A 43,290-nucleotide genomic window follows, 5' to 3' on the forward strand; every position below is an offset into this window, starting at 1 on the left:
ATTTTTCTTCCTAATGAAATCTTCCTTAGATAAATTAATCATAAAATCACCCCCTATTTTACTGAATAAGTAAGAATACAAATATGAAAGAATATATAAAAAAGCCACTTTGCCCCCAAATGGGACAAAGTGACTTGTGCCACCCATTTTTACTGTACAAAAATAGAATAAAAAAAATACCTCATCCAAAATAGGACGAAATATTATTATTTCGTTATGCCACCCATGTACATAAATTTTCAGGTACAGATTAAATTAATATCGATACCCTGTTATTTTAACGGCTAACTCCCCGTGCATCTCTACTATAGTTTCGAAATGCCACCTCAAAGACCCATTCAATAATAGCTACAGTATTTGGCTCGCACCACCCCAAACTCGCTAGATCTAAATTCTATTATTTACTCCTTCTTCTCACTGGTTTTACTTATAATATATTAGATATTATATGAAACTCTAGAAAAAATTTCAATATATTTTAAAAATTTTTTTAATTAAAAGAAGAAGGTCTTAAGACCTTCTTCTTTTAATTAATTATACATATTCTTTTAAATTAATAATAAATTATTATTATTTTAATTCAAAAGAATTACAATCTGTACATTGTGCCTCTGTTGGATTTTTTTCATGAGTTCCAACTTCAATTGATGATAGTGTACAATATCTTTCATGTGTATTATTATACTTACATTCTTCAACTGTACATTTTATACTTGGATTTTTATTCATTATAATCACCACCTTACGAACTTATTATTTACTTTTAAATAGATACTATTCATAGAAAATAATAGATTTAAAGTGATGATATTCAATTATTCTTTCTAATCCTTTATTTCACATTAAATTTATGAAATTTAGAATTCCTTTGCAATTTCCTTTGCTTCTTCAATTGCTTTATTAACAATTGCTTCTACATCCATTCCTTGTACATCAAGATTTTCTGCTGCAACACTCTTAATATCCTTTACTCCAAAGAAGCCTAATATTGTTCTTAAGTATCTTTCTCCCATTTCAAATTGTGAAGTTACTGGGTTTGTATAATCTCCACCTCTTCCTGAAACTATAATAGCTTTAGTAGCCTTACATATTCCAACTGGGCCATTTGCAGTATATTTAAAAGTTATTCCAGTTACACTTGTATAATCAAAATAAGCTTTTACTATTGCTGGAACACCTAAATTCCACATTGGTGCTGCAATAACAATTTTATCAGCTTCTGCCATTTGATAAGCATATTTTAATATTGGGTGATTTTTACTTTCTTCAGTTTTTTCACCAAATACTGATTGTAAATCATCTAGTCTTAAAAAATCTATTTTTTCATTATATAAATCTAAAACTGTAATTTCATCATTTGGATTATTCTTTTTATATTCTTCAATAAAACTATCTGATACTCTAAATGTTCTTGATTGTCCCTCTGGTTTAATATTTGCTTTTACATATAGTACTTTACTCATGTCTTCCTCCTAATTTCAATTAACGCATATAATCTGCATTTAATTTTGTATAATTTTATAATATAAATATTAAAGTATTTTAGAATATTTTTCAAGAAATAATTATCAATTAATAATAATTATTTCTTTTGTCTTTTATTTAATACTTAACAAATATATTATTTCCCTTCTATATGCAAAATATTATAATAATTCACTAGTTTTAAAAGGGAACAAGTGTCAGGTAACATGTAGCAAGGAACAGGTGTCAGGTAACAGGGAACAAGTAGCAGGTAGTGTATAATTTAATTTTGATAAGCAAAATATATCCTATTCTCCATAAACCTTTTTCTTCAACGCCAGTCCTGCCTTAGTTACTGCAACTCCACCAAGAGCTGTTTCTCTTAATTCAGCTGGTAAGCTTCTTCCTACCTTATACATTGCTGATACAGTGTCATCAAAAGGTATTTTTGATTCTACCCCTGCCATAACCAAGTCAACTGTACATAAGGCACTTATAGCTCCTGAAGCATTTCTTTTAGCACATGGAATTTCAACTAATCCTGCAACTGGATCACAAACTAATCCTAGTATATTTTTAAAAACTATAGCTCCTGCATCTAATGACATTTTAGGTGTTCCACCCATCATTTCTACAACAGCTGCTGCTGCCATTGCTGAGGCTGATCCACACTCTGCTTGGCATCCACCTTCTGCTCCTGCAAATGTAGCGTTTCTTCCTATAATCATTCCAACAGCTGCTGCTGCAAATAATGCTTTCATTAGTTCTTCATCATTTTTATTAAGTTTTTCTCCTGCTGTCAATATTACTGCAGGCAAAATTCCACATGATCCTGCTGTAGGGCAAGCAACTATTTTTCCCATAGATGCATTAACTTCTGAGGATGAAAGTGCCATGGACATTGCTAAAACCATAGTGTCTCCTGTTAAGGAATTTCCTGATTTTAAGTATTGCTGCATTTTATATGCATCTCCACCTATTAAACCACTAACTGAAAATATTTCTTTTTTTCTTGCTTCTGATGCTGCATCTTTCATTACATCTAATGTTTTTTTCATTTTCAAAAATACTTCTTCTCTTGATAAATCATTATCTTCCATTTCTCTTATTATTGCATACTCACTTAATGAAATTGACTGCTCTTCACATATATGTATAAGTTCTTCTCCTGATTTTGCTATGTCCAAACTACTCACCTTCCTCCACTTTATTTATAAGTATTACTTGTTCTATTCCTTCAACAGATTTAATTTCTTCAATTAAATCCTTTGAAATTTTACTATCTACTTCAAAGGTCATAGTAGCATTTTTTCCTTTTTGACTTCTTCCTAAATTTAAAAAGGCTATATTAACTTTATGACTATATAAAATATTAGTTACTTTTGCTACAGTTCCAGGTATATCTTTATGTGAAGTTATTATAGTAGCATATGCTCCAGTAAATTTAACTTTATTTCCATTTATTTCGACTATCTCGATATTTCCTCCACCTACTGAACTTCCTATAACATCGCAACTTTTTCCATTTTGACACTTCATCAAAAATCTAACAGTATTAGGATGATAATCACCTAAATCTTCATCCCTAAATGTTATTTTTATTCCCTTTTCTTTTGCAATTTCAAGAGAATCCCTAAGCCTTTTATCTGATGGATCCATTTCCATTATTCCTGCAACTAATGCTCTATCTGTACCATGGCCTTTATAGGTTTTGCCAAAAGATCCATGTAATAAAAAAGTAACTTCTACAATTTCATCCCCTGCAATTGCACGTGCAACTTTACCTAATCTTGCTGCCCCTGCTGTATGTGAAGAAGAGGGTCCTACCATTATAGGTCCCAATATATCAAAAACACCCATGCTACTCATTGTTACCTCCATTTTCCAGTTGAAAGCTAATAATTAATGATCATATCAGCACCATCCACTGGCTTCATCTTTTTTATTGTCAGAAATATTATATATATGTTTCAATTAATAATCTACATATTTAAGACAATATAATGCTAATAGTTAGTATATTTACTTCAGTTTGTATTTCATAATTTACAGTCTTATCTAGTTGATAATTAATAACTATTCACTGTGCCTTGTAATCTGTTCACGGTGAACTAATTAAAACTATTGTTTATAAAATACGCTTCCTCCAATGAATTCACGTAAGATACGGTTTAATTGAAAAGCTTAACTAAACTTACGCTATATATTTTTATTAAATATGGACTTTCTTTAAAATAAATATCGTATTTTTTCTTATTCTTTATAAATTGAATATCTGTTACATAAGTACTTTGTTTTCTTACTTTAATTTCATCTATTTCACGTTTTTTATACTTTACTATATTATTTTTTCTTATAACTTCAAGTTCATTTGTATCAATATTATAAATGATATTATTCCTATTAGAAATTCTATAAAAATAAGCTATTATAAATAAAATAAAAACCATAACTAGTAACATTATTTCTAATCTAAGTTTCATGATGTTTATTATTGTGTACGGTATCCACCAGATAAAAAATGATAAGCCTTGATTTGTAATTTTACTATAATTAAATAATATGCTTTCCTTATTTAATTCTTTTCTTAACTCATCAAGTTTACTTCTTTCACTCCATAAAATCGAATTTATACTAATAGAGTAAACTCTACCACTATAAGTTAGTATCCCTAAAACACTTTCATCATAAAATATACTTCTAATATCACTCTTTTTTATAATATACTTCTTAAATAACTTTTTATAAATAACATTGCTATCATTTACCTCTAAAATTATTTTCCCATAATCACTTTTTAATACCATAAAAACCCCCAAGTTTATTTCAGTTCACAGTTTACAGTTCACAATTCACAGTTTTCTCTAATTGTTAATTAATAACTGTGCACTGTATCTTGTGAACTGTGACCTAATCTAAATATTAGTATTTATAAAACACGCTTCCTCCAATGAATTCTCGTAGGATACTGTTTGTTGGAACACAGTCTTTATCTATTTCTTTAAAGAATCCTAAGAAAGATTTTAATCTGCTTGCTTCTAAATACACTGAACTATCTTCACTAATTTTGTCTAACTCTTCTAAGGCATATTTCTTTAATACGCATAATTCATAAACTAAGGTAGAATTGAACATTACATCTGCTTCTTCTTGAAAAACGAAAATATTTTTTTCCTCACCTCTTCTAATAGATGGCCACATCTTTAATGTATCTTCTCCGCCATATCCCCTTGATAAGTAATCTCTAACTATTCTTCTTACTCTTCTTATATCGGTAGTTGCAATTCTATTATGATTATCAAGATTTAATTGTGTTAATGCTGATATATATATTTTAAATTTCTGCTTATCTGAAATAGCTGATGTTAAAATAGGATTTAATCCATGAATTCCTTCTATTAAAAGAACTCCATTACTTGGAAGAATAAGTTTATGACCTATCCATTCTCTTTCCCCTTTTCTAAAATTATAACTTGGAATTTCTACTTCTTCGCCCTTTAACAAACTGCATAAATGTTTATTAAATAAATCTAAATCTAATGAATATACACTTTCAAAATCATATTCTCCATTTTCATCTTTTGGAGTATGATCTCTATCTACAAAGTAATCATCTAAAGATATAGGGATTGGTACGTGTCCATTTACTCTAAGCTGTATTGATAATCTATTAGCAAAACTTGTTTTGCCGGAAGAACTTGGTCCTGCTATTAATACAACTTTTGTTTCTTTTCTTTCATTTATCATATCTGCTATTTGAGCAATTTTCTTTTCATGAAGAGCTTCTGAAACCATAACCAAATCTCTAAATTCTTTATTTTCTACTTTATCATTTAATGAACCAACTTCTCCAACATCTAAAATATTAAGCCATCTTTCTGTTTCTATAAATATTTGAGATAACTTTCTATTTTCTTTAAAATCTGCTACAACATTTAAATCACTTTTTTTAGGATATCTTAGCACAAATCCTGGTTCATAATACATTAAATCAAAAGCTTTTATAATTCCTGTTGAATATGCCATTTGCCCATAAAAATAATCATATCTTCCATCTAATTCATATAACTTAACATTTTCAAAATTCACATGATTTAACAATGAAACCTTATCTTCCATGCCATATCCTGTAAATATTTCAATGGCTTTTTCTCTTTTAACTTTTATCCTTTTTATTGGAATATCTTCATCTATAAGCTCCTTCATGCGAACCTTTATCTTATCTATATCTTCCTTATTCAATACTTCTTCCTTATGAAGTTCACCAAACACACCCTCTCCAATGCTATGCTCAATTGTTATAATTGAATCATCATAAAGATCTAATGTAGCTTTTATAAAAATGAATTGTAGAGTTCTAGTGTAAATTTTATATCCTATTGGGCTATCAAATTCTATTAATTCTATTTTTCCATCTCTATATATTTCGCGAAATAATTCATAATAATCTTTATCTAATCTGCATAATGCTATTTTAGTTGAATCAATATTTAAAAAGTTTTCTATAAATTCCTTATAAGTAGTTCCTTTGTTAACCAAATGTTCTTTGTTTTTATAAATTATTTTAAAAGTATTCATTCCTCGTCCTCCTTGAAATAAACTTTGTCAATATTTTCTAAACATCTTTATTTAATATTATATACTGTATATGAAAAAATCTATAAAATTTCCTACTATATTAATCTTTATTAATATAAGAATAAACTTGTTAATTTATACGAATACTATGTTTTATGAGGTGATTTTACATGTTTATTGTACTAATAAGAACCATTTTTCTTTATGCCTTAGTAATACTTGTGATTAGATTAATGGGAAAGAGACAAATAGGTGAATTACAACCTTATGAATTTGTAATTACTATAATGATTTCAGACTTAGCTGCTTTACCTATGCAAGATACAAGATTACCTTTAATATTAGGAATTATACCTATTATTACTTTACTATTTATAAAAACAGTGTTATCTATAATTCAATTAAAAAGCCAAAAAGCTAGAAAAATTTTAGAAGGTGAACCTTGTATATTAATTACTAGAGGTAAAATAAATTTTGAAACATTAAGAAAACAACAAATTAATTTAGATGAACTCATGGAAGAAATAAGACTTGCTGGATATTTTGATTTAAGTGAAATAGAATTTGGAATATTAGAAAACAATGGTCAAATGTCATTTTTAACTTCTGATAAATCTAGAAAAGATTCTTCTAATAATAATTCTAATAATAAAACTAAAGAAGTTAAACCTCAATTACCAGTCATCTACATACTAGATGGTAAAATAAATAAAAATGCTTTAACATCTTGTGGTAAAACTGATGATTGGGTTAAAAGTGAATTAAAAAAACATAATATAAATTCAATTAAAAATGTTTTAATTGCAATGACAGATACAAATGGTAAATTTGTTTGCCAATTACATAATAATAAGGGGGTAAAATAATGAAAAATAGTGTTATTTCTGTACTCCTTTTTATAGTATTAGTTTTTTCATTACTATTTCTTAACAATAAATTTGTGTCTCTTTGCGATGATATAATTATTAAATGTGAAGAAATTGAAGTTTTACTAGATGATAAAAATGAATTATTAGCATATGAAACTTCAGTTGAGTTGTTAGAATTTATAAAAGAAAGAGCTTCAATTCCTGCTATATACTTAAATCATGCAGATTATGATTTTCTTATGAATGAATCTTTAAAACTCTCTCTTTATATAAAGGGAGAGGATAAAGCTGAATCCTTAGCAACTCTCCATGTACTAAGATATACTGCTGAACATCTAAAAAACTTACAAAAACCTGATATTAAAAACTTACTTTAAGCCTCAATATAATTTCACAAAACTTATTTAACATAATTTAATTATACTATAGCAAATCTAAGAATAAATTTGCTATAGTTTTTTGTTTATATTCACTATTCATTATAAAAATTCATCATTTCATATAAAAACCTGTATTTTTAATTTTTATACATAAATATTGAATAATTATAAAATTTCTTATTGCATAATTATACCTTAAGTCGTATAATTATAAACGTAGCTTTTATTGGATTATAAAGCAATTATTAAATATACTGATTTTATTTGGTAATAAAAAAGTTATAAATATATAAGGGGGCTTAATTATATGAAAAAATTTAACAAAGTTGTACTAGCTTATTCTGGAGGTCTTGATACTTCAATAATCATTTCTTGGCTTAAAGAAAATTATGGCTGCGAAGTTATTGCTGTTGTTGGAAATGTTGGACAAAAAGATGAATTAATAGGCTTAGAAGAAAAAGCAATTAAAACTGGGGCATCAAAGTGTTATATCGAAGATTTAACTTCTGAATTTGTTAATGATTATATTTTTCCAACTATTCAAGCTAATGCAATTTATGAAGGAAAATATCTTTTAGGGACTTCTTTTGCAAGACCTATTATAGGAAAAAGATTAGTTGAAATTGCACTTGCTGAAGGTGCAGATGCAATTTGCCATGGTTGTACTGGTAAAGGAAATGATCAAGTTAGATTTGAACTTGCTGTTAAAGCCTTTGCACCAGATATGGATATTATAGCTCCTTGGAGAATTTGGGATATTAAATCAAGAGAAGAAGAAATAGAATATGCTTTAGATAGAAAGATTCCTATTTCAATAAGTTATGAAACTAATTATAGCAAGGATAAGAACTTATGGCATTTAAGTCATGAAGGTTTAGATTTAGAAGATCCAAATAACGAACCTAAATACGATAAAATCTTAGAATTATCTAATACTTTAGAAAATGCTCCAGATAAAGCAACTTATATTACATTAAAATTTGAAAAAGGTATTCCAGTTGCACTAAATGGTGAAGAAGTAGATGGTGTTACATTAATAGAAAAACTTAATAAAATTGGTGGAGAAAATGCCATTGGAATAATTGATATGGTTGAAAATAGATTAGTTGGTATGAAATCAAGAGGTGTTTATGAAACTCCAGGTGGAACTATCCTATATAGAGCTCATAAAGATCTTGAAGAAATTTGTCTTGATAAAGAAACTTCTCATTATAAAGAGTTAGTTGCTTTAAAATTTGCAGAATTAGTTTACAACGGTCAATGGTTTACTCCACTTAGAGAGGCACTTTCAGCCTTTGTAAGTAAGACTCAAGAAACTGTAACTGGTGAAGTAAAACTTAAATTATATAAGGGAAATATAATTAATGCTGGAATGACATCTCCTTATTCATTATATAGTGAAGAATATGCAACCTTTGGTGAAGATGCTGTATATGATCAAAAAGATTCTGCTGGTTTTATAAATTTATTTGGTCTACCTATAACTGTTAAAGCAAAAATGAATGAAGCTTTAAAAAAGGCTGGTAAGTAAAATGAAGCTTTGGGGTGGACGTTTTGAAAAAGGAGTTAATTCATTAGTTAATGACTTTAATTCTTCAATTAGAACAGATTCAAGAATGTATAAAGAAGATATTCTTGGTAGCTTAGCTCATGTAAAAATGTTAGGAAGACAAAATATTATTTCTAATGAAGATAGTATAAAAATAGCAGAAGGTTTAGAAACAATTTTAAAAAGATTAGAAAATGGAGTTATAAAAATTAATGAAGCATCTGAAGATATTCATAGCTTTATAGAGGAAACTTTAACTTATTATATAGGTGAAGAAGGTAAAAAACTTCACACTGGAAGAAGTAGAAATGATCAGGTTACTTTAGACACTAAGCTATATCTAAAAAAATATCTTATAGATATTGCAAATGATATTATTTCTCTTCAAGAAACACTTTATAAAAAGGCAAAAGAAAATATTTATACTATAATGCCTGGATATACACATATGCAAAAAGCACAACCAATTACATTTGCTCATCATCTTCTTGCCTATTGTGAAATGTTTAAAAGAGATTTAAGCAGGCTGCTTGATTGCTATAAAAGATTGGATGAAATGCCTTTAGGAAGTGGAGCTCTTGCAACTTCTACTTATAATATAGACAGGCTTTCAGTAGCAAATGATTTAGGCTTTGCTTCTATTACACTAAACAGCTTAGATTCTGTTTCTGATAGAGATTATGCAATAGAGTCATTATCAAATTTATCTATGATAATGATGCATCTATCAAGATTTTCTGAAGAAATTATTATTTGGGCCACTAATGAATTTAATTTTATAGAATTATCTGATGAATATAGTACAGGTAGTAGTATTATGCCTCAAAAGAAAAATCCAGATGTTGCTGAACTAGTAAGAGGTAAAACAGGAAGAGTTTATGGAGACTTAATAACTCTTCTTACTGTTATGAAGGGACTTCCACTAGCTTATAACAAAGATATGCAAGAAGATAAAGAAGCATTATTTGATGCTTTAGATACAGTAACTATATCTCTTAGGACTTTTAATGGAATGTTAGACACATTAAAAATTAACAAAGAAACTATGAAAAAAGGCGCTTCTATGGGATTTACAAATGCTACAGATGTTGCTGATTATTTAGTGAAAAATAATGTACCCTTTAGAACTGCTCATGAAATAGTTGGTGAAATAGTTCTTTATTGTATAAAAGAAAATATTGCAATTGATGATCTTTCATTAGATAAGCTTAAGGAGTTTTCTCTTGTTTTTAAAGAAGACATATATGAAGCAATTAGTTTAACAACTTGTGTTGAAGAAAGAAAAGTATTAGGTGGACCTAGCTCCTCTTCAGTTAAAATACAGCTAGATTTACTTTTAAAATCAATAGAAAGTACTAAGGAGGCATTACAATGCTTAAAGTAGGAATAATTGGTGCAACTGGATATGTAGGCGCTGAATTAATTAGACTTTTACTAAATCATTCTAAAGTTACTATTGAAGCTATAAGTTCAATTTCTTATGAAGGTGAAGAAATTTCTTCTATATATAAAAACTTTTATGGAGTTACAAACTTAATATGTGAAAATCAAGAAGAAGTTATAGAAAAATGTGATGTAATATTTGCTGCTTTGCCTCATGGGCTTAGTGAAGAAATTGCAGAACTTGTTAATAAAAACAATAAAATCCTTATAGATCTTGGAGCTGATTTTAGATTAAACAATGAATATGAGTATGAAAGATGGTATGGAAAAAAGTTTTTATATAAGAATCTTCACAAAAGTAGCATTTATGCCCTACCAGAGCATAATAGAGAAAAAATTAAAGAACATAAAATAATTGCTAATCCTGGATGCTATCCAACATCAATAGAGCTTGGGTTAATGCCATTATTAAAAAATTCATTAATTAAACTAGATAATATAATCTGTGATTCAAAATCTGGAGCTACTGGAGCAGGTAGAGGACTTACTTTAAAATCACACTATGCTGAATTAAACGAAAACTTTTCCCCATATGGAATAGGAAGTCATAGACATATCCCAGAAATAGAACAATGTCTTTCAGATATAGCTGAGGAAGAAGTAAAAATAACTTTTACTCCTCACCTACTTCCAATAAATAGAGGTATTTTATCAACAATTTATTGTACTCCAAATAAAGAAGTTAATATTAAAGAGATTCATAAATTATACTGTGACTTTTATAAAAATGAATCCTTTATAAATGTTCTTGAACTTGGAGATATAGCTTCTATTAAAGATGTTAAATATACTAACAATTGTAATATATCACTACACTTAAACCATAGAGGTGATGGCTTAATAATAGTAAGTACTATAGACAATATGATAAAAGGCGCTGCAGGACAAGCAATTCAAAATATGAATATTATTTTAGGATTAAAAGAAACAGAAGGACTTAAATTAGTTGCAACATGCAACTAATTTAGTTCACAATTCACAGTGCACAGTTATTTTTTTAGTTGATTCTTTACAACTGTGAACTGTGAATTGTGAACTGCCAACTAAATAAAAAGGGGGTTTTCAATTGCAATTAATAAATAATAAAGGTATTACTGCTCCTCAAGGTTTCCTTGCATCTGGAATCCATTGTGGGCTTAAAAAAAATAATTTGAAGTTAGATTTAGCCCTTATATACTCAAATGTTCCAGCTACCGCTGCTGGTATTTATACTAAAAATAAAGTTAAAGGGGCTCCTATATATATAACTAAAGATCATCTATCAAATAAAAAGGCTCAAGCCATCATAATAAATAGTGGAAATGCTAATACCTGTAATGGTGAGGATGGATTAGCTAAAGCTAAAAAAATGACTGAACTTCAAGCTAAAGCTCTTAAATTAAAAGCTAATGATGTTTTAGTGGCATCTACAGGGGTAATAGGCATCCCTCTTAATATAGATGCTATAAAAAATGGCATACCCTTACTTACTGAAAGATTATCTAAGGATGGCTATGAAGATGCTGCAACTGCAATAATGACAACAGACACATACAAAAAGCAGCTAGCTTTTGAATTTACTATTGATGATAAAAAAATAACTATAGGTGCAATGGCAAAAGGTTCTGGAATGATAGAACCAAACATGGGTACAATGCTTTCATTTATAACTACTGATTTGAATATTTCCGGAGAAATGCTTCAAGAAGCTTTAAAAGAAAGTACTAAAATTAGCTATAACAGGGTAAGTGTTGATGGAGATACTAGCACAAATGACATGGTATTAGTAATGGCTAACGGATTAGCCAATAATAAAAAAATCCAAGAAAAAGATTCTAATTACTACTTATTTTTAGAGGTTTTAAATACTCTTAATATAACTTTAGCAAAAATGATAGCTAAAGATGGTGAAGGTGCTAGTAAACTAATTGAATGTATAGTTTACAATACTAAATCACTTAAAGATGCTGAAGTATTGTCTAAAAGTGTTATTAATTCACCATTAGTAAAAACAGCTATCTTTGGAAGTGATGCTAATTGGGGCAGAATTTTATGTGCTCTTGGATATTCTGGTATAAATATAAATCCTAATAAAGTAGATTTATCATTTAAAAGTTCAGTAGGAATAATAGATGTTTGCAAAGGTGGCATGGGATTATCCTTTGATGAGGTAAAAGCAAAAGAAATATTATTAAATGATGAAATAACTATTTATATAAATATGAATACTGGTCAATATTCTTCTACAGCTTGGGGCTGTGATTTAAGCTATGACTATGTAAAAATCAATGGCGATTATAGAAGCTAAAGAAAGGTGTGTATATTTTGAACTACATTGAACATGCAAAAGTATTAACACAAGCACTACCATATATTCAATCTTTATCTGGAAAAATAGTTGTAATAAAATACGGTGGAAATGCAATGACAAGTGATGAACTTAGAAAAAGTGTAGCAACTGATATTGTTTTACTTCAATGTGTTGGTATAAAACCAGTTATAGTTCATGGTGGAGGTCCACATATTTCAGAATTTTTAAATAAAATAGGAAAAGAAAGTAAGTTTATTGATGGACTTAGATATACAGACAATGAAACTGTAGAAATTGTAAAAATGGTTTTAGGTGGGAAAGTTAATAAAGACTTAGTTAGCTTAATAGAAAGCACAGGGGGAAAAGCACTTGGCCTTTGTGGTATGGATGGATCATTTATTAAAGCTAAAAAAATAGAAAAATCTGTTGATCTTGGATATGTTGGAGAAATAACTAGTATAGACATAAATATTATAAATACAGCTATTGAATCTGGCTATATTCCTGTAATTGGATCAATTGCAATAGGTGAAGATTGTACTCAAGTATATAATATAAATGCTGATATTTGTGCTTCAAAAATATCCTCGGCACTAAAAGCTGAGAAATTAGTTTTATTAACAAACGTTCCTGGATTAATGATAGATCCAAGTGATGAATCTACATTAATATCATCCTTAAAACCACATGAAGTGAAAAAACTACAAATGGATGGAATAATTAAAAATGGAATGATTCCTAAAATAGATTGCTGTGTAGAAGCTGTAAGAATGGGAGTGAAAAAGGCACATATAATAGATGGCACACTTCCCCACTCAATACTATTAGAACTTCTTTCAAAAGAAGGTATAGGAACAATGATATATTAGGAGGTTTTTATATGTCAACTGATTTATCTTTAATGTCTACTTACTCATATCTACCTGTAAATTTAATTAAAGGAAATGGATGTTTTCTTTATGATGATAAAAACAATGAATATTTAGATTTTACAAGTGGAATTGGTGTAAATAGTCTTGGTTATTGTAATTCAAAATGGGTTGAAGCCATTAGTAATGCTGCTTCTACTCTACAACATATATCAAATATATTTTTAAATAAAACAACTTTAAATCTGGCTGATAAAATAACTAGTCTATCTGATATGAGTAAGGTATTCTTTTGCAATTCTGGAGCTGAAGCAAATGAAGGTGCTATTAAATTAGCTAGAAAATATAGCTTTGATAAGTATGGAAATAAAAGAAATAAAATATTAACATTAAAACAGTCCTTTCATGGAAGAACATTAGCAACCTTAACTGCTACTGGACAAGATAAATTTCATAACTACTTCTTCCCTTTTGTTGAAGGTTTTGACTACTTTAGTGCAAATGATATAGAAGATTTTAAAGAAAAGCTTTCTAATGATGTTTGTGCAGTTATTATGGAATCAATTCAAGGTGAAGGTGGAGTTTATCCCCTTGACTATGAATTTGTAAATGAAGTTTATAAAATATGCAACAAACAGGACATTCTTATGATTTTTGATGAAGTTCAATGTGGAATAGGACGAACTGGAAAGCTATTTGGATATGAACATTACAATATCAAGCCTGATATTGTAACTATAGCTAAAGGACTTGGAGCTGGATTACCTATTGGAGGATTTTTATGTAATGAAAATTTGTCAAATGTTTTCAAAGCTGGTGATCATGGTACAACCTTTGGTGGAAATCCAGTAGCTTGTGCTGGTGCATTAGTAGTTTTGAACAATATATGTACTCAAGAGAAATTAAATGAAATCACCGAAAATGGTGAATATCTTATGAATTCACTAAAGAATATAAATTCTAATTTAATTAAAGATATAAGGGGCAAAGGACTGATGATAGGAATAGAAACAGAAATACCATCATCAGAAATACAACAAAAAGCCTTAGAAAAAGGGCTTCTACTACTAACTGCTGGTAAAAACGTAGTTAGACTACTTCCTCCTCTTGTAATAACAAAAGATGAAATTAAGAAAGCAGTGGAAATACTAAAATCAATTTTTATTTAATTCACAACTATAAAAAATTCAGAATATAAAGGCTACGATAAATAGACATGTTTCATAAGCTAAATAGCTACGCAAAGAAATAATTGGTGAGGGAAATTTAAAACTTAGTTAAGTGTAGCATATTCCCTGTTCTCTGTTACTTTATTCCAAAAACTGAAAACTGTGAATTGTGCACTGTGAACTGAAAAATGCTTCGCATTTTATATCAATTGTTAATCGTTAATTGTTAATAAAAAAAAGGGGGGCTTTTAATGAATAAAGACTTATTAAAAATGGAGGATTTATCTAAAGATGAAATTCTTGATATTTTAAATCTTGGGGATCAATTAAAATATGAATTAAAGCATAATATTACACATCATCATCTTAAAGGAAAAACACTTGGAATGATTTTTGAGAAATCTTCGACTAGAACTAGAGTTTCTTTTGAAGTTGGTATGTATCAACTTGGAGGTTACCCATTATTTTTAAGTTCAAATGATTTACAAATTGGACGTGGGGAACCTATCCAAGATACAGCTAGGGTATTATCTAGGTATTTAAATGGAATAATGATAAGAACATTCTCTCAAAATGAAGTAGCAAGTTTAGCTGAATGTTCAAATATTCCTATAATAAATGGGCTTACAGATGACGAACACCCTTGTCAAGTTTTAGCTGATTTAATGACTATACGAGAAAAGAAAAATATTTTAGATGGATTAAAAGTTGCTTATATAGGAGATGGAAATAATATGGCTCAATCTCTTATTATTGGCTGCTTGACTGTTGGAATGAATATTTCATTAGCAATACCTGATGACTATATGGTAACAGATTATTATATAAATAAAGGTAATGAGATCGCTAAAAATAATGATTTAACTTTTAAAATAGTTAATAACCCGAGAGAAGCTGTTCTAGATGCAGATGTAGTAATTACTGATGTTTGGGCAAGTATGGGAAAAGAAAAAGAGGTTAATGAAAGAATGATGGCTTTTAAAGGATATCAAGTTAATTCTGAACTTATGACTCTTGCCAAGAATGATGCTATTGTACTACATTGTTTACCTGCTCATAGAGAAGAAGAAATAACCGAAGAAATTCTTGAAAAACATTCAGATACGATTTTTGAAGAAGCTGAAAATAGACTTCATGTTCAAAAAGCAATATTAGTTAGACTTATGAAATAAAACCCACTGAAAATGAAAGAATGAAAAAGTGAAGAGTGAAAGAGTTGAGGAAAAAATCATTAACTTTTCACTCTTTCACTATTCGCTAATAAATTGCTTTGTGACTTTTCTATTACAAACTTGCCAATCTTTGATATTTATTGTAGGATATAAAATATCAAAGAATATTATATGAAATCCATCATATAATTGAATGTAGCCTTTGCTTGATTTTAATTGGAGGTGTATATTTTGGCAAAAAGAACTTTATTATCTGCAAGCATGGTATTATTGTTACTTTTAAATAATACTAATATAGCATTTGCAGAACCTAATTCTTCGGAAACACAAGTTATCCAAGATAATAAAGTTAAATATGAACAATTAGATGAGGATACTTTAGAGCTAGATACTGAAATAGCTAAATTAAATATTGAAATAGAAGGTCTTAATTCTAAGCTAGATGAAAATAACTCTGAAATCCAAGATACTGAAAATGAAATAACAACTATTAACCATAAAATTGAAGAAGCAAAGCTAGAAATTGAGGACAAGCAAAAAACTATTGATGGACGTGTTCGTTCCATGTATAAAAGTAATATGGCTACAGATATGATTGTTTATTTAATAACTTCTGAAAATATATTTGATATGTTGGATAGAGTCCAAACCATGAGTAAAATAATTTCAGTAGACAAAGAAATGATTTTAGAAGTAAATGAGAAAAGAGAATCTCTTGATAAAAATGCAAATGAAATTCAAAAAAAACAAGATAATTTGCTTCAATTAAAAAAATCTATTGAAACTAATTTAAATGAAGTAAATAATAAAAAAGAAACTCAACAAAAACTTTTAGATGAATTAAACTCAAGAAAAGATGAAATTATGGCTATAATTGAAGTAAATGAAGAAAATTTAGTTTCTTATCCATTGTCAATTATAAACTCAGATTCCTCATCAATTTCTGAAATTCAAAATGCTATTAATACACTACAATATATGTTGCCTCAACTTAACAGTAATTATGTCATAGATTTAGTAAATGCTGCTATTGATTCTGGTAATTATATAATTTCTTTAAGCGAAAGTAATCAGGCAACTTCCAATTCAGTGGAAAATTCCAGTGGGTATTTATCTACATATTCTATGATTGCAACAGCTTATACTGGACATGGCATTACTGCAATGGGTCTTAAGCCTGTCCGTGATCCTAATGGATTAAGCACAGTTGCTATTGATCCAAGTGTTATTCCTTTAGGTTCTAAAGTTTATGTTGAAGGTTATGGCTATGCTATTGCTTCAGATACAGGCGGCGCAATTAAAGGAAATAAAATAGATGTTTATATGAATTCTAATGAAGAATGCTTTGCTTTTGGTCGAAGAACAGTTACAGTCAATGTTATTGCATACCCTGGACAATGGTAAATATCTAAAACTCAATATACAGATATTAAAAGCTAAATATTAAGTTTGAATACTAATTTAATTTATAAGTAAAAATAAAGGATGTAGTTTAAGGGGTTTTTATTAGTTATCTAATAAAACTATATATCTACATCCTTTTATATATAAGTATTGAGAGCTAAATATTATTTAGAACTTCTAATGTTTCATTTGCTATCATTAGTTCCTCGTTAGTTGGAATAACAAATACTTTAACTTGAGAATCTTCAGTACTTATTTCAACTATCTCTCCTCTTACGTCATTCCACTTATCATCAATTTTTATTCCTAAGAAATCCATTCCTTCTAAACAAGATTTTCTTGTTATACTTGAATTTTCACCTATACCTGCTGTGAAGATAATTGCATCTACTCCACCCATATGTGCAGCATAAGCAGCTATTTGACCTCTTATTCTGTAATAAAAAATATCTAAAGCTAATTTTGCTCTTCTATTTCCCTCTAATGCAGATTTTTCTAAATCTCTAAAATCTGAACTAACTCCAGATATCCCTAATACTCCTGACTTTTTATTAAGAGAATCACTTGCTTCTTCTGGCGTATATCCACACTCCTCAATTAAGAATGTGGATATTGATGGATCAATATTACCGCATCTTGTTCCCATAGCTATTCCAGCAAGAGGAGTAAAGCCCATAGAAGTATCTATAGATTTACCATCTTTTATTGCACATATACTAGCTCCATTTCCTAAATGACAACTAATTATTTTCATATCTTTAATATCTCTGTTTAATACTTCTCCAAGCTTTTGTGAAACATATTTATGAGAAGTTCCATGAAATCCATATTTTCTTATACCATATTTCTCATACAAACTATACTCTATAGGATATATATAAGCTTCCTGTGGCATAGTTTGATGGAATGCAGTATCAAATACTGCTATCATAGGAGTATTTGGCATTAATTCTTTACATGCTTTTATTCCTGTTATATTAGGTGGATTATGAATTGGTGCTAATTTTATACATTCCTCTAAATGACATAAAACTTCATCATCTATAAGAACTGAATTAGAATATTTTTCTCCACCATGAACTACTCTATGGCCTACAGCATAAATTTCATTTATATCTTGTATAACACCATATTTTTTATCCAGCAATGTTTCCAGAACTATATTAATAGCCTCTTTATGATTTGTGAATTTTCCATTTACAACATACTTTTTTCCGATAGGATTCTTATGAGTTAATACAGAGTCAGCTAAGCCAATTCTTTCAACTAAACCTTGGCACATAACCTCCTCAGTATTCATCTCTATTAGTTGATATTTTAATGATGAACTTCCACAATTAATAACTAGTATTTTCATATTTTATCTTCACCTCTACTACAATGTAATTTTTGATTGGGATTGTACAGAAGTCAAAACTACTACATTTACTATATCCTCTACTGAGCACCCTCTAGATAAATCATTTATAGGTTTAGCAAACCCTTGACATATCGGTCCTATAGCTTCAGCATTAGCAAATCTTTGTACAAGTTTGTATCCTATATTACCTGATTGCAAATCTGGAAATATTAAAACATTAGCTCTTCCAGCTACACTACTATTTGGTGCTTTTTGCTTTGCAACTTTTTGTACTATTGCAGAATCTAGCTGTAATTCTCCATCAATTAATAAATCTGGTCTCATATTCTTGGCTAATTCTGTTGCCATTCTTACTTTCTCTACTGTTTCATGATCTGCTGATCCCATAGTTGAAAAACTTAACATTGCAACTTTTGGCTCTATTTTACAAACATTTCTTGCTGTATCTGCTGTTGCTATTGCTATTTCTGCAAGTTCTTTATAATCTGGATTTGGATTTACAGCACAATCAGCAAATAATAACATCCCTTCTTCTCCATAACATGAATTAGGAACCATCATTATAAAGAAACTTGATACTACTGAAGCACCTTTTAAAGTTTTTATTACTTGAAGCCCTGGTCTTAGTAGATCTCCTGTTGTATGAATTGCTCCCGATACCATTCCATCCGCATCATTACATTTTACCATCATTGTACCAAAATATAGTGGATCCCTAACTATGCTTTTAGCTTTTTCTATAGTCACTCCCTTATTTTTTCTTAACTCGTAAAACTTCTCTATATAATATTGAAGTTTATCTGATTTTTCTGGATCTATTATATCTATTTCATCAATATTTACATTTAATTTTTTTGCCTTATTTAAAATAGCTTCATAATTACCAATTAATATGGGATGTGCTACATTTATATCTTTTATTTTACTAGCAGCTAATATAGTTCTTTCTTCTTCTCCTTCTGGTAAAACAATCTTCTTTATATTTGATTTAGCAAGTTCATATAATTTATTTAAAAGTTCCATGTCTTTCCCCCTAATGTTAGGATATTTTTATAAAAACTTTATATATAAGTTGTAAAAAATATTATTTAGGAGGCATTACTACAGCCTTTCCTTTAACTACAACTTCACCTCTTTGATTTGTACAAATTGTTTCAAGAGTTATTCTATTTTTTTCTTCTAATCTTTCAATAACTTCTACTGTTGCTGTTATAGTATCTCCAAATCTAACTGGGGATGTAAATTTTAATTCCTGTGAAAGATATATAGTTCCTGGCCCTGGAAGTTGCATTCCAAGCACAGTTGATATATACCCAGCTGATAACATACCATGAGCTATTCTTCCCTTAAACATAGTGTCTTTAGAATATTCTTCATTGAAATGTGCTGGATTTAAATCACCACTCACACCTCCAAATAAAATTACATCGGCCTCACATACTGTTCTGCTATAACTAGATTTATCTCCTAAATTTATTTCATTTATAGTTTTACCTTTCATATTAATACTCTCCTCCTATTACTATCTTTCAACTAATATTGCTGTTCCCATTCCTCCACCTATGCAAAGTGTGGCTAATCCTTTTTTAGCATCTCTTCTTTGCATTTCATGAAGTAATGTAACTACTATTCTGGCACCTGAACAACCTATAGGATGTCCTAATGCTATTGCTCCGCCATTTACATTAACTTTAGATAAATCTAATTCTAAATCATTGACTACTGAAATTGATTGTGCTGCAAAGGCTTCATTAGCTTCAATTAAATCTAAATCCTTTACTGTCCAATTTGCCTTTTTTAAAGCATTTCTAGTTGCTGGCACAGGTCCATAGCCCATTATTGATGGATCTACTCCCGCTGATCCATATCCTCTTATCGTTGCTAATGGTTTTAATCCTAAATTATCTGCTTTTTCTTTACTCATTACTATAAGAATAGCGGCTCCATCATTGATTCCTGATGAATTTCCTGCAGTTACAGTACCCTCTTTCTTAAAAGCAGTTTTTAACTTACTTAATTTCTCTAAAGTTACGCCTGACTTTATATACTCATCTTTATCAAATATACTAGGTTCTCCCTTTTTATTTGGAATTTCAATTTTAACTATTTCCTCATTAAATTTTCCTAACTTTTGAGCTTCTATTGCCTTTCTTTGGCTTTCTACGGCAAATTTGTCTTGTTCTTCTCTTGATATGTTCCATTTTTCTGCTATATTTTCTGCTGTTATACCCATGTGATATTTATTAAAAGCATCTGTTAATCCATCTTCTATCATCGTATCTACTAATTTCCCATGTCCCATTCTTTGTCCAAACCTAGCTGAAGGAATTATATATGGGGCATTACTCATACTTTCAGTTCCTCCGCATAAAATCACATCAGCATCTCCTAGCATGATTTCTTGTACTGCTAAGGTAATTGATCTGAGCCCTGATCCACAAAGTTTATTTAATGTCATACTTGGTACTTCAACTGGAATTCCTGACTTTACTGATATTTGTCTTGCTATATTTTGCCCAAGCCCACTCCCAAGAACATTTCCTATTAATACTTCATTTATTTCTTCTGGGTTTATCTTTGCTCTCTTTATAGCTTCCTTAGCTGCAAATACTCCTAAATCTACAGCAGTAAACTTAGATAAACTTCCTCCAAAACTTCCAATTGGAGTTCTTACTGCTGATACTATAACTACATCTCTCATATTCATCCTCCTACAATCTCATTCCACCATTAACTGATAAATTATGTCCTGTTATATATGATGATTCATCACTAGCTAAGAATAAAACCGCATTTGCAATTTCCTCTGGCTCTCCAAGTCTTCCAAGCATAGTTTTTCCTCTCATATTCTCTAATACCTTTTCTGGTACAGTTTTCATCATATCTGTATTTATATAGCCGGGTGCTACTGAATTAACTCTTACCTTTGCCCCTTTTCTTGCAAATTCCTTAGCCCAAGTCTTTGTCATTCCTATTACACCTGCTTTTGTTGCAGCATAATTAGTTTGTCCAACATTACCATACTCACCAACTATAGATGCTATATTAATTATTGAACCTATCCCTTGTTCCATCATGTGAGGTCCTACTAATTGTGCAATATTAAATAATCCCTTTAAATTAACATTTATAACTAAATCCCACATTTCTTCTGTCATTTTTTGGATTAATGCATCTCTAGTTATACCTGCATTATTAACTAAAATATCTACTCGTCCAAATTTCTCTGTTATAGTATCAAAAAATACTTTTATTCCATTTCTATCGGTAACGTTTACTTCATATCCATATATATTCTTATTCTCATAAGGTAACTTATTCATATCAACAGCTATTACCTTAGCCCCTTCTCTAGCAAATGTCTCTGCAATACATCTTCCAATTCCTTGAGATGCTCCTGTAACTATAGCAACTTTATTTTCTAATCTTAACATTTTAACCCTCCATATTTGTAAGTACTTACTTACATATTGTTTTAAAAAAATTAATCCTTCCTTTTGGAGTAAGATTAATTAATTTTATTTATTAATATATTTTTTAAATTTTGTATGAATTTCTAATTGTAGAATATTGATTATAATTTATATAATGCAATAAATTGTCTTGTATGTTCTTTAACTAAATCTTCCCATGATATTTTTGTTATGGTGTTATCACTTAATAGCTCAACTGTAAATGCTCCTAAAAGGCTATTAATTAATGTTACAGCCATTATCTCCGGATTTCCCTTTGTTATATTTTCTTCATTTAATTTTATAAAGTATTCAATAAGAACACTTATTAACTTTCTTGAAAGCTTAAGTCTAACAAAATCTTTTTCATTATCTGCAAGCTTCATTTGAACTTTATAAAGCTTAGTATTTTGAACAAGTAAATCATAAATTCTCTTTGAAATTAACATCATACTATCTTCAAAATTTAATTCTTCTGTATCATTTAATATATAATCAACATGAGAATCTACTACATAATGTTCCGTAGTTACTTGAAACAAGTTACTTTTTGACCCAAAATGCCTAAAAATAGTTAATTCATTTACTCCTGCTTCCTCTGCTATTTGCTTTGTTGTAGTCGGATAATATCCCTGCTCAGAAAATAACTTTAATGCCACTTTCATTATCTTTTTACTTGTATCATTGTTGTATTTCATTATTTTTCTCCCTTTCAGCAGTTTAGTTATATAGTAAGTACTCCCTTACATTCTTTATATTACTATATTATACTATTTTTATTTCTTTCTCAACAAATAAATATCCTTTTAATATGTTAATAAATTCATTAGGCTTTTCATACATAGATGCATGCCCACATTCTCTTATTAATATATATTGGGAATTAGGAATACCTTTGTAAATATCCTCCTGCTCTGCAACTGGAGTTATAAAATCATATTCACTGCTTACTATTAATGTACTTATATCAATTTTATTTAGCTTTTCTTTAACATCATATCCTTCTGCACTTTTTATAAGTCTTATCATCGATATAAGAAAGTCTTCTTTAAATACTTTATATAAAATTTTTCTTCTTTTATTCATCCAATCTATATTTTTATTATAAAAACTTGGTGAATATATTATTGGTATTGTTACATTATAAAATGTTTCTGCATCTTTTGTTTCCGCTGCATTAATCCATCCTCTTCCAATATCTTGGAGCCATGAATTTGTGTTACTTGTAGTGTTAAATAATATTAATTTATTTAATAAATTTTTGTACTTTAGTGCAAATTGAAGTGCTACTTCTCCTCCATAGGATATTCCGAATAAATTAATTTTATTTAATTCTAGTTTATCTATTACTGCCTTGACTACTTCAACTTGTAAATCTTGTTTGTATAAGCTATCCATTTTGTCTGATTTTCCTTGATCTAGAAAATCTAAAAGTACAACTTTATTATTTCTACTGAGTTCTGGAATAAAAGCTTTCCAACTCATATGTGACATCATTATACCATTTAAAATTACTATAACTTCTCCTTCTCCATGAACTTCATAATAAATGTTTTTTTCATTATATTTTATAAAAGGCATATTAACACCCCCAATTAAACTTTTCTAAATTAGACCTAGCCTCTTTGCACTATTTAAAAGTTCTTCCTTAAATTTTGGATGAGCTATATTTATTAATCTATAAACTCTCTCACTAATAGTAGTTCCTCTTAATTCTGCTATTCCATATTCAGTAACAACCATATCAACATCATTTCTTGATAAACTTACGGCTGCCCCTGGTTTTAAAAATGGAACTATTTTCGATATTTCTTCTCTTTCACCAGTGTCCTTTTTTTTAACCATAGCTGTTGAATACAAAGCTATAAAAGAACGTCCATTTTTTGATCTTTGTGCTCCTATTGCTGTATCTGCTTGTCCGCCAGTTCCGCTAAATTGTATTGTTCCTATTGATTCTGACGCACATTGTCCTGTTAAGTCTATTTCTATTGTTGTATTTATAGAAACTTGATTATCATTTAATCCAATTATATATGGATCATTTGTCCAATGTCCATCCATTATCATAACTGATGGATTATCATTTATAAAGTCATACAATTCTTTTGTTCCAAGAGCAAAAGCTGCTATATGTTTTCCTTTATATAAATTTTTATTTTTGCCATTTACTGCACCTGATTTTACAAGTTTCATCATACCTGTTGTAAACATTTCTGTATGAATTCCCAAGTCCTTTTTGTTAACTAATGAAGCTGCAACTGCATTAGGTATTCCACCAATTCCTAGTTGAATACAATCACCATCATTAATCCTATCTGATATAAACTTACCTATCCTTAAATCTTTTTCATTTGGCTCAACATCTAAAAGTTCTGGAACATCATAATTTGTTTCTATCATATAATCTATATCATTTATATGAACCTCTACATCTCCAAAGGTTCTTGGATAGTTTGGATTTATCTCTAAAATTACTAACTCTGCTTCCTCTATCATTCTTTTTTCATATACATTACTTAAGGATAAAGAAACATATCCATGTTTATCTGGCATAGTTGCAGTTCCTATAAATATATTTGGCCTTTTATGAACTAATCTTTTTATTGCGGCTAAATGTAAATGGTTGGGTATAAATGAAATATTTCCATTCCCATGTGCTTTTCTCATTGCTGCGGTATAAAACCATCCATCCATTTTAAATGATTCTTTATAGCTTGGATTTATAAAATATTCTGCCATTTCTATAGGTAAGCATGTTGTTACTGTAACATCTTTCACTCTATCAGATATATTATGCAAATTTCTTAATATTTCTCTTGGTTCTGCTGCTGCAAGAGCAGAAACTATAATATCTCCAGTTTTTATTTTGCCTAATGCCTCTTCAATAGTTATATATTTCCCATTAATTACGTCTTTTGATTTAACTGTTTGTAACATATTAAACCCTCCTATAAGTTTTTTATACTATCAGCCAAGATTTCTTATGTGTTTCTTGGCTGATAGACAAAACATAAAGATAATTTATTTTCCTAATATATCATTTATACTCTTAAATCCAATATATGGAGACCAACCTATTGCACTTTTTATATCCATTTTTACTAAAGACATTTCTTGTGTACCAAGTCTCTTGCCATCCGCAAAATCTATGTTACCTCCAAAAGGATTCTTTATTGGCTCTTTTTCCATAGCCTTTATATAATTTTCCCAAGTTATTTCTCCATCGACTTTTTCTAAGCCTTTTACAAAGAAATCAGCCGCTATCCAACCAGTCATAGCATACGCATTTGCTGAAAAATCTTCAGTTGATGCTTGTTTAACCCATTTTTGAAATTCTGCCATTGCTGGAGTTGTTACATCTACCCAACAATTACTATAAATTTCAAATTTATCAGCTACATCTGATTTTATTGCTTCAACCATTGTTTTATCGCCATTTACGTAAGTAGTTATAGCTGGTTTTGTATTTCCTTGCTTAGCTAGTTCTTTAGCTATTTGAGGGAAAGTTCCTTGAATCCCAGCTATTATTATTGCATCTACATCTGAGTTCTTAATTTTAGTTACTGCTGCTGAAACATCTTCTGCTCCTGGCGCAACTTGCTCACTTATAACTTCAACTCCGCCCATGTTTTTAGCTTCTGTTTCAACACCCTTAACTAAATCCTTACCTGCATCATCATTAGTGTAGATTACACCTATTTTGTCTGCCTTAAATTCTCCCTTTGCCCAAGCAGCCATTATACGACCTTCCATTGGATATACAGGTTGTACTGGAAATATATTATCGCCTTCACCTTTTGTAGCATTTTCGTTATATAATATTCCTGTACCTGTAGCAAAATAAACTGAAGGGATACCTATTTCTTTAAGGTCATCTAGTGTTGCTCCTACAACTGGAGTTCCAAAGTGCCCTACTATAGCAAATACTTTCTCATCATTTACAAGCTTATCTAAAATAGCTTTTCCTTTTTCTGGATTGAACTCGTCATCTTGATGAACATATTCTATTTTTCTTCCTTTAACTCCTCCCCCTTCATTTACCATCTTAAAGTAAGCTTCAATACCAGCTTTAAATGGAACTCCTACTGGAGCAAATGCTCCTGAAGTAGCTATACTATTTCCTACCTTTATTGATGTTTCAGTAACACCTTGTGCTGCTTCCTCTTTTTTGCCACAACCAGCAAAAGTCATTGTTAAAGTAAGCGAAGCTAAAAGCAATGCAATTTTTTTTCTCATAAAAATTCCCTCCATACATTATTTTTATTTTTAATTATATTAAGGATTACTCCCTAAAAACTTTACTCTCCTCCAAGATAAGCCTCTAATAATCTCTTATCTTGAATTAATTCACCAGCTTTTCCTTTCATATTTATTTCTCCAACCTCTAATACATAAGCATAGTCCGCTATCTTTAATGTTTGAAGAGCATTTTGCTCAATTATTAGCACCGTTGTTCCTTCTTGATTTATCTCTTTTACAATTTCAAATATATTTTTTACTATAAGTGGAGCTAATCCTAAAGATGGCTCATCTAAAAGTAGTAGCTTTGGACTTGCCATTAGTGCTCTTGCTATTGCAAGCATTTGTTGCTCTCCTCCACTTAAGGTTCCTGCTATTTGTTTTCTTCTTTCTTTTAATATTGGAAAATATCTATATACTCTTTCAAAATTGCGTTCTATTTCTTTTTTCTTCTTTACTGTAAATGCACCTATTCTTAAATTTTCTTCAACTGTTATATCAGGAAAAACTTGTCTCCCTTCTGGTGATTGAACGATTCCTAAAGATGTAATTTTTTCTGCTGATAAATTAGTTATGTTTTTTTCACAAAACTCTATACTTCCACTTTCTGCTTCTACTATTCCAGATATAGTCTTTAAAGTAGTTGTTTTACCAGCACCATTTGCTCCAAGTAAGGCAACTATTTGGCCTTCTGGAACCTCTATATCTATTCCTTTTAAGGCTTTTATACTTCCATAAGAAACAGTAAGATTATTAATTTTTAACACTATTTTATCCATCTTACTCCTCCTTTCCTAAATAAGCTTCTTGAACATCTTTATTACATTGAATTTCCTTTGGAGTTCCTTCAGCTAATTTTTTTCCAAAAGATATTGCACATATTCGATCACAGATATCCATTACAAGTCTCATATCATGTTCTACTAATAAAATGTTACATTTGTATTCATCTCTTATATTCCTAATTAATTTTGCTAATTCTAAAGTTTCAGTATCATTTAGTCCGGCTGCAGGTTCATCTAGAATTATTAATTTAGGGTTGCTCATAAGAGTTCTTCCTAGTTCTATCTTTTTTAATATTCCATAAGGTTGTCCACCTGCAAGTTCATTTTTCTTACTTTCGATTCCTAAGAATTCTAAAATTTTTTCTGCCTTTTCTATATTTTTTTCTTCTTCCTTTTTAGACTTTCTAGTTCTTAATGAATTAGAAAATAGTCCTGACTTATAAGCAATATGTGCTCCTATAAGTAGATTTTCTAATAAACTTAAATCTTGAATAACCTCAACATTCTGGAATGTTCTAACTAAGCCAAGCCTTATAATGTCATGAGTACTTTTTTCTACTAAATTTACATCTTTATCTTCTATTGTTTTAAATATTACTTTTCCACTATTAGGCTTATAAAATTGAGTTATGCAATTAAATACAGTAGTTTTACCTGCCCCATTTGGTCCTATTAATCCATATATTTCTCCTTGATTTATATGAAAGCTTAAATCATCAACAGCTTTTAACCCTCCAAATGCTATTGATAAATTTTCAACCTTAAGTGTTTGCATTAAGCTCATTTACTTTCACCTTCTTCTTATTAATATATTTTTTAATATCTTTTCCTATATAGATCAATCCGTGTGGATAAAATAGTATTACGATGATTATTAATATTCCTGTAAAAATATAAGCAAGTCCATCTATACTACCTATTACCGGAAGCTGCTTTAATATTAATTCTGGCACCCCAAATACTATTATTGAACCTATAATAGGGCCCGTAATAGTTCTTAACCCTCCAATAACTATTACCGCTAGTATTTGTAGAGATAAAAGTAAATTCCATGTGGCTGGATAAGAAAATCTTATAAAATGAACGTATAACACTCCTCCTAAAGATGCATATACTGTTGCTATTGCGAATGCTGTAAGTTTGTATTTTAATAAATTAATTCCCATAGCTTGAGCAGCTGGCTCACTAACTCTCATTGTAAGTAGTGCTCTTCCTGTTGATGAATGTATAAAATTATCTGTAAGTATCATGACTATGATTAATATAACTACAATCAATATGAACGTTGTATCCCTATTTAAGCCAAATCCAAAAATTTCTGGATATGAAGCTGTTTTCCCCGAAAATCCTCCTGTTATATTATCAAATTCAATGAATATCTTTTTAAATATTTCTGATACTGCTAAGGTTGCTATCGCTAGATACATTCCTGAAATCCTTAATGATACAAGTCCTATTAAAAGTCCTATTATTAAAGGAACTATTATTGATATTATTAATGAAACCAGAAATGGTAATTTTAGATCTTGAGTTAAGTATGCAGATAAATATGCACCAAACCCCATAAATCCTGCAGTACCTAATGATATTAAACCTGAATATCCTAAAAGAACATTTAATCCTACAGCTACTATTGCATAAAATAGTATTGTTCCAAAAGTAGTTATAGTTGAACTTTTTATAATTCCCATATCTTGTAATAATGGTAATGATGCTAATATAATTCCAAGCAGAATATATTTACTATATCTATTTTCAAATAGTTTTTTCATACTTTTGCGCCTCCTATACCTTCTTTATTATTTTCTTGCCTATTATTCCATTCGGTCTTAGAACTATAAATAGTAAAATTAAAGTAAATAATATAGGCTCCCCCCAGGTTGATGAAACATAATATATAAGTACATTTCTACCAAGTCCAATTATATATGCTCCAAGTACTGGGCCATAGAAGGTTTGGAATCCACCTAGTACACAGGCTATAAGTGCATTAGTTTGAACATTATCCATCATAGATACATTTACAGTTATTGCTGGTGCAAGCATTAAAGCTGCTAATGTTCCTAATGCTGCAGCTATTGCCCAAGCTCCCATTGTTACTAATGAAGTAGGTACTCCCATTAATCTAGCTGTTTGTTCATTAGATGCTGTAACTCTTACAGCAAGTCCCCATTTTGTATTCTGTAAAAAATAAAATAGTACTGCCATTATAATTAGTCCAACTATTATATTTAATAATGCATTATAAGATATAGATGCTCCGAATATATTAACTGCTCCACTTTCTATGAATTTAGGAAAATTTAGTGGTGTTGAACCAAATATCATTGGTGCTATTCCTAAAAATAGCATTATTATTCCAAAAGTTATAATTTGCTTTCCTACTGCTGATGTCTTTTTAGCTTTTCTAATAATTATGATATCTACTAATACCCCAGATACAAAAGCTGCAATCATTCCAATTATAGCTGCTCCCCATGACGGTAATCCAAAATGAATTAAAGCAAATGTTGCAACAAAAGCATTGAACATTCCTATTGAACCTTGTGCAAAATTAGTAGTTTTACTTGTTCTAAAAATTATTATTATTCCAAGTGCAGCCAAGGCATAAACGCTTCCAGTTTCTAAACTACTAAATAATATTTGAAAAAATGTATCCATGCTTTAACACTCTCCCCATTTTATTACGTTTGCCGACCATACATAGCCGATTCCAGCAGCTATCATCAATACTACCGAACCCTTCTTTACCTTTCCATCTTTTAATGCAAGTTTTAATGATAATATTTGATCTACTTGTCCCATATGTCCGTAATCTGATAAATAAATTGATTGCTCATCTTTTAGCCCTAGTTCTTTTAGCATAAAATCATGCATAGATTTTTTAAAATGTAGTACTGCAAGATAATCTATATCTTCTCTTTTTAATCCTGATTTTTCTAAAGCTTTATCAATACATTCAAACCAATTTGGCATTGAAACTGCATTTAATCCATCTTTCATATGTTTTGGATCCATTAGTCTTAATGACTTATATCCTTCTTCAACATTATTTGAATTGAATGGATTTGCTATTCCACCTATTTCTACCCCTGCATCCCTTGAAAAGGTTCCATCTGCTTTTATATGTGATCCTAGTAAAATATTTTTTCCTGCATTTTTCTTTAATATTATTGCACCTCCCCCAGCTGATAGGTTGTACATCATTGACATGTTTGAATCTGAATAATCAACAAAGTCTCCGTTTCTATATCCTCCAACTACCATAATGGTATCTATTGATTCATCTGCTAAAAGCATATCCTTAGCTATTTTTAATGCAGATACTGTTGTGCAACATCTATTTTGAACATCTATTCCCCATGCATTTTTTGCACCTATTTTCCCTTGTATATACAAAGCTGATGTTGTAAGTGGATACTCCTTCCACTCCTCTCCCATACATAAAATTACATCTATTTCTTCTGGAGACATATTAGCATCTTTTAGTGCATCTAAAGCTGCCTTTACTCCCATCTCTTGAGTTCCATCACTTTCTCCTGGTATAGTCTTTTCTACTATTCCTAATTTTTTTATTACAGCTTCTTCACTCCAAATACCATTTGTTGCTTCTGAAATCTCTTTTGCTGTCATTTTAGTTTCTGGTATATAAAGTCCTAACCCTACTATTCCTACATTAACCATATTAATCCTCCATTTCAATAATTTTATAGTATGTAAGTGTTTACTTTCAATTTCATTGTAAACCTTTTCCCTTTTAACTGTCAATATCCTTTTAATGAATTTTCTGATAATTCTTGATAAAGCATTTTTTATAGATTATTTTTAGTAATTCATTAAATTTCTCCTTATTACTTTTACAACTTGTTATTTAGTTATAATTTATAAAAATTGTATCCATATAAGTTTACTTATTTTGTTACTTTCCTCCAAATCAATACAACCTTACATATGTACACTTGAAAATTTAAGGAAATAAATAAATATAAATATTTTCAATAGGATAAGTTAGGGAAAAGTTCCGAAAGCAAAAAAGTAGATTGACTTAATTATTCACAATATGCATTTTCAAAAGTTCACATGAACATATCATATAAAAAAAGAATTTGATAGAAGATAACTTAATAATTTAAAAAGAATCTTGTATTACACTAACTATGTAAGGTTAGTTATTGCTACAAAAGCTTTGGTTTTATATTAATAATTTATAGGAAAATTAATAACTTCCTTATATAAAATTAAATTAAATTATTTTAAAAAATTTCAGAAAATTGATATAATTTATTTACATTTTTTCTCTTATTTGGTAAAATAGTATAGAAGCCTAGTATAATAGTTAAGAAGGAGTATTATGAAAATAAAATTAAGTAAATTTCTAAGTACTATAATTCTGATTGCACTGGCAACCAATATTAGTGTACCTGCGTCAGCGAATTCACTTTCTATTGATAATGAGCATATAAAAGCAGGAAAATATGTTAACCCAAATATAACTTTAATGAGTGAAGAACTAATTAAAAAAGCTGATAAATATGTAAATATTGAGAATGATGAGTATGTATTAGATAATAGTATTTACATCGATCCTATGTTATCAGAAAGTGAGATAAAAGAAGTAAAATTAAATATATCAAATACCAATAACTTACTTAAAAATAATACCAATAAATCTGTAAAAAGCGCAGAAAAATCAATTGAAATAACTTTTTCTGATCAACAAATGAAATCTGTATTTGAAAAAGCTGGAGTAGAAGTAAATGATATGGCTGTTGCTAGGGTAGAAGCTAATGGTATAAACAAACTTGAATCATACTGGTGGGGATACTATATATATTTAGATTCATATTATACAGGACTTGCTGTAACTGTTGCCACTGCAACATTAGCAGGTATACTAGCTGCTCTACTTCCCCCAATTGCTGCAATTGCACCATCTGTAGCAACAGCAATGATAGCATATCATTTAGGATATCAATACGGAGATACTGGAATGATTATTTCTTGGAATAGCGTACTAGGGTTTCAAAAAGCATGGAGTCAATAAAAAAGTATAAATTAACAATATTCTCTGTAATTCTCTGTATTTTTTTACTATATATCATTCATTTTTATATGAATCATAGTTTATTAAAACTTCTACTATGGATAATAGTGGTATTAATGTCTGGAGCCATAATACAATATGAGAAAAAGTTAAATAAAAAATAGTTTTATAATTTTTTACTATTATACTAGGAGAATCTATTAAAGGAAGAGATTTATAGAAGTGCCATATTTCAAAATAAATCCGAGCTACTTCTTATCTATTCAGTTATTTTATAAAAAAATAGGAGGCTTATTATGAAAAATATTTTTTACAAAGTTATAGTATTTACAATATTGATAGCACTGGTAGGTAATATTAGCATATCAGTATCAGCTAAATCAATAAATAACAATCAACTTACTATCAATTCAAATGCAACTTTAATGAGCAAAGAATTAATTGAAAAAGCTGATAAATACGTAAATATTAAAAATGGTGAATTTGTATTAGATAATAGTGCTTATAGGGATTCCGTTTTATCAGAAAGTGAGATACAAGAAGTAAAATTAAATATAGTAAATTCTAATAACTTACTTAAAGGAAATAACAATAATTCTGTAAACAGTGAAGAAAAATCAATTAAAATCAGTTTTTCTGATCAACAAATGAACACCGCATTTGAAAAATATGGTATAAATGTCAATGATATATCTGCTGCTAGTGCAGAAGTATCTGGCGTAAATCAAGTTGTAACCTATTGGTGGGGATATTATATATACTTAGATTCATACTATACTGAGCTTGCATTTTATATGAATCAGGCAGCATTAGCAGCTGCTTTTAGTAGTTTATTCCCATACCTTCGAATCACACAAGCGTTAGCAACAGTAATGATAATTAAAAGATTATGGGAAAGATTTTGGGGTTCTGGGTGCGTTGTATCATGGAATACTGCATTAGGATATCAAGATTCATGGAGTCAATAAAAATATTAATAAAGATTTAAGTCATCTTTTAACTACCTATTATCATTTAAATATGAAAACAAGGAGCTGTCACACTAATTTTTTTATCTACTAATGCTACAGCCCCCTATTTTATAATCTATTAGTATTTATTATTAAAGTTCTTCTCCATTACTCTCTATAACTTTCTTATACCAATAAAAACTCTTCTTTTTACTTCTCTTTAATGTTCCATTTCCTTTATTATCTTTATCAACATATATAAACCCATAACGTTTTTTCATTTCTCCTGTAGATGCGGACACTATATCTATGCATCCCCATGGTGTGTACCCTATTAAATCCACACCATCAATTATTGCTTCTTTCATTGCCTTAACGTGTTCTTTTAAATATTCAATTCTATAATCATCATTTATAGAGCCATCTTCTTCTATTACATCATTAGCTCCAAGACCATTTTCTACTATAAATAATGGCTTTTGATATCTATCATATAAAGAATTACATGTTATTCTAAGCCCTAATGGATCTATTTGCCATCCCCATTCTGAAACCTTTAAATTTGGATTCCTAACAGTCTTAAATACATTTCCTGCAGTTTGACCCTTTAATACTTCTGAATCTGAGCTTGCACATCTACTTGAATAATAGCTAAATCCTATAAAATCAACTGTATTATTTTTTAATATTTCTTCATCATCTTCTTTAAAGACTATTTCTATTCCATTTTCTCTTAAAAATCTCTTGGCATATCCAGGATATTCTCCTCTTGACTGTACATCTATAAAAAACAAATTTTCTCTATCCTTTTCTTTTGCTAATAATACATCTTCTGGATTACATGAATATGGATAGAATTCTCCCGCTGCAAGCATACATCCTACCTTTGAATTTGGTATTATTTCATGGGCCATCTTAGTAGCTAGTGCACTTGCTATAAGTTCATGATGAGCTGATTGATATTTAATTTGAAGTTCATTATCTCCTTTTTCAAATCTAACACCAGCTCCCATGAAAGGTAAATGCAATATCATATTTATTTCATTAAATGTCATCCAATACTTAACTTTATTCTTATATCTTTTGAAGATAGCTTCACAATAATTTAAATAGAAATTTATAAACTTTCTGTTTTTCCATCCACCAAACTTTTCTATAATTCCAATTGGTGTATCAAAGTGACAAATAGTTACAACAGGCTCTATTCCAAATCTTATCATTTCATCAAACATAGAATCATAAAATTTTAATCCTTCTTCATTTGGAATTTCTTCATCTCCATTAGGGAATATTCTTGACCACGCTATAGAAACTCTTAAACATTTAAAACCCATTTCTGCAAATAAAGCAATATCTTCTTTATATCTATGATAAAAATCTATAGCTTCATGAGATGGATAATACTCATTTTCTAAAGGTTTTAAAACATCTATTTTACCTTCCATAACTTTTCTACGATTTAAACCCGCTGGACATAAATCTACAGTTGTTAGCCCCTTACCACCTTCTTTGTATCCACCTTCACATTGATTTGCCGCTAAAGCTCCTCCCCATAAAAAGTTTTCTGGAAATCTATTAAAATCTTTGTTCATATTAATTCCTCCACTATTTTTAAGGAAGTATCTATAAATTAACTTAAAGATACTTCCTTATATTTTAACTAAAGTTTATATAACTAAATAATACTTATAATAGTATCTCCAACCTTAGCATTTTTTAAATTCATAGGTAAAACTTCTAAATAATCTACTGTATTAGTAACTATAACAGGTGTAACTAATTCATAACCTTCCTTTTTTATAGCTTCCATATCAAATTCTATTAAAGTATCTCCAACCTTTACCTCATCTCCATCATTAATATATGATGTAAAATGTTTTCCTTCCAATTGGACTGTATCTATACCTATATGAATTAAAACTTCTACTCCGTCACTTGATCTTAATCCTATAGCATGTTTAGTTTTAAATATTGTTTCAACAGTTCCATTTATTGGTGATACTACCTTACCTTCTATTGGCTTAATTGCTACTCCCTTTCCCATCATTTCTGATGCAAAAGTTTCATCTTTAACTTCTTTTAAAGGCATAATTTCTCCATCCATCGGGCTAGCAATAGTGATTTTATTAACTAAAGGCTTCTTTTTATTATCTTCATCTTTATTAACAGCAACTTCTTTATCAACATTATCAATAACTTCAGCCTTATCCTTATATAATATTAAACAAGCTACAAATGCTACAACTACACTTATTGCCGCTCCTATGCAAGCATATGCAAAATTCATCATAGAATCTCCACCAATATAACTTGGTAAGGTTAAGAATCCCGGAGAACCACCTGAATAGTTTGATACACGGAATAATCCTAGGAATAATCCTCCAACTGTTCCTCCTATCATTGCTGAATATAATGGTGTTTTAAATCTTAAGTTAACACCATATAGAGCTGGCTCTGTAATACCACAAACTGCTGTAATACCAGCTGAAGATGCTAATTGTCTTATTTCTTGATTTTTAGTTTTAAGAGCTACTGCTAAAGCTGCTCCCCCTTGAGAAACATTTGATGCTAACATTCCTGGATATATTATTGTATCGTATCCCATAGTCATACGATTATTTATTCCTATTGGTATAAGTCCATAATGAGTACCTGTCATAACTAATAATGGTGTTAATCCACCTACTATAGTTGGTACTACCCAACTAGCATAAGATTCTAAAGTTCTTATAGCTAATCCTATTTTATCACTTATTATATATCCTAAAGGTCCTATTACTACTAATAAAACTATTCCTGTAACTAATGCTGTAATTAATGGTTTTGTGAAAAACTTAATTGCTTTTGGTGATATTTTATCTGCAATTGGTTCAACATATGACATAAACCAAACTCCAAGTATTATTGGTAAAACACTTGAACTATATGATGCTAAAGAAATAGGTAGTCCAAATACACCTATAGATGTTCCTGCTTCTTTTGCTGTACTTACCATTGTAACAAATGTTGGATGAAGTAACATTCCTCCAAGCATCATTGCTAAATACTGATTAGTTTTAAACTTCTTTGCTGCTGAATTAGCAAGAAGTATTGGTAAGAAATAAAATGCAGCATCAGCCATAAAATTTATAACTTGATAGCTTTGTGATTGTGGTGTTACTAATTTAAATGCATTTAATAATGAAAGAACTGCCTTCATCATACCTGCTGCTGTTATAGCTGGTAATATAGGTGTAAATATCCCTGTAATAGTATCTATGATTTTGGCAATAGGTTTACGATCATCTGCTTCATTTGATACATGACTATTTTGACTTTCTATATTACTAATTTTAATAATTTCTTTATAAACATTATTTACATCATTTCCTATTATAACTTGGTATTGTCCACCCTTATCAACAACACCCATAACACCTTGAGTAGTTTTTAGTTCCTCTGTATTTGCCTTAGATTTGTCCTTTAAATTAAATCTTAATCTTGTTGCACAATGTGTTAAATTTGATATGTTATTTTCTCCGCCTACTTTTTTTAATATTGACTTAGCTAAATTTTCATAATTCATAGCTTAATTCCTCACTTTCAAAATTTAATATATTTAAGTTTTGAAGAATTAAGGTTTTGCCTGATCGAATCAGTTACAATCCTATGAAACTTCCGGTTAAAAATTAATTTTCCTATTATCTCCTCCTAACGTATTTATTTATCAGTTTATATAATAAAAACCTAAATTAACTTTGAATTCCACTAATCACTATAAATATAACAATACTTAAATATAGTATAAATCTATTAGTAAAATTTTAATAATTAACTTAGGTTTTGCCTGATCGAATCAGTTACAATCCTAAAAAATGTTAGAACTTATTAAGTTTTAATAATTTTCTTTTACAACTCTTGCTGTATGCACTATAAGATATAATTTTTCTTCTTTTGTTAATTCATTATTAAACTTTTGTTTTATAAATCCTTCTATTTTTCTTGTACATTCATATGATTTTGGGTACTTATTTTTAATCATTTCAAATAAATCATTATCATTATCTTCATAGTATTTTCCATTAACTAATCTTTGAGCAAAGAATTTTAAATGAGTAATAAATCTATAGTAATTTATTGATTCTTCATCAAAATCAACATTGAAATGATATTTTACAATCTTAAGAATTTCATTAATTAAATTTATAATATCAACTATTTGAGGCATATCTTGACTTAATTCTCCATTTAGAATATGCATTGCTATTGAAGCAGCCTCATCTTCTGGTAATTCTATATTTATTCTATTTTTTATAATTTCTAATGCTTTTAAACCAACTTCAAATTCTGCCTTATGTAATCTTTTAATATCCCAAAGCATCACATTTTTCATTTCCAAATTACTTTTATATCTGTTTATAGAAAAGCTTATATGATCAGTAAGTGTTAAATATATATTTTCATTTAGTTTTGTGTCTAACTTTTTTTCTGCATATTTAATTACTTCTTCAGCTATTTCTAAATTCTCTACAGAAATATCATTAACTAATGCTATTAACTTATCATTTATGCTTTTATTCTTTAAAACAAATATCTTATCTACTTTTTCCTGATCAATTTCATCACCTTTCTTTTTTTGAAAGGCTATTCCTCTTCCCATAACAACTGATTCTTCATTATTTTCGTTTATAATTGTAATAACATTATTATTTAACACCTTATTTATTATCATATCTCTAATCTCCTTTATAGTAATTTTTTATTAGAAATATTTAAGCCTTACCTAAAATAGCCTGATTACATATTTCATATATTAATATGTATTATTTTGCATTTATATAAAAATAAACCTAAATCAACATCAAATAGCTATAGTTTTATTACTATAACAAATTTGGTATCAATTTAGGTTTTGCCTGCTTTCCAGTAACAATCCATAAATGGATCCATATTTAATATAAATATATTTTAATATCTTTTGTAAACATTGTCAACATATTTTATGTTGTAACTTTACTAAAAATATTACCTGGTATAAATAATATTTATAATAATTATTGTATAAATTTATTTATTTCTTCTACTACTTTATCTAAAGCGTCTATCATAGGTGAATGTCCGGAATCCTTTAATATAACTAATTTGGAATTTTTAATATATTTATTTATATCTTCTGCCATATACATTGGAACTACATAATCTCTATCCCCTTGCAATATTAATACTGGAGCTTTAACTAGCTCACATTTATTATTACCTTCTATAACTCCATTATTTTCATTTGTCATATTAAAATGTGCCAATGCATAATCCACATCAACTAAATTCCTTTGAGTAAGCATATCCTCTAAATACTCATTGTATTTCTCTTCTTCTGGTTTGTTATGTGTATAAATAGCCATATTCCATAATGTTCTATAGAACTCTTTATTTTTATTTTCTAAGGCATCCAATACCGGTTTAACTTGTACTGGATCTTTAGCAATTTCTTCTTTAGTTCTTAATAATTCATTCATAGGTTGTCCATTTTGGTCCTTTTTATATATAGGATATCCTTTAACCCCTACAGACTCCAATAACACTACATTTTCTACTTTTTCTTGGCAATTAGCTGCTAGTTCTAGAGCAACTCCGCCTCCTGTTGACCATCCAATAACTGAGCAAGAATTTATTCCTATAATATTTAAAAATTCTTCTATATCTTTAGCAAAATCATTTAATGAATTAATAGGTGCATTATAGCTAGATTCACCAAAGCCCCTCATATCCACTGCCGTTATTTTATACTTATCCTTAATTTCATTTATAAGAATATCCCAGTGTTTTGATGATGACATATTCCCATGAATAAGTAATAAATTCTTTTCTCCTAAGCCTTCTTCCCTATAAGCTATAATTTCTCCATTTGATAAAGTTACTTTTTTTAATTCAAGAATATTGACCATATAAATCCCCCCTAAAATATGAAAGTAATCGCTTACATTTATATCATATTACAATATTTATAAAGTTACAATAGGTAAATGAAATTTTGTAAAGCAAAATTAATTCAGTTACCAGTGTACAATTCACTGTTTGCATTTTTTCAAATAAAATAACAGGTATCAAAGAACAGTTTATAAATTTAAAATTAAACTTCCTTTTACCTGTTACCTATTACTTGTTGCTTATTACCTTAACCCCTTATAATATGAAACTATGAACTGCGCACCAGAAAATTACTTCACAAAATATTACTTATAATTATTTTTCTAAGTAATTCATAACGTGCTTTATTATCATATTTATACTTCCATCACCATTTCTTTGTATTTCAAACCTAGTATTATCGTGATAAGCTTCTTCATTTATGTATAAATCTATATCTCTATCAATCTTTAGCCTTACTCTCTTCAACTTCTTTTCTATCCATTGCTTATCTATAGCTACTTCATCTTCTAATCCATGACTTTTCACGAAACTTGAAAAATCATTTTTTACTTGTGGATTTTCCTTGAATAATTCATTTGAAAGCTCATCTATATTTATAGTATCTTCTTCTTTTAATTTTGCTTTAACTGTTGTTCTTATTCTTTCTGCTTTATCTGCATCTTCCACTATATTACTTCTAGTCCAATTTTCTGTAGCTTTTAAAAAGGTCTTGGTCATATCTCTTTCATTATTTATTATTGAACAGCCTAAAAAGTTGCTTATAAAATAATTTGCTCCATATTCCTCTTCATCTTTGCTTTTCCGTTGTTTGTCTATTACCATAAGGTTATATCGTTGTTCTTCTCTTATAGGCTTTATAAATGCTGCTTTTTGTATTCTTTGACTACTAGCTGGAAGACCTGCTGATTGTGGAACTATATCTATACCTATTTTACTTTCTTTAAATTCAACTTGATGAGTAAAATTCTTTACATAGTCCATTTTAAGTATACCAATCATTGGACCTTGATCTGTTATTATAGAGACTATTATTAAATCACATGAAGGAATATTTACGTTTCCCTTCATTATTATAAATAATTGTCTTGCTAACTCTTGAGATAATCCTATTAGATCATTTTCTATTCCATTTAAATAATCTTGAACTAATTCTTTTACTATATTTCTTTCTGGATTAAAAACAGCATACTTTAGCTCTTCATCATTAAAACACTTTTCTGTATGCTTATGAAGAAACTTATAAATATCTTCATTTAATTCAAGGCTGTATTCATTTAAAATTGGTTCATCAGAATTTGAATCTACTATATGAATTATTCCTTCTTGTATATTTATATCACTTATGTATTCCATTATTACACCGCCTATACTACTAGTTATCTATAATTTAAAAATATATATTTTAATCAATAATCTACATAATATTTAATATTATTTAATGAAAAAATGAAGGAGTTAAAAAATTATGGATAAAAATCCTTAAGGGATTTTTTAATTTTTGCACTGTAAAATTAAATTCCCTGTTACTTGTTACCTTCACTTCTTATAATCGCAAACTGCGCACTGTACACTAAATCACCCTTTATTATGCCTTATGTAATTTCTCAACTACATCTATCACTTCTTCCAGGTTTCTCACTTTTTTAAATGCAAGTCTTTCTATATCTTCGTTAGGTTCTTTTAAATCAGGAATAATTATAGTAGTCATTCTTGCTCTACTAGCTGCTATAGTCCCTGCTTCAGAATCTTCTAATACTATACATTCTTCACTTGGTACATCTAATTTTTCTGCTACTTTTAAAAATACTTCTGGATTTGGTTTTGATTTAGTGACTTCATCTCCACATAATACATAGTCATAATAATCGTATATATTAGCTTCTTTTAAAATCTTGGTTGCCAGCTCTCTATTGGAAGATGTAGCAACTGCTCTTTTTATATTTTTTTCAGTTAAATATTTTAACAACTTATCTACTCCCTTTTTCTTTTTAACTTCTCCATTTAATATTTTAGCCATATATATATTATTTCTTTCCATTATATAATCATCTAAATTTACTTTACTACCAAATTCATTATCTAAAGTTCTTCTAACACTTTCATGATTAGTTCCAAGTAATTTATAATGTAAATTTAGATCAAAGTATATATCAAATTTATCTGCTGCTTCTTTCCATGCTTCATAAGAAAGCCTTTCTGTATCGAATATTAATCCATCCATATCAAATATAACTAATTTTACATTTTTCATGTTTTCTTCTCCCGTCTTTTGTTTATTATATTAAATGCTGGTTTTATTTAAATATTATAAACTTCAATGTTAATTTAGTTAAGTGTAAAATATTTATTTCAGCTTATATATATTTTATACTATACTTTTACAAAAAATAGGACTTATATTTCTTTTTAGGTACAAACCTTATTTGAAATATAAATCCTATTATTTATTTAAAATTATTATACTTTATCTAATGTACTTTTTTTCCTAAATATATATGCACCAAATCCTATAGCTAAAGCTCCAATAACTACATAAATAATTGGTGATGTTCCTCCAGTACCTGGTAAATCACTATTTCCTTTACCATTATTGTTTGTCCCTTTGTCATTATTTTTATTATCTATATTTGAGTCTTCTTGATCCTTATTGTCTTCTTTACCACCATTATTTGAACCATTTCCACTATTTCCATTTGATGATTCTTTTAATTGAAGAGCTTCAATTGCACTATTTAAATTGCTATAAGATGTATTTACAAGTTCTTGATTGTCTTCTGAGATATTCTTATCTTCCATGACAATTTTAGCTTCATTTAAAGCCTTCATAAATCTTTCTACACCCTCAGATTTATATTTATTAGTATCAATTCCTTCTGCTTTCCTTATCAAAGACTCAAGTTCACTCTTGTCAGCTGATTTTACTAAAGCCTTTATTGCATTGTTCAAACTTTCTAAAGCAACTTCAACTTCTTCTTGAGTAACTTCTTGATTTTCCTTTACTAATTTAACTGCTTCAAGTACTGACAATAGTTTTGTTTTACTATTTTCAGTATATAAGCTTAAGTTAATTTCTTCAGTATTGGCAATTGCCTTACATAATTCAGATTTATCTGCCTTTAATACTAGTTGCATCATAGATTTATATAGTGATTCGTAAGAAGTATAAGAATCTATTTCTGATATCTCCTCCTTACTTAATATATCTTTTGCTCCTTGTAAAGCTTTTTTAAATTCGTCTTGACCTTTACTTAAGAATCTATCTAAATTAATAGCTTCTGCCATATTTACTAAGTCAGATAAATTATTCTTATCACCTACCGGAATACCTAATTTTTTATATTCAACTAAAATATCATTATATGCCTTTACTATATCTTGAACACCTGTATCTTTGTTATTATAAACAGTCTTTGCTACTTCTAAAGCATTATTAAATGAAATCTTAATCTCCTCGTCTACTTCTTCTAATATTCCCTCTGCAATTTTAGAGTTAGCTGCTTCTATAGCTTTATTTAAGTTAGTTTTATCTAATTTAACTAAAGCATTCTTTGCTATTGATAATTCTTCAATTGCTGTATTTAACTCCTTGTTATTGGCTTCAATTCCTTTTGATAGTACATCCATTGAACTATTATAAGACTTAATAAATTTGTCCCAAGTGCTAGTTTGATAATGAACATGTTCTGATAAATCTTGTCCTTTATCAACTATAACCTTTGATTCTTCAGCAAGCTTATTTAATGCTTCAATTTCAGAACTATAGTTTGGAAGTTCTATAGGGGTACCTCCAACATTTTTAATTCTTTCATTGAATTTCATTATTTGCTTACGATTCTCTTCAACATTTAATTTTGCTACAACCTCTTCAGCATATGCAATATTAGAGCTAGTCTTATTTTCTTCCGCCCTTGTAATAACAGTATCAATCTTAGAATAAACAGATTTCAATATAGCTTCTCCTGTATAGTTGTTTGAATTGTATAATTTTAAGTTTTCTGATACCATTTGAGCAAGATTTGCATCTATTGCATCATCATTATTATGAATCATAGATTCATAAATAAGAGTTGGTATTGTACCTAATGTTGATGTTGTAAATTTATTTCCTAAGAACATATTTGCATTTATAGAATTATCTATAACTGGTGAGTTAATTTTGTTTGTTAGTAAAACAACTATTAAATCACTTTCAGGATCTATAACTGTTAAGGTTCCTGTCCATCCTTGATGTCCAAATGTATTGCTTGATGATTGAGTTCCAAAGTACCATAACCTTCCGTTATCTCCTTCTCTCCACCATCCTAATCCCCAAATTGGACTAGATGCTTTTCTCTTTGTAAATTCTTCTACAGTATTTTTGGAG

The 43,290-nt window shown here is 29.0% G+C and carries 39 protein-coding genes and 1 other annotated feature; of the genes, 12 read left to right on the plus strand and 27 right to left on the minus strand.

The annotated features are described in order from the left end of the window. Positions 1 to 188: 188 nt before the first annotated feature. Positions 189 to 427 (minus strand) — a binding site (T-box leader). A 143-nt stretch (positions 428 to 570) separates the two neighbouring features. From A500_RS19865 to A500_RS02160, 6 genes are all read right to left on the minus strand, one after another. Further along, complete coding sequence (locus tag A500_RS19865; RefSeq protein ID WP_016205941.1) at positions 571 to 729, minus strand: DUF1540 domain-containing protein; 159 nt, start codon at positions 727 to 729, stop codon at positions 571 to 573. A 128-nt stretch (positions 730 to 857) separates the two neighbouring features. Further along, complete coding sequence (locus A500_RS02140; RefSeq protein WP_016205942.1) at positions 858 to 1,463, minus strand: FMN-dependent NADH-azoreductase; 606 nt, start codon at positions 1,461 to 1,463, stop codon at positions 858 to 860. A 309-nt stretch (positions 1,464 to 1,772) separates the two neighbouring features. Next, positions 1,773 to 2,651 (minus strand): L-serine ammonia-lyase, iron-sulfur-dependent, subunit alpha, encoded by an 879-nt coding sequence (gene sdaAA, locus A500_RS02145; RefSeq protein WP_016205943.1) that lies wholly within the window; start codon positions 2,649 to 2,651, stop codon positions 1,773 to 1,775. A 1-nt stretch (position 2,652) separates the two neighbouring features. Beyond that, the gene (sdaAB, locus tag A500_RS02150; protein WP_016205944.1) at positions 2,653 to 3,333 is read right to left on the minus strand and encodes an L-serine ammonia-lyase, iron-sulfur-dependent subunit beta; all 681 of its coding nucleotides are present in this window, start codon (positions 3,331 to 3,333) and stop codon (positions 2,653 to 2,655) included. Between the two features lie 302 nt (positions 3,334 to 3,635). Further along, positions 3,636 to 4,271: a hypothetical protein gene (locus tag A500_RS02155; RefSeq protein WP_016205945.1), complete on the minus strand. Its 636-nt coding sequence runs from the start codon at positions 4,269 to 4,271 to the stop codon at positions 3,636 to 3,638. Between the two features lie 115 nt (positions 4,272 to 4,386). Then, positions 4,387 to 6,042, minus strand: a complete 1,656-nt coding sequence (locus A500_RS02160) for a nucleoside kinase (protein WP_016205946.1) — start codon at positions 6,040 to 6,042, stop codon at positions 4,387 to 4,389. A gap of 170 nt (positions 6,043 to 6,212) precedes the next feature. On the opposite strand from A500_RS02160, the gene A500_RS02165 reads away from it, so the two are divergent. The 10 genes from A500_RS02165 to A500_RS21590 all read left to right on the plus strand — a co-directional run bounded on the left by A500_RS02165 (position 6,213) and on the right by A500_RS21590 (position 17,187). Continuing rightward, positions 6,213 to 6,908 carry a DUF421 domain-containing protein gene (locus tag A500_RS02165; RefSeq protein ID WP_016205947.1) on the plus strand — a complete coding sequence of 232 codons (696 nt, stop codon included), beginning with the start codon at positions 6,213 to 6,215 and terminating at the stop codon, positions 6,906 to 6,908. Beyond that, a complete protein-coding gene (locus A500_RS02170; protein WP_016205948.1) occupies positions 6,908 to 7,288 on the plus strand; it encodes a DUF4363 family protein in 381 nt (126 codons plus the stop codon). The genes A500_RS02165 and A500_RS02170 overlap by 1 nt, the downstream gene beginning before the upstream one ends. 310 nt (positions 7,289 to 7,598) lie before the next feature. Continuing rightward, positions 7,599 to 8,822: an argininosuccinate synthase gene (locus A500_RS02175; protein WP_016205949.1), complete on the plus strand. Its 1,224-nt coding sequence runs from the start codon at positions 7,599 to 7,601 to the stop codon at positions 8,820 to 8,822. A gap of 1 nt (position 8,823) precedes the next feature. Next, positions 8,824 to 10,224, plus strand: a complete 1,401-nt coding sequence (argH, locus tag A500_RS02180; RefSeq protein WP_016205950.1) for an argininosuccinate lyase — start codon at positions 8,824 to 8,826, stop codon at positions 10,222 to 10,224. After that, positions 10,212 to 11,246, plus strand: a complete 1,035-nt coding sequence (argC, locus tag A500_RS02185) for an N-acetyl-gamma-glutamyl-phosphate reductase (protein ID WP_016205951.1) — start codon at positions 10,212 to 10,214, stop codon at positions 11,244 to 11,246. Before argH ends, argC begins: the two co-directional genes overlap by 13 nt. Before the next feature lie 103 nt (positions 11,247 to 11,349). Continuing rightward, entirely contained in the window at positions 11,350 to 12,570 is a 1,221-nt protein-coding gene (gene argJ / locus A500_RS02190; RefSeq protein ID WP_016205952.1) for a bifunctional glutamate N-acetyltransferase/amino-acid acetyltransferase ArgJ, read from the plus strand. Between the two features lie 14 nt (positions 12,571 to 12,584). Further along, positions 12,585 to 13,442 carry an acetylglutamate kinase gene (argB, locus tag A500_RS02195; RefSeq protein WP_172655027.1) on the plus strand — a complete coding sequence of 286 codons (858 nt, stop codon included), beginning with the start codon at positions 12,585 to 12,587 and terminating at the stop codon, positions 13,440 to 13,442. 11 nt (positions 13,443 to 13,453) lie between these two features. After that, positions 13,454 to 14,611 (plus strand): aspartate aminotransferase family protein, encoded by a 1,158-nt coding sequence (locus A500_RS02200; protein WP_016205954.1) that lies wholly within the window; start codon positions 13,454 to 13,456, stop codon positions 14,609 to 14,611. A gap of 251 nt (positions 14,612 to 14,862) precedes the next feature. Beyond that, positions 14,863 to 15,783: an ornithine carbamoyltransferase gene (argF, locus tag A500_RS02205; RefSeq protein WP_016205955.1), complete on the plus strand. Its 921-nt coding sequence runs from the start codon at positions 14,863 to 14,865 to the stop codon at positions 15,781 to 15,783. Between the two features lie 231 nt (positions 15,784 to 16,014). Further along, positions 16,015 to 17,187: a 3D domain-containing protein gene (locus A500_RS21590; protein ID WP_016205956.1), complete on the plus strand. Its 1,173-nt coding sequence runs from the start codon at positions 16,015 to 16,017 to the stop codon at positions 17,185 to 17,187. Between the two features lie 157 nt (positions 17,188 to 17,344). Here A500_RS21590 and A500_RS02215 read toward each other — a convergent pair whose 3' ends face one another. The 14 genes from A500_RS02215 to A500_RS02280 all read right to left on the minus strand — a co-directional run bounded on the left by A500_RS02215 (position 17,345) and on the right by A500_RS02280 (position 30,707). Next, on the minus strand, positions 17,345 to 18,544 hold the full coding sequence (locus tag A500_RS02215) for an acetate/propionate family kinase (RefSeq protein ID WP_016205957.1): 1,200 nt from the start codon (positions 18,542 to 18,544) through the stop codon (positions 17,345 to 17,347). An 18-nt stretch (positions 18,545 to 18,562) separates the two neighbouring features. Next, the gene (pta, locus tag A500_RS02220; protein ID WP_016205958.1) at positions 18,563 to 19,570 is read right to left on the minus strand and encodes a phosphate acetyltransferase; all 1,008 of its coding nucleotides are present in this window, start codon (positions 19,568 to 19,570) and stop codon (positions 18,563 to 18,565) included. A gap of 61 nt (positions 19,571 to 19,631) precedes the next feature. Beyond that, complete coding sequence (locus A500_RS02225) at positions 19,632 to 20,048, minus strand: MaoC family dehydratase (RefSeq protein WP_016205959.1); 417 nt, start codon at positions 20,046 to 20,048, stop codon at positions 19,632 to 19,634. Between the two features lie 21 nt (positions 20,049 to 20,069). Beyond that, complete coding sequence (locus tag A500_RS02230) at positions 20,070 to 21,248, minus strand: acetyl-CoA C-acetyltransferase (protein ID WP_016205960.1); 1,179 nt, start codon at positions 21,246 to 21,248, stop codon at positions 20,070 to 20,072. A 10-nt stretch (positions 21,249 to 21,258) separates the two neighbouring features. Beyond that, positions 21,259 to 21,981: a beta-ketoacyl-ACP reductase gene (locus tag A500_RS02235; RefSeq protein ID WP_016205961.1), complete on the minus strand. Its 723-nt coding sequence runs from the start codon at positions 21,979 to 21,981 to the stop codon at positions 21,259 to 21,261. Positions 21,982 to 22,121: 140 nt separating this feature from the next. Then, positions 22,122 to 22,697 carry a TetR/AcrR family transcriptional regulator gene (locus tag A500_RS02240; RefSeq protein ID WP_016205962.1) on the minus strand — a complete coding sequence of 192 codons (576 nt, stop codon included), beginning with the start codon at positions 22,695 to 22,697 and terminating at the stop codon, positions 22,122 to 22,124. 67 nt (positions 22,698 to 22,764) lie between these two features. Then, the gene (locus tag A500_RS02245; RefSeq protein WP_016205963.1) at positions 22,765 to 23,580 is read right to left on the minus strand and encodes an alpha/beta fold hydrolase; all 816 of its coding nucleotides are present in this window, start codon (positions 23,578 to 23,580) and stop codon (positions 22,765 to 22,767) included. Positions 23,581 to 23,604: 24 nt separating this feature from the next. Then, a complete protein-coding gene (locus A500_RS02250; protein ID WP_016205964.1) occupies positions 23,605 to 24,936 on the minus strand; it encodes an acetyl-CoA hydrolase/transferase family protein in 1,332 nt (443 codons plus the stop codon). 84 nt (positions 24,937 to 25,020) lie between these two features. Then, positions 25,021 to 26,235 (minus strand): ABC transporter substrate-binding protein, encoded by a 1,215-nt coding sequence (locus A500_RS02255; RefSeq protein ID WP_016205965.1) that lies wholly within the window; start codon positions 26,233 to 26,235, stop codon positions 25,021 to 25,023. A 62-nt stretch (positions 26,236 to 26,297) separates the two neighbouring features. Continuing rightward, complete coding sequence (locus A500_RS02260) at positions 26,298 to 27,005, minus strand: ABC transporter ATP-binding protein (RefSeq protein WP_016205966.1); 708 nt, start codon at positions 27,003 to 27,005, stop codon at positions 26,298 to 26,300. A gap of 13 nt (positions 27,006 to 27,018) precedes the next feature. Next, the gene (locus tag A500_RS02265; RefSeq protein ID WP_040436446.1) at positions 27,019 to 27,798 is read right to left on the minus strand and encodes an ABC transporter ATP-binding protein; all 780 of its coding nucleotides are present in this window, start codon (positions 27,796 to 27,798) and stop codon (positions 27,019 to 27,021) included. After that, a complete protein-coding gene (locus A500_RS02270; protein WP_016205968.1) occupies positions 27,785 to 28,795 on the minus strand; it encodes a branched-chain amino acid ABC transporter permease in 1,011 nt (336 codons plus the stop codon). The genes A500_RS02265 and A500_RS02270 overlap by 14 nt, the downstream gene beginning before the upstream one ends. 13 nt (positions 28,796 to 28,808) lie before the next feature. Beyond that, entirely contained in the window at positions 28,809 to 29,684 is an 876-nt protein-coding gene (locus A500_RS02275; RefSeq protein ID WP_016205969.1) for a branched-chain amino acid ABC transporter permease, read from the minus strand. A gap of 3 nt (positions 29,685 to 29,687) precedes the next feature. Continuing rightward, the gene (locus tag A500_RS02280; protein WP_016205970.1) at positions 29,688 to 30,707 is read right to left on the minus strand and encodes a 3-oxoacyl-ACP synthase; all 1,020 of its coding nucleotides are present in this window, start codon (positions 30,705 to 30,707) and stop codon (positions 29,688 to 29,690) included. A gap of 667 nt (positions 30,708 to 31,374) precedes the next feature. Between A500_RS02280 and A500_RS02285 the strand changes: the two genes are divergently transcribed. Together A500_RS02285 and A500_RS02290 are read left to right on the plus strand one after the other, a co-directional pair. Then, positions 31,375 to 32,067, plus strand: a complete 693-nt coding sequence (locus tag A500_RS02285) for a hypothetical protein (RefSeq protein ID WP_016205971.1) — start codon at positions 31,375 to 31,377, stop codon at positions 32,065 to 32,067. Positions 32,068 to 32,363: 296 nt separating this feature from the next. Next, positions 32,364 to 33,035 carry a hypothetical protein gene (locus A500_RS02290; RefSeq protein WP_016205972.1) on the plus strand — a complete coding sequence of 224 codons (672 nt, stop codon included), beginning with the start codon at positions 32,364 to 32,366 and terminating at the stop codon, positions 33,033 to 33,035. 134 nt (positions 33,036 to 33,169) lie between these two features. On the opposite strand, the gene ascB is transcribed toward A500_RS02290, so the two are convergent. The 7 genes from ascB to A500_RS02325 form a co-directional block, all read right to left on the minus strand. Continuing rightward, positions 33,170 to 34,609: a 6-phospho-beta-glucosidase gene (ascB, locus tag A500_RS02295; RefSeq protein WP_016205973.1), complete on the minus strand. Its 1,440-nt coding sequence runs from the start codon at positions 34,607 to 34,609 to the stop codon at positions 33,170 to 33,172. An 83-nt stretch (positions 34,610 to 34,692) separates the two neighbouring features. Continuing rightward, positions 34,693 to 36,582 (minus strand): beta-glucoside-specific PTS transporter subunit IIABC, encoded by a 1,890-nt coding sequence (locus A500_RS02300; protein ID WP_016205974.1) that lies wholly within the window; start codon positions 36,580 to 36,582, stop codon positions 34,693 to 34,695. Between the two features lie 309 nt (positions 36,583 to 36,891). Further along, a complete protein-coding gene (gene licT / locus A500_RS02305; protein WP_016205975.1) occupies positions 36,892 to 37,728 on the minus strand; it encodes a BglG family transcription antiterminator LicT in 837 nt (278 codons plus the stop codon). A 322-nt stretch (positions 37,729 to 38,050) separates the two neighbouring features. After that, positions 38,051 to 38,941: an intracellular short-chain-length polyhydroxyalkanoate depolymerase gene (phaZ, locus tag A500_RS02310; RefSeq protein WP_016205976.1), complete on the minus strand. Its 891-nt coding sequence runs from the start codon at positions 38,939 to 38,941 to the stop codon at positions 38,051 to 38,053. Positions 38,942 to 39,239: 298 nt separating this feature from the next. Further along, positions 39,240 to 40,280, minus strand: coding sequence for a nucleoid-associated protein (locus A500_RS02315; protein WP_016205977.1), 1,041 nt, complete (start codon positions 40,278 to 40,280; stop codon positions 39,240 to 39,242). Between the two features lie 232 nt (positions 40,281 to 40,512). After that, positions 40,513 to 41,178, minus strand: coding sequence for an HAD family hydrolase (locus tag A500_RS02320; RefSeq protein WP_016205978.1), 666 nt, complete (start codon positions 41,176 to 41,178; stop codon positions 40,513 to 40,515). A 206-nt stretch (positions 41,179 to 41,384) separates the two neighbouring features. Then, positions 41,385 to 43,290 (minus strand): serine hydrolase (locus tag A500_RS02325; RefSeq protein WP_016205979.1); only part of this gene is annotated, 1,906 nt, incomplete at its 5' end.

Origin of the sequence: Clostridium sartagoforme AAU1 (assembly GCF_000401215.1) — a bacterium.
GTDB classification, from domain to species: domain Bacteria; phylum Bacillota; class Clostridia; order Clostridiales; family Clostridiaceae; genus Clostridium; species Clostridium sartagoforme.

Excerpts from the sequence above, each read along its gene's own strand:
- A500_RS19865 (WP_016205941.1), bottom strand. The coding sequence starts at position 729 with ATGAATAAAAATCCAAGTATAAAATGTACAGTTGAAGAATGTAAGTAT.
- A500_RS02140 (WP_016205942.1), bottom strand. The coding sequence starts at position 1,463 with ATGAGTAAAGTACTATATGTAAAAGCAAATATTAAACCAGAGGGACAA.
- sdaAB (WP_016205944.1), bottom strand. The coding sequence starts at position 3,333 with ATGAGTAGCATGGGTGTTTTTGATATATTGGGACCTATAATGGTAGGA.
- A500_RS02155 (WP_016205945.1), bottom strand. The coding sequence starts at position 4,271 with ATGGTATTAAAAAGTGATTATGGGAAAATAATTTTAGAGGTAAATGAT.
- A500_RS02160 (WP_016205946.1), bottom strand. The coding sequence starts at position 6,042 with ATGAATACTTTTAAAATAATTTATAAAAACAAAGAACATTTGGTTAAC.
- A500_RS02165 (WP_016205947.1), top strand. The coding sequence starts at position 6,213 with ATGTTTATTGTACTAATAAGAACCATTTTTCTTTATGCCTTAGTAATA.
- A500_RS02170 (WP_016205948.1), top strand. The coding sequence starts at position 6,908 with ATGAAAAATAGTGTTATTTCTGTACTCCTTTTTATAGTATTAGTTTTT.
- A500_RS02175 (WP_016205949.1), top strand. The coding sequence starts at position 7,599 with ATGAAAAAATTTAACAAAGTTGTACTAGCTTATTCTGGAGGTCTTGAT.
- argH (WP_016205950.1), top strand. The coding sequence starts at position 8,824 with ATGAAGCTTTGGGGTGGACGTTTTGAAAAAGGAGTTAATTCATTAGTT.
- argC (WP_016205951.1), top strand. The coding sequence starts at position 10,212 with ATGCTTAAAGTAGGAATAATTGGTGCAACTGGATATGTAGGCGCTGAA.
- A500_RS02200 (WP_016205954.1), top strand. The coding sequence starts at position 13,454 with ATGTCAACTGATTTATCTTTAATGTCTACTTACTCATATCTACCTGTA.
- argF (WP_016205955.1), top strand. The coding sequence starts at position 14,863 with ATGAATAAAGACTTATTAAAAATGGAGGATTTATCTAAAGATGAAATT.
- A500_RS02215 (WP_016205957.1), bottom strand. The coding sequence starts at position 18,544 with ATGAAAATACTAGTTATTAATTGTGGAAGTTCATCATTAAAATATCAA.
- pta (WP_016205958.1), bottom strand. The coding sequence starts at position 19,570 with ATGGAACTTTTAAATAAATTATATGAACTTGCTAAATCAAATATAAAG.
- A500_RS02225 (WP_016205959.1), bottom strand. The coding sequence starts at position 20,048 with ATGAAAGGTAAAACTATAAATGAAATAAATTTAGGAGATAAATCTAGT.
- A500_RS02230 (WP_016205960.1), bottom strand. The coding sequence starts at position 21,248 with ATGAGAGATGTAGTTATAGTATCAGCAGTAAGAACTCCAATTGGAAGT.
- A500_RS02235 (WP_016205961.1), bottom strand. The coding sequence starts at position 21,981 with ATGTTAAGATTAGAAAATAAAGTTGCTATAGTTACAGGAGCATCTCAA.
- A500_RS02240 (WP_016205962.1), bottom strand. The coding sequence starts at position 22,697 with ATGAAATACAACAATGATACAAGTAAAAAGATAATGAAAGTGGCATTA.
- A500_RS02245 (WP_016205963.1), bottom strand. The coding sequence starts at position 23,580 with ATGCCTTTTATAAAATATAATGAAAAAAACATTTATTATGAAGTTCAT.
- A500_RS02250 (WP_016205964.1), bottom strand. The coding sequence starts at position 24,936 with ATGTTACAAACAGTTAAATCAAAAGACGTAATTAATGGGAAATATATA.
- A500_RS02255 (WP_016205965.1), bottom strand. The coding sequence starts at position 26,235 with ATGAGAAAAAAAATTGCATTGCTTTTAGCTTCGCTTACTTTAACAATG.
- A500_RS02265 (WP_040436446.1), bottom strand. The coding sequence starts at position 27,798 with ATGCAAACACTTAAGGTTGAAAATTTATCAATAGCATTTGGAGGGTTA.
- A500_RS02270 (WP_016205968.1), bottom strand. The coding sequence starts at position 28,795 with ATGAAAAAACTATTTGAAAATAGATATAGTAAATATATTCTGCTTGGA.
- A500_RS02275 (WP_016205969.1), bottom strand. The coding sequence starts at position 29,684 with ATGGATACATTTTTTCAAATATTATTTAGTAGTTTAGAAACTGGAAGC.
- A500_RS02280 (WP_016205970.1), bottom strand. The coding sequence starts at position 30,707 with ATGGTTAATGTAGGAATAGTAGGGTTAGGACTTTATATACCAGAAACT.
- A500_RS02285 (WP_016205971.1), top strand. The coding sequence starts at position 31,375 with ATGAAAATAAAATTAAGTAAATTTCTAAGTACTATAATTCTGATTGCA.
- A500_RS02290 (WP_016205972.1), top strand. The coding sequence starts at position 32,364 with ATGAAAAATATTTTTTACAAAGTTATAGTATTTACAATATTGATAGCA.
- ascB (WP_016205973.1), bottom strand. The coding sequence starts at position 34,609 with ATGAACAAAGATTTTAATAGATTTCCAGAAAACTTTTTATGGGGAGGA.
- A500_RS02300 (WP_016205974.1), bottom strand. The coding sequence starts at position 36,582 with ATGAATTATGAAAATTTAGCTAAGTCAATATTAAAAAAAGTAGGCGGA.
- licT (WP_016205975.1), bottom strand. The coding sequence starts at position 37,728 with ATGATAATAAATAAGGTGTTAAATAATAATGTTATTACAATTATAAAC.
- phaZ (WP_016205976.1), bottom strand. The coding sequence starts at position 38,941 with ATGGTCAATATTCTTGAATTAAAAAAAGTAACTTTATCAAATGGAGAA.
- A500_RS02315 (WP_016205977.1), bottom strand. The coding sequence starts at position 40,280 with ATGGAATACATAAGTGATATAAATATACAAGAAGGAATAATTCATATA.
- A500_RS02320 (WP_016205978.1), bottom strand. The coding sequence starts at position 41,178 with ATGAAAAATGTAAAATTAGTTATATTTGATATGGATGGATTAATATTC.